This is a genomic window from Clostridium sp. AF02-29 (assembly GCF_934835585.1).
In the GTDB taxonomy this organism is placed as follows: domain Bacteria; phylum Bacillota; class Clostridia; order Lachnospirales; family Lachnospiraceae; genus Otoolea; species Otoolea fessa.
In genome coordinates this window covers 5,070-58,632 of the sequence record NZ_CAKVZK010000015.1, presented here as the reverse complement: position 1 = coordinate 58,632, position 53,563 = coordinate 5,070, and the positions used below count along the sequence as shown (strand labels likewise).

The 53,563-nt window shown below is 48.7% G+C and carries 31 protein-coding genes and 1 pseudogene (1 of these 32 running past the window's edge); 31 read left to right on the top strand and 1 reads right to left on the bottom strand.

Translation table 11 applies throughout. The features are described 5' to 3' along the window. Nucleotides 1–174 precede the first annotated feature (174 nt). The 29 genes from PUQ60_RS05645 to PUQ60_RS05505 all read left to right on the top strand — a co-directional run bounded on the left by PUQ60_RS05645 (nt 175) and on the right by PUQ60_RS05505 (nt 51,150). Nucleotides 175–591 carry a hypothetical protein gene (locus tag PUQ60_RS05645; RefSeq protein WP_273379979.1) on the top strand — a complete coding sequence of 139 codons (417 nt, stop codon included), beginning with the start codon at nt 175–177 and terminating at the stop codon, nt 589–591. A gap of 35 nt (nt 592–626) precedes the next feature. After that, nucleotides 627–7,346, top strand: a complete 6,720-nt coding sequence (locus PUQ60_RS05640) for a YDG domain-containing protein (protein WP_273482868.1) — start codon at nt 627–629, stop codon at nt 7,344–7,346. Between the two features lie 200 nt (nt 7,347–7,546). Then, complete coding sequence (locus PUQ60_RS05635; RefSeq protein WP_273379975.1) at nt 7,547–13,543, top strand: YDG domain-containing protein; 5,997 nt, start codon at nt 7,547–7,549, stop codon at nt 13,541–13,543. A gap of 196 nt (nt 13,544–13,739) precedes the next feature. After that, a complete protein-coding gene (locus PUQ60_RS05630; RefSeq protein WP_273379973.1) occupies nt 13,740–18,470 on the top strand; it encodes a YDG domain-containing protein in 4,731 nt (1,576 codons plus the stop codon). Nucleotides 18,471–18,792: 322 nt separating this feature from the next. Next, nucleotides 18,793–19,302, top strand: a complete 510-nt coding sequence (locus tag PUQ60_RS05625; protein ID WP_118469480.1) for a heme-binding protein — start codon at nt 18,793–18,795, stop codon at nt 19,300–19,302. A 259-nt stretch (nt 19,303–19,561) separates the two neighbouring features. Beyond that, nucleotides 19,562–24,391 carry a cytidyltransferase-related domain protein gene (locus PUQ60_RS05620; RefSeq protein ID WP_273379969.1) on the top strand — a complete coding sequence of 1,610 codons (4,830 nt, stop codon included), beginning with the start codon at nt 19,562–19,564 and terminating at the stop codon, nt 24,389–24,391. Nucleotides 24,392–24,668: 277 nt separating this feature from the next. Next, nucleotides 24,669–25,925 carry a lactate dehydrogenase gene (locus PUQ60_RS05615; RefSeq protein ID WP_273379968.1) on the top strand — a complete coding sequence of 419 codons (1,257 nt, stop codon included), beginning with the start codon at nt 24,669–24,671 and terminating at the stop codon, nt 25,923–25,925. A 36-nt stretch (nt 25,926–25,961) separates the two neighbouring features. After that, nucleotides 25,962–27,110 (top strand): NAD(P)H-dependent oxidoreductase, encoded by a 1,149-nt coding sequence (locus PUQ60_RS05610; protein ID WP_022359961.1) that lies wholly within the window; start codon nt 25,962–25,964, stop codon nt 27,108–27,110. Between the two features lie 308 nt (nt 27,111–27,418). Beyond that, nucleotides 27,419–28,699 (top strand): ATP-binding protein, encoded by a 1,281-nt coding sequence (locus tag PUQ60_RS05605; protein ID WP_118293841.1) that lies wholly within the window; start codon nt 27,419–27,421, stop codon nt 28,697–28,699. Continuing rightward, nucleotides 28,700–29,545: a DNA-binding domain-containing protein gene (locus tag PUQ60_RS05600; protein ID WP_273400946.1), complete on the top strand. Its 846-nt coding sequence runs from the start codon at nt 28,700–28,702 to the stop codon at nt 29,543–29,545. Nucleotides 29,546–29,700: 155 nt separating this feature from the next. After that, the gene (gene gltS, locus PUQ60_RS05595; protein ID WP_022359964.1) at nt 29,701–30,888 is read left to right on the top strand and encodes a sodium/glutamate symporter; all 1,188 of its coding nucleotides are present in this window, start codon (nt 29,701–29,703) and stop codon (nt 30,886–30,888) included. A 435-nt stretch (nt 30,889–31,323) separates the two neighbouring features. Continuing rightward, nucleotides 31,324–32,676, top strand: coding sequence for an NADP-specific glutamate dehydrogenase (gene gdhA / locus PUQ60_RS05590; RefSeq protein WP_118524395.1), 1,353 nt, complete (start codon nt 31,324–31,326; stop codon nt 32,674–32,676). A 403-nt stretch (nt 32,677–33,079) separates the two neighbouring features. Then, nucleotides 33,080–33,994, top strand: coding sequence for a S1 RNA-binding domain-containing protein (locus tag PUQ60_RS05585; RefSeq protein ID WP_273380771.1), 915 nt, complete (start codon nt 33,080–33,082; stop codon nt 33,992–33,994). A 23-nt stretch (nt 33,995–34,017) separates the two neighbouring features. After that, nucleotides 34,018–34,797: a GTP pyrophosphokinase family protein gene (locus tag PUQ60_RS05580; protein WP_022359967.1), complete on the top strand. Its 780-nt coding sequence runs from the start codon at nt 34,018–34,020 to the stop codon at nt 34,795–34,797. A gap of 12 nt (nt 34,798–34,809) precedes the next feature. Next, nucleotides 34,810–36,627 carry a glycerophosphodiester phosphodiesterase family protein gene (locus tag PUQ60_RS05575; protein WP_273380769.1) on the top strand — a complete coding sequence of 606 codons (1,818 nt, stop codon included), beginning with the start codon at nt 34,810–34,812 and terminating at the stop codon, nt 36,625–36,627. 38 nt (nt 36,628–36,665) lie between these two features. Further along, complete coding sequence (gene dtd / locus PUQ60_RS05570; RefSeq protein WP_022359969.1) at nt 36,666–37,124, top strand: D-aminoacyl-tRNA deacylase; 459 nt, start codon at nt 36,666–36,668, stop codon at nt 37,122–37,124. Between the two features lie 20 nt (nt 37,125–37,144). Then, nucleotides 37,145–38,539, top strand: coding sequence for an aminopeptidase (locus tag PUQ60_RS05565; protein ID WP_118471364.1), 1,395 nt, complete (start codon nt 37,145–37,147; stop codon nt 38,537–38,539). Nucleotides 38,540–38,800: 261 nt separating this feature from the next. Next, nucleotides 38,801–39,937: a trigger factor gene (gene tig, locus PUQ60_RS05560; protein ID WP_273380766.1), complete on the top strand. Its 1,137-nt coding sequence runs from the start codon at nt 38,801–38,803 to the stop codon at nt 39,935–39,937. A gap of 38 nt (nt 39,938–39,975) precedes the next feature. After that, nucleotides 39,976–40,563, top strand: coding sequence for a xanthine phosphoribosyltransferase (locus tag PUQ60_RS05555; RefSeq protein WP_022359972.1), 588 nt, complete (start codon nt 39,976–39,978; stop codon nt 40,561–40,563). Further along, entirely contained in the window at nt 40,550–41,344 is a 795-nt protein-coding gene (locus tag PUQ60_RS05550; protein ID WP_273400948.1) for an HAD family hydrolase, read from the top strand. The genes PUQ60_RS05555 and PUQ60_RS05550 overlap by 14 nt, the downstream gene beginning before the upstream one ends. Before the next feature lie 192 nt (nt 41,345–41,536). Beyond that, nucleotides 41,537–43,405: a DNA helicase RecQ gene (recQ, locus tag PUQ60_RS05545; protein ID WP_273380762.1), complete on the top strand. Its 1,869-nt coding sequence runs from the start codon at nt 41,537–41,539 to the stop codon at nt 43,403–43,405. A gap of 221 nt (nt 43,406–43,626) precedes the next feature. Next, nucleotides 43,627–44,268 carry a hypothetical protein gene (locus PUQ60_RS05540; protein WP_022359975.1) on the top strand — a complete coding sequence of 214 codons (642 nt, stop codon included), beginning with the start codon at nt 43,627–43,629 and terminating at the stop codon, nt 44,266–44,268. A gap of 352 nt (nt 44,269–44,620) precedes the next feature. Beyond that, nucleotides 44,621–45,511, top strand: a complete 891-nt coding sequence (locus PUQ60_RS05535; protein WP_022359976.1) for a tetratricopeptide repeat protein — start codon at nt 44,621–44,623, stop codon at nt 45,509–45,511. Between the two features lie 147 nt (nt 45,512–45,658). After that, nucleotides 45,659–46,639 carry a DUF4037 domain-containing protein gene (locus PUQ60_RS05530; protein WP_273380759.1) on the top strand — a complete coding sequence of 327 codons (981 nt, stop codon included), beginning with the start codon at nt 45,659–45,661 and terminating at the stop codon, nt 46,637–46,639. Between the two features lie 108 nt (nt 46,640–46,747). Beyond that, nucleotides 46,748–47,362: a DUF4125 family protein gene (locus PUQ60_RS05525; protein WP_273380757.1), complete on the top strand. Its 615-nt coding sequence runs from the start codon at nt 46,748–46,750 to the stop codon at nt 47,360–47,362. Between the two features lie 421 nt (nt 47,363–47,783). Next, nucleotides 47,784–49,457 (top strand): AAA family ATPase, encoded by a 1,674-nt coding sequence (locus PUQ60_RS05520; RefSeq protein WP_273400950.1) that lies wholly within the window; start codon nt 47,784–47,786, stop codon nt 49,455–49,457. A gap of 107 nt (nt 49,458–49,564) precedes the next feature. Beyond that, complete coding sequence (locus PUQ60_RS05515; RefSeq protein WP_273400952.1) at nt 49,565–50,224, top strand: hypothetical protein; 660 nt, start codon at nt 49,565–49,567, stop codon at nt 50,222–50,224. A gap of 13 nt (nt 50,225–50,237) precedes the next feature. Further along, entirely contained in the window at nt 50,238–50,579 is a 342-nt protein-coding gene (locus PUQ60_RS05510; RefSeq protein WP_273393887.1) for a hypothetical protein, read from the top strand. A 115-nt stretch (nt 50,580–50,694) separates the two neighbouring features. Beyond that, on the top strand, nt 50,695–51,150 hold the full coding sequence (locus PUQ60_RS05505) for a hypothetical protein (RefSeq protein WP_273393889.1): 456 nt from the start codon (nt 50,695–50,697) through the stop codon (nt 51,148–51,150). A gap of 298 nt (nt 51,151–51,448) precedes the next feature. Here the strand turns inward: PUQ60_RS05505 and PUQ60_RS05500 are convergent, their stop codons facing one another. Continuing rightward, nucleotides 51,449–51,778, bottom strand: coding sequence for a hypothetical protein (locus tag PUQ60_RS05500; RefSeq protein ID WP_273393891.1), 330 nt, complete (start codon nt 51,776–51,778; stop codon nt 51,449–51,451). Between the two features lie 142 nt (nt 51,779–51,920). On the opposite strand from PUQ60_RS05500, the gene PUQ60_RS05495 reads away from it, so the two are divergent. Then, a complete protein-coding gene (locus PUQ60_RS05495) occupies nt 51,921–52,874 on the top strand; it encodes an L-lactate dehydrogenase (protein WP_273393893.1) in 954 nt (317 codons plus the stop codon). Nucleotides 52,875–53,179: 305 nt separating this feature from the next. Beyond that, a pseudogene (gene sfsA, locus PUQ60_RS05490) lies at nt 53,180–53,563 on the top strand (DNA/RNA nuclease SfsA) (it continues 280 nt past the right edge of the window).

Sequence of the window (53,563 nt, the reverse complement as noted above, 5' to 3'; positions counted from 1 at the left end):
ATAGTCCATGATGTCCTTGAGAAAAATGTGTCAACCAATCTTGACAACATCATTTGGTATGTTTATAGTATAAAAGTTATGGCCCGAAATGTAAATGAAAATCCGTTACTGGGCACGTATGCGTGAACAATAACGGTGTGTGAAAAGTAACAAATCAAAAAAGGCAGGTGGAATATGGTACGGGTAGTGATATATGGGGAAAAACCGACCGACATTGAAGGTCTGGAAAAAATGCTGCGTGAAATTTTGACTGAAAACCGCAGATGGCCGATGATTCACACGTATATCGGCGATCTGGATGCATATCTGCATTTTGTAAAAGGGAATCCCTACCTCATTATGCTGGCGTCCGTGCAGGGCAGACAGGGAGTGGAGATCGTAGAAAAAATCCGGGAAAATAACCCGGCGGCATCCTTAATCTGGCTTTCCGGCCGGGACAATGCCCTCGAATCCTGGCGGCTCCATGTGACCGCATTCGGGGTATTTCCGACGAAAAAAGAAGAATTAGAAGAACTTCTGGTGGCGTGCAGCGAAAGCCTGCTGGATCGGAAGAAAAAGTATTTTGTTCAGGTGGGAAACAGACTGAAATAGACAAATTCATTCAGAATAGATGGAGGGAAAACAGCATGAAAAAGAAATATAAGCGTGCCCTGGCAGCGGCGCTGGCGGCGGTAATGATATGGAATACGTGTGACTGGCACCCGCAGGTGCTGGCAGGCAGTTCGGTGCAGTATATCGAGGAAGTGAAGGAGCTTTCGGATGAAATCCTGCATCAGGAGGTTCCGTATGGAACGAAATATAAGGATCTGGAGCTGCCGGATAAGCTGAAAGTGCGGGTTTTGGCGGAAGAAGCATCGGATGAAGAAGACAGTGCAGAAGATAAAGACGGTGCGGAAAAGATTGCTACGCCGTCGGAGCTTCAAAGCGGAGACGGTAAAGTGGAAACAGAAAAAAAGTCTCAGACGCTTTCTTCATCTGAAACAGATGGTACAGTTCGGAAAGCATCCCCATCTGAGGCAGATGTTACAGAAAAATCAGAAATAGGGGGGGTGGATGACCCTGAGCAGAAAGCATCCCCATCCGATGCAGACGGGACGAAAACCGATAAAACCTGGAAGGAAGTCAAGGTCCGCTGGGTGCTGGATGAGACATTCAGTGAGAAAGATACATACGATGGAAAAACACCGGGTATCTATGTGTTTGATGCGGAAGTGAAAAGCAGCCGCTATGAACTGGATACCGGCTTTTTGCCGCGCATCGAGGTGACGGTGCTTCCGGAGGAAAAAGGTCCGGCGATCATCGGATTTTCGGAGTTAGATGAGGCAGTTGCGGTGCAGAAGCTTCCGCTTGGCGCGAAAGAAAGCGATATCGTCCTGCCGGATACACTGGAGGTTGAGGTGGAAGCGGCGGATGAAACGCTGGCGGAAGACAGCCAGAACATGCATCTGGTGGAAGCAGCGAATAAGGGCACAGAGAAAGATACAGAGGCGGAAATGGCAGTCTGGCAGCTCTCTGGTATAACCTGGAAACTGGACGAAGAGCAGAGTGACCTCCCGGAGTTCCACGGCGGCATTTCCGAAAAAGACTATTTCGAAGAATTTGACGAAAACGGCGAGCCGGTTGAGACCTCGACGAAGACCTGGGCGGGCTACGCTGAGGCGAACCAGGACTATAATGGCCGTGTGTATGTGTATAGAGCGGTACTGCCGGAGGAGCTGGGCAAATTTGAAGTGGCGGATACGGCTGACCTGCCGGAGATTTATGTGATGGTGGGTGACGCGGGCGTGGCGCTGCTGGCGGATGAAACGTATGATTTGAACGGAAATTATCTGGTGATTAATAAAGACAATGTGGGTCGGTTAAATGGAATGACGATCACTGGCACCTATCATCCGACGGAAAGGTTATCGGAAGGCCGGAAAATCGAAGGTGGTATTGTAATTGATGATGTTACAGTAAATTTGACAATTGAAGGTGTAAATGTTGGCTATGGCACTGATATCATAGATAATGCAGCCGGAATCCTTCTGAAAGGAAAGGCAAAATTAAATTTAACAGTAAAAGGGGAAAATTCATTAGAGGGTACATACGGCGGCGCTGGAATCGGGGTTGAGGAAAAAGCAACCCTGATCATTACCAAAGAAAGCACCGGAAGTCTGACCGCGACCGGAGGCGGATATGGTGCGGCAGGAATCGGCGGAAGGGCGACGGTGCCAGATCATGAAAATACAATAATAAGCTATAAGACAGGTACGATTGAGATTCAAGGCGGCAATATCCATGCGGTTGGTGGAGGTTGCTGGTTTAGGGGTTCGAAGGTACATCTTGGGGGTGCGGGAATCGGAACAGGTATGTATGGCATTGGCGGAACGATCCGGATTTTGGGCGGTACCGTAAAAGCGGAAGGCGGAAGAGAGACCGGAGCTGGAATTGGAGGCGGAGACAATGGAGCCGTAGATTCGATCCAGATTGGCGGGAAAGAAGGAGAAGCACCGGAGGTTGAGGCAAGCAGTTGGAATGTAAAGTACGGTGCTGCAATCGGAAGCGGACGGAATGCTCTGCTCGATTTAAAGCTGCCCTGTGGCACGATAAACATATTCAGTGGAAATCTGAAGGTTAAGGGAAATATCGGGTACGGAGGTATCGATAAAAATGGAGACAATAAACAAATAGGCGGAAGCGTTGATATTTCAGAGCAGGTGAAATTAAAACTGACAGACGGAACGATAGAACCGCGTGGAACAACGTGTACATTTGGTAAAAAAACATTCCAGATGACCGTCTATGACAATCAGTTGTCAGATGGAACATACTCTGTAAAAATTCGTTTCTATCAGGAGGGAGATACCGCTCGAAGCACGCCTGTTTATGAAACAGACGCAGAGATGATTGTTAGAGAATTCAAAGGCACGATACCGGCTGTGACAGAGTGGCTCGGATTTACGGGAGAGATGTCAGTTGTGGCGGAGGTGACAGACTCCCAAAACAATACGGTTACAGAGACAGGAACGGCTGTCCTGTCTGCAGGAAAAGATGAGAACGTTCCTGTTACGCTGGGAAAAGAGGCATATAAGAAAATGCTGGATTTAACCATTTATGATGGCCGTTTGAAAAATAATCAGAATTATACGCTGACCGTTCAGGTAGGCGATCAGGATGAAAGCGGAGTTTTGCCGGATATTCTGAGTTATTCGGATACGAAAGCGTCTAACTATCAGATTTCGGCAGGAAAGGTCAGCTGGTATTCCTCTCTACATGGAGATGAGATTCCGGTTGTAGTTACGATTCAGGAATCTGGAGAAAATGGAACGGCGTACCAAGTGTCCGGAACGCTTACCTTAGAAAATAAAGAAGAAACGGCACTTTCTCTTTCCATTGGTGAAAAACTGTATCCGGTACGCTTTGTATTCTTATCATCACAGGTACAGGATACCGATCAGGTGAAACTGCGGGCAAAGCGGACAGATGCAGCTGGCACAGGAAACCCTGTAGAATTGAGCAAGGAGCTGGGACAGTTTGCTTTTGATGGGAAATTGGTAAAAGATGCTTCAAATGAAAATAGTGCAGTTGCAACGGCATATCTTCCGACAGGCGAATATCAGTTTGAAATTAAGACGGGAATAGCGGGACTTGGAGAGTCGAATGGTCAATTTACATTGAACCAGAAGAAAGTGAATGCAGATGAGGCAGGGACAGAGATAGTGGTCCTGAATGAAATACAGACCTTTGAAGGTGTGCTGGATCTTTCCCAGGGCGATATCACATTCTCGGAACAGGGAGGAAATCTGGTCATTTCGCATTATCAGAAGGAAGCAGATTCGACCGGGAGCACGTTAAAAACAATACCGGGGCAGTCGTATGAGACAGTCTATACGATTGTGACAAGTGAAGAGAATACGACGCATTTTTTAAAAATCAATACATCAGCAGCGCAGAATGTGAAGCTGGTTGTAAAAGGCATCCATCTCCAGGCATCAGAAACCGCAGCACAGGATGCAGCGCCAATTCAGATTAACGGTAGTTCCCACGTGCTCATGTATCTGGAAGGAGAGAATAAGATTCAGGTTCAGAAAACGGAATCAAAAGCTCCGGCGGGGATTAGTGTGGCTGAGAAGGCACAGATTACCATAGATTGTAAGCCAGATGCAGACGGTTCGCTAGAGGTGGTAAGTCAGGCTAGAGGTAACAGTGGAGCAGCGATAGGAGGCGCTCCGGAAGCGGATGCGGGTACGATCATCATCAATGGAGGAACGGTTACGGCTAAGCTTTCAGGGAGCTCTTTTGCAGCGGCAATCGGTGCTTCGTTTTGGAAAAGTGTACAGAAAATACAGATTAATGGAGGAACTGTTACTGCTGATGTAAAGGAAAACAGTGGGCTAGGAGCAGCAATTGGTTCTGGTTATTCGAATAGGCTGGGTGTTTCAACGGCTCAGATCCATATTACAGGTGGAAAAATTAACGTACATGCGCAGTATGGGGCTGGGATTGGAAGCGGATCCGGATCCGGATTCGCGAGTAATGCACAGGTGAAAATCGATGGCGGAATGATTACAGCGTACTCAGGGAAAGGGGCTTCTGTTGGAAGCGGTGAGTCTGGAAGCTCACAGATAGAGATTAATGGTGGAACGTTTTGCCTGGATAAAAGCAAAGATACGGATTCTAAAATATCAGATATAGGATCGGGAGCATCGGGCAAGGAGACAGAGGTTATTATCAATGGTGGAACGTTTTATATGGTAAACAAGGGAAACTTTTATAATAGTGCACCTCGGGTTCGAAGCCTGAAAGCAGATAGTTCGGGAAATTTGAACCTGGAAAGTCCATTGAATGGTACGGGAGTTCCTGTTTATGCCACGAAAGCCGATTTATCCAGTGTTTATGAAGCAGATGGCGTGATAAAGAATGCCAGCATCGACGTTCCTTCTTGCAACTATGGTTTTAAGGATGCTCAGACAGCTCCAAACGGCGTTGTGTATATGTACCTCCCAGCCGCCGATTTAGTGAAGGCAACCTTTTCCGGCATCAACTACAAAGGAAAAGTGGAGGCGGGTTCAGCTACGAATGAGTTAGAACGTGAACTGACTTCTGTTGATTATGAAAAGGAATTATTGAGAAACAATTTACAGAGCGCAGTGGAATTTGCACAGTCAGAAACGGCATCGTCCTGGACGGAAATTCCGGTGAATGGTGCGGCATCGCTGACAGAGATTCTGGATAACCAGCCAGAAGGTACAAATGAGATTTCCCTGTATGTCCGTAAGAAAGCGGGCACTTCCGGCGCTGCAGGCGAAGCAACCGAGATAAAGATTCCGGCAAGACCGGCAAAACCGGACCAGATACAGGAAACAGATATAACGAAAGACAGCTACTCTATCAAGGTAAAAAGACCGGTCGGTTCCCGTTACGAGTACGGAATTGCCAAATCTGAGTCTGGTGAGCCTAAGTGGCAGTCGGAGAGGACGTTTACATCGCCGAAGCCGGCTAACACCTATTATATAACCCTTCGTGTGAAAGCAACAGACAGCAGTTTTGCATCGAAGCCGGCTGATCGTTTGAAGGTGACAACACCGGATGCATTACTGATCGACGGTCCCGCTGGCGCTGTATCCTTTGAAGCGAAAGGAACCTATGGACAGACGCTTGCTCAGATTCAAGTACGGCTGGCAGAGAAATTTAAGGTTGTTAATTATGGTAGAACGGAGGTTTCTGGAAATTGGCACTTCATTGAAAGGCAGGGCGGAATGTCTGCTTCCTCCATTTATCCGGAGGTAAAGGGAAGCACTGCATATCAGGTCGAATTTATACCTGATAAAGCATCGGAAGGGCAGTATGGAGAACCTTTGACCCAGAGTGTGGTTCCGGAGATATCTCCGAAAGAGTTGACCGCAGTTATTACGACACCTATTGTAAAAGACTATGACAGAAGTACAGATATCGCATTAGAGGCGACGGTGGAGATAGAAACTCCGGGTCAGAGCACGGGGCATAGCTATAACATCCGCGGTCTGAAAGGCAGATTTGAAGATGCCAATGCCGGAACCGATAAGACGGTAACCATTGATTCTTCAGAGGCAGTAATTGAGACAGGTGCGAGTGGAGTGAATCTGCAGAATTACCGTATCATATATCCAGCTCAGACCGGAACGATCCGTCCGATACAGGGTTCGGTTTCAATCGACCAGAAAGCATGGACCGGAGAAAAAACCTATGGAGATGACAGCTTTCCACTGACTGGTGTGACTGTAGTGGGAGATGGAGCTCTGAAATATGAAAGCTCCGATGAAAAGGTTCTCACCGTGGATGCACAGGGACAGGTGACCATCAAAGGCACGGGTTCCGCAGATGTAATCATCACCATGGAAAACGGAAGAAATTATTTCGGTACAACTACACCTGTAAAGAGAACCATAAACATTCATAAAGGAACACTCGCCCTTATTTTAACGGCTGTGAACCGGACGACCGGGGCTAAGCTTTCGAAAGGAATTCTGGGAACAGAGGAAGAGGATTTTGATATCATTGCCAGCGTGCAGGGAGTTTACCAGGACAAGCTGCAGGGTTATGTTCATTTCTTTGATAATGAAAACCCGGATGCAGATATAGTTTCGGTAGGGGAAGATGGAACCGCTGTACTTAAGTGGACGAAGCCAGGAGAATCATTGGTAGGCACCCACACAATCAAAGCCGAATTTGGCTTTGGCGAATTTAATACGTGGGAATCCAGATACAACACACCAACTCCGGCATCCCTTACATTTGAAATCAGTAAGGCAGCTCCACCGGCAGAGGATAAGCCAGAAGACTCCGACAAGCCAGATAACTCCGACAAGCCAGGCCAATCAGGCAGCCAGAGCTCTTCCTCCGGACGTGACAAGTCTTCCGGCAGCGGAGCGACCAGGCAGGATCCGGTGAAGGGAAGAACCAACAGCACCATAGGTATTCTCACAGGAACTGCCAACAGCACTGCCAATGACGGAAAGAGTCACTGGATGCAGGATGAACACGGCTGGTGGCTGCGGTTTGCCGACAGCAGCTACCCGAAGGCAGAAAAACGCGGTACAAATGGCATTGCATATGCATGGGAGCAGGTAAACGGCAACTGGTGGGCGTTCGATGAAAGCGGCTATATCAAGACCGGCTGGATGCGCGACGAAGACTATGGCGGCTGGTTCTACCTCGATCCGGAACACGGCATGCAGACCGGCTGGGTCTTGATTGACGGCAAATGGTGCTATTTCCACCCGACATCCGATGGAATGAAAGGACTTATGTATGCCGGACGCAGAACACCGGACGGCTATTATGTCGATGAAAATGGCGTCTGGGACGGGAGAGAAAAGCAGTAAAATGACCAAATAGGTCGAAGTTTGACCGTTTGCGTCGATGTGGTTTTCATGAAATGTTCTATTTGGTATCTTTATACTAGAAAGGTACCAGGTAGGACATTTTGTGATCTCAGGGAAATATCGAATATGAGATAATTCGAAATGGTTAATAATACATAGAGAAAACGGGATTGGAATAGTTGAGGAAGGTGGGGAAGACGATGAAAAAGACTTACAAACGCATCCTGGCAGCCACATTGGCATCGATATTGGTTTGGAATACGTGTGAATGGCAGCCGCGCGCCCTGGCGGGAAGCAAGATTTATCAGATCGAGGAGGTAAAGGGACTGCCGGAAAGCGTGCTGCATCAGGAAGTGGCATACGGGACGAAATATAAAGATTTGGAGTTGCCGGATAAGCTGAGTATGCGTATTTGGGCGGAAGAGGAAACTGGAACAGATGGGGAGGAGGATGCAGCGGACAAGGGCGGAGGCGAAACGATAGCCACGCCGTCCCAGATTTCAGACGCAGATGAAAAATCCCAGCCGGATGCTTCGCTTGAAGTGAGTAAAACAGTCCGGAAAGATGCTTTATCAGCGTCCCCATCGGAGGCAGATGCAGCGGAAAAATCGGAAGCAGGCACGGATGACATCGCGCAGAAAGCATCCCCGTCCGAGGCCGACGGGACGAAAGACGATAAAAACTGGAAAGAGGTCAAAGTCCGCTGGGTTCTCGACGAGACATTCAGTGAGAAGGAAAAATACGACGGAAAAACACCGGGTGTCTATGTGTTTGACGCGGAACTGAAAAGCAGCCGCTATGAACTGGACACAGGTTTTCTGCCGCGCATCGAAGTGACCGTATTGCCGGAAGAGGCAGCACCGGAGATTACAGAATTTTTCGAATTAGAGGAAACAATTCAGGTTCAGAACCTGGCACTGGGAGCGAAAGAAAGCGATATCATCCTGCCGGATACGCTCGATGTGCAGGTGGAAAATCTGGATGAGGGCGGTGCAGATGAAGCGGATGCAGCGACAGAAGATGACAAGGCAGTAGATGGCGAGTCAACGGAAGAAACGGTCGGGGAAGAGGAAAATGTTGGGGATGAGACGGCATCGCAGTATCAGCTGACAGGAATTACCTGGAAACTGGATGAAAAACAGAGCGATCTTTCGGAATTTCACGGCGGTATTTCCGTACAGGAGTATTTCGATGAGTTCGACGAAGACGGCGAGCCGATCGAGAGCGAGGAGAAAACCTGGGCGGGTTATGCGGACGCGAATCAGGAATACAACGGGCGAACCTATGTCTACATACCGGTTCTACCAGAGAACCTGGGAGAACATTTGATTGGACTTGACGGCGAAACAGCAGAGAAGGTTGAATTGGCGGAAAAAATCGAACTTCCAGAAATTTATGTATTAGTTGGTGAAATGCAGCTGATGACCTTGGCGAGCAAGTATTATGATATTTCTGAAAAGAGCATTATAATTGACAGTCCAAGTGTAGCACAGCAGGTATACAACGGTTCAACGATCTATGGAAGTACAGATAAGAATAATATTATCATAAGCGGCTCTGGTACGGTCGCATTCCTTACCATTCAAAATCTGGATATCGAGATTGGTACACAGTGGAAACCGGCGATCGGATTGCGGGATGGCGCGACCTTGCATTTGACACTGTCGAACAAGAACGTCTTAAAAGGCGGGGAAGTCTATGCGGCGATTGATGTGCCGGAGGGATGTAACCTGATTATTGATGGAAATGGAAGTCTGGAGGCAACCGGAGCGGACTCCGCCGGAATCGGTGCATCCAGACAAAGTGGCGGCACACTGGGAGAGATCACGATCCATGGCGGCAATATTGAAGCCTACGGATCTGGAATGTCTGCCGGGATTGGCGGAACCAAAGAGGGAGATACGGGAACCATTACGATTACCGGAGGAATTATCTATGCAGAGGGAGGAACCGGAAGCTACAGCAGTGAACGCCTCAATCGTTATAGTGGGGCTGGAATCGGCGGCGGAGCTTATGGATGCGTAGATAAAATCTATATACGCGGCGGGGATATCACAGCACAGGGTGGATATACCACATGGGGACATGGCTATCCTGCGCCGGGAATCGGTTGTGGCTACGGCGCGAAGCCTATAGTAGGCGGCTATAAATGTGGTGATATTCAGATTACCGGAGGAACGATTTCTGCAAGCGCAATCAACAATGAGGTCAATGCCATTGGCGTCGGTGAGCGTGCAGCTTGGAGACCAGCGGAAGATCAAAAACTGGAAGGTTCGATTAGCATCAGCGAGGACGCAGAGGTAAATCTGAACGGTGGAACGTATTATCCGGAAGATGCGAATGCCAGCCTGAAAAAATATACATTTAACTGTATGGTATACGATGGAAGACTGACGAAAAGCTCTTATCCGGCGAAGATAACCGTTGGAACTGTGACCTGGGATGCGGGGACGATGAAAGTTGGTGATCGTGGCGCGTATACGGGAACGGTTTTTCCAAGCAATTATTTAAAACCATCGGAAGAACCCCAGCAGGTAACTTTAAAAGCAGGAGACTATACATACGATTTGGGAATTGTGACGCTGGATGATAACAGTTCGAAAGATATAATGACAGGAACTCCGCTGTATAAAACACGCTTAAAATTCGTTTCTCTGGCGATCAATCAGGTAGATGAGCCACTGACGGCCAGTGAGATTGTGGTAAAGCAGGATGGCGTGGAACTGATCAGCGGAGAGGAAGAAAGCAATACGATCGCAGTTCCGTCGAGCGAAATCACATATGATAGCAATTATACAGGTTATATAACCGTATATCTGCCAGATAATGCCGGACAGACAGATATTTCTGTGACGGTACCAGGACTAAATAATGGAGCACCGATTACGGTGTCCGGACAGACGATATCTAAATGGAATCAGGTAACTGAAATTACAATGTATGAAGAAGATATCAGCTGCCGACATGAGAATTTCGATACAGATGGATTCTGCGTGGTTTGTAAAAATGGATATCAGCCGGCAGAAGAAAGCGGTGGATATTATCAGGTTCGGAATGCGGGACAGCTGTTCTGGTTTGCGGAGCAGATCAATCGAAATGAGATTTCTGATCATAGTAATCTGAAACTGATGAAGGATATTGAGATTCCAGACGGGCATTACTGGAGGCGAATCAAACCATCTGGTGGGAAGTATTATGGAAATATAGATGGAAATTATCATATTATTTCGGGATTGAGATATGCGAAAGATAGTTCTGGAGAGGGAATAATATACAAAATATGGAATGCCTCAGTAAAGAATCTTGGAATGAGTTTTGAGAAATCGGAAACGGGACAAGTTTGGGAGTATGGATTATGTGAAGATATTTATGATTCAGCTATTGAAAATTGTTTTGTGGCAGGAAAAATTAGAACTGCAGGATTCTTTTATAGTGGAGGAAGTACTGCTGTAAAAAATTGTTTTGATGTCTCGGATTCATCTGGAATATACAATACCAGTGATAGCAATTATCCTCTCACAATTCAGAATGTTTATCAAAAAGGAGAAAGAGGACAAGGACATCAAGTTACAGAACTCCAGTTTCAGAGCGGCGAAATTGCCTACAAATTAAACGGCGATGCAAGCGAAGGCGTCTGGGGACAAAATTTGGATGAAAACGGCGGAGATGCGTATCCGCAGTTTAGAAAATACAGCCGAACAGTCTATAAGAATGGTGAAAGCTATTCCAATAACCAGACAGTTACGATTCGTTCTGCGGTAGTAAGAAGGATTACCTCAACGACGGCTGAACTTCGTGTGCAGGCTGCTTCAAATATGTATTTCTATTATAAACAGGGAGAGGCAAGTAGTGTTTCAGAGATCTGTGCAAGCAATCTGAGCTGTCGATTTGGAAGTGATGGAGTTATAATAACTAACCTAAGTGGTTTATCTCCAAATACTGAGTATACATATAGTTTGGTAGTATCAAAGGTTGAGAATGGTAAAACGAAATTTTCAGATGTGAAATTCGTTACCTTCCGCACAGCCCAGGCAGCACCAGAGATAACGGACATTTCCATCGACTACGAAAAAGAAGAACTGAAAAACCGTGCATCCGAGCCGCTGGAATTTGCCGAGTCAGATAATTCCTCATCCTGGACGACTATTCCGGTCAAAGGTTATATTTCATTGACCGAGATTCTGGACAAACAGCCGGACGATACGACAGAGATTTCCCTGTACGTCCGAAAAAAAGCAAGTGGTTCCAATGCAGCCAGCGAGGCGGCAGCGATTCCGATTCCGGCAAGACAGGAAGTTGAACAAGAGAAACAGCCGGTATTGTCTTATGCCGATGAGACGGTTACAGTTCCAGAAGGTGTACAGTATGTATTCGGAAAGACATCCCCGACAGACTGGAAGTCAGCGGAAACAGGCACAGGAGCAGCTGTTTCGATTACTAAATTTATTATGAGCTCTAGGGCAACCAGCGAACAGCTGTATAAAGTTTATTATCGGGGTGCTGCAAGCAATACAGATGGAAAATTTACAGGAAAGCTTCAGACACTCGACATTCCGGCAAGACCTCAAAAACCGGATAAAATAGACGCAACATCAATCATAAAGTCATATAACTGGATTGGCGTGGTAAAGAATGAACAGTATGAGTATGGAATTGTAGATGAGGAGTCTGGAAATGGTGAGCCGCAATGGCAGCAGTCATCGAAGTTTGAAGGCTTACAACCGGCACATACATATACGATAGCGGTTCGAACCAGGGCAACCGACAGCCAGTTTGCGTCGGAGCAAAGTACTGCCGTGCTTGTAACAACGCAGGATATTTTAAAAATCGCAGGAAGCGGCGAAAAAGAATTTGTCACACAGGGAACCTACGGTCAGCCGCTGAGTCAAGTTTCTCTGAGACTGGCAGATGGCTACGGAGTTTACAATTCCCACAACGAGCCAATTCAGGGAACCTGGACCTGGAGTACGATGCAGGACACAACTTCTTCGAACCAGATTTATCCGGAGGTAAATGGAACAGAGGAATATTATGCAGAATTTACACCAGATGATCCAGATGTGGAAGGAAAGTATGGGTACCAATTAGGAAAGAGCGTATATCCAGATATTTCCCCGAAGGAACTGAAAGCGGCGCTCACGCTGCCAGTTAAAAAGACCTACGACGGCAGTCCAGAAGTTGCAGTTGACGCCACCGTTGAGACAGGAATCGCCGGTCAGACGCTTACAATCAGCGGTCTGAAAGGCAGATTTGCAGATACAAATGCCGGAACCGATAAGCAGATAACACTGGATTCGTCCGAAGTGACGGTGACGGCTGGGGAAAATTCAACCCATCCGGGCAACTATCAAGTTGTGTTCCCGACTGAGACAACCGGAACCATTTATCAGGCGCCTGCACCGTCGATCATCTGGGCGGCAGCAGCCAGCGTAGAGGCGGGAAGACCTCTGAGTGCATCCGCCCTGACAGGAGGAAGTACCGAGTACGGAACCTTTACCTGGAAGAACCCGGCGCAGCTGACGAAGGCCGGAACCCATAGCTACGAGGCAGTATTTACGCCGAATGAGTGGGCGGCACGGAATTATGAGATTGCGCCGATGACGGGAATGGTAGAGCTGACCGCCACCGTTCCGCCAACGAACGATAAAAATGATACTGACAATAGCGGAAATAATAGCAACAGTAGTAATCGTGGATCTTCCGGCGGCCGTTCTTCTTCCAGCCGTATCACAATATCTGCTACAACAAGAAACGATTCTGTCAAAGGAAATGTGAGCAGTGACAAGGGCATCCTGACCGGCGCTAATAACGGCACCGCGAACGACGGCTACAGCCACTGGATGCAGGATGAACACGGCTGGTGGCTCCGTTTCGCAGACAACAGCTACCCGAAGGCAGCGATGCGCGGCACAAACGGCATTGCGTATGCGTGGGAGCAGATCAACGGAAACTGGTGGACGTTCGACGAGAACGGTTATATCAAGACCGGCTGGCTGCGCGACGAAGACTACGGCGGCTGGTTCTACCTCGATCCAGAACGTGGTATGCAGACCGGCTGGGTGCTGATTGATGGAAAATGGTACTATTTCCACCCGACATCCGACGGAATGAGGGGACTTATGTATGCCGGACGTAAGACGCCGGACGGCTATTATGTCGATGAAAATGGTGTCTGGGATGGGAGAGAGAAGCAGTAAAATGACCAATTAGGTCGAAGTTTGACCGTTTGCGTCGAAGTACTTCCATAAAGTGTTCTATCTGGTATTCTTAAAAGGGGATACTAGGTAGGACATTTTGTGATCTCAGGGAAATATCGAATATGAGATAATTCGAAATGGTTAATAATACATAGAGAAAACGGGATTGGAATAGTTGAGGAAGGTGGGGAAGACGATGAAAAAGACTTACAAACGCATCCTGGCAGCCACATTGGCATCGATATTGGTTTGGAATACGTGTGAATGGCAGCCACGCGCCCTGGCAGGCAGCAAAGTGTATCAGATCGAGGAGGTCAAGGCACTGCCGGAGAGTGTGCTGCATCAGGAAGTGCCGTATGGGACAAAATATAAAGATTTGGAGCTGCCGGACAAGCTGAGTATGCGTATTTGGGCGGAAGATGCACCAGACGGAGAAGACGGTGTAGAAGATGAAGATGGTGCGGAAAAGATTGCTACGCCGTCGGAGCTTCGGAGCGAAGACGAGGAAGCGGAAACAGAAAAAACGTCTCAGAAGCTTTCTTTATCTGAAACAGATGGTACAGTTCGGAAAGCGTCCCCGTCTGAGGCAGGTGTTACAGAAAAATCGGAAATAGGGGGGGTGGATGACACCGAGCAGAAAGCATCCCCGTCCGATGCAGACGAGACGAAAACAGGCAAAAACTGGAAAGATGTCAAAGTCCGCTGGGTGCTGGATGAGACGTTCAGTGAAAAAGATACATACGATGGAAAAACACCGGGTGTTTATGTGTTTGATGCGGAGCTGAAAAGCAGCCGCTACGAACTGAATACCGGCTTTTTGCCGCGCATTGAGGTGACGGTTCTTCCGGAGAAAAAACTGCCGCAGATTCTGTCATGGGAGTGGATCGATGAGCAGGAAGCGCTGATTGACGGAGAATTGCAGCTTGCTGTGACCGAAGAGGATCAGATCCCGTTTGAAGAGATCGTTTCCATGTTGCCGGAACAGATTCTGGCAAATGTGCGTGAAAATGACGAAAATGACGAACCAGCGGAGAAAGAAATTGCGCTGTCCGGCTGGAACTGCGCTGAATATAAAGAAGACGAAGAAGGAAAATATCCAACCGAGGGCGAATTTTTGTTTGAGGCGAAGCTGCCGGAGGGGTATGAGCTGGATGCGGATGCCGAGGCGCTGCAGGTGAAAGTGGTGTTGGAGGAGCCAGAGATAATGCCGCTTGCTGTTGGAGCTGTGATAGCAATATTTGATGAAAATGGTAAAATAAACAACAATTTTAAGTTTTCAGAGAATAATACATATCAGGGAAATGGATATGATATAGAAAAGGTAGACGAAGATAATTTTATATTAACATTAAGGGGAATTCATGCACAGGGAATACAGCTTCTTGAAGGAAAGTGGATGGTTGTATTAAAGGGAGCAAATAATACATTAAGTGGAATATCTTCCTCTTCATATTCATATCATCATGGATTTTATATATCAAAATTAGCGAGTGCTACTTTTGAGGGAGATGGAAATCTTACAGTAAATGGAACACAAGATGGGTTAGTAATTGAAAAAAACTCTTCGTTAACAATGAAAGGAACAGGAAAGATAGAGGTAAGTTCGACTGAGGATAATGGCGCAAACTACGGAGGACTGGTAATCAGTAATGGCGGAAGTTTGACAGTAGAGAGTGGAACGCTTGTGATTAAAGGGAAAGAGCGTGGCTTACTAACTGCAGGTTGGAGCAATATTAATATATCAGGAGGTGAGGTAACTGCGGAGGGGAATACTCAATCCTTTTATCAAGCACGAGGGGCGAGTTTGTGTATAACGGGTGGAAGCGTAATTTACAATGGGGACATAGTACAGCAAGGAGGAAACATAGAACTTAATGGGGAAACTTCCACGCTAACGGTCAATGGTGATTTTTATATGGGTGCTGCTGGCGGTAATAACAAGGTTGAGTTGAAAGCAGGTAAATTGAAATTAAATGGCTTCTTAAACGGACCGGGCACATTTACCAAAACCGGTGGCACCTTGACTGGAGATGGCAGTCTTGAGGATGATAAAAAGCTAGATTTAAGTATTACAGTGAAGAATGTTTCTAAAACAATTAAAGTGGGTCAGAAGGTAGATTTGGAAAGCTATTTTGACCTTCCATCCGAGCATGGAACCTTAAGCTATACGGTATCTGATGGTGCGAATTTTGCTCATATAGATACAGAGAGCGGAAAACTTATCGCAGATTCCGTAGGGACAATAAAAGTAAAAGTTACCTCAGAGGCGACTGGATTTTATAAAGAAGCGACACAGGAGGTTACTCTGACGGTTGAAAAAGGAACATTGACCGGTGTTTCTGTCGAACCGTATAGTGGCACCTATGATGGTTTTGAGCATGATGCAGTAAAAGTTGAAGTAGATGGAAAAACGCCTTCAGCTGATATGACGATCAAATATGCGAAGGTAAAGAATGGAGTTGTCGGGGAATTTACTGAGAAGCTGCCGAATGTAAAAGACCGCGCAGATTCCGGTGCAACCTATCAGGTTGAAATTTCAAGTAAAAATTACCAGACTCAGACCTTTGTGTCAGGAGCGGTTCAAATTGCTCCATTTGATTTGAATGGTGCAGAGGTAACGCTTAACAAAAATGAGTTTACATACAATGGCGAAAACCAGGTTCCGACAGTAACTGCCAATATTTCAAATGGAACACCCATACCATCTGATTCTTATAGGGTGAGTTATGAAAAGCAGGAAAATGAAAGCTGGATTTCTTGTGCAGCGTGTATAAATGCTGGAACTTACAGAGTGATTCTGACGGCAGTTGATTCACAAGATAATAACTTTACAGGTACAGTTACCAGCAGCACATTTGAAATCAAAGCAAAAGCCCTGACCCCGTCGATTACCGGTACATTAACGAAAACTTATAATGCTTCGGTAAATGTGAATGGCGATGTGAAAATCATTTTAATGGACGGCAGCACCCAAGTAGAAGGCGTAGAAGCATCGGCAGTCTCCATTTCATATGAAGATCCAAACGCTGGCGACAATAAGAAGATAACAGCAAGCGGTATTACGATTACAGGTGAAAATGAGAATGGAAATTATACACTGAATCAAACGACAGCAACCGCTTATGGCAAGATTGAAAAAGCGCAGTTACAAAATGTATGGGTTAAGCAGAGGGGAGAATTGCATTACAGTGGAACGGAGCAGAGGGCTGTCGTAGAAACTCATGCGGAAGCACCGTATAGTGGCGACCCGGTTCAATTTACATATGGATTATCGCCTGCCCCGTCTGCTGAGTTTACCGAATCAGTGCCGGCATTTACGAATAGTGGTGGCTATGAGGTATATTATAAAGCGAGTCTTGCAAACTACGAGGATAAAATAGGTTCTTTACATATTACAATTTTGCCGGGTGATTTAAAAAATGCCAGTGTTACACTTAGTTCTGAAACAAGTGTGTATACAGGAGAAGAGCAACGGCCATCGGTGGCATCCGTAGTATTAAATGGGGTGACACTTCCAGAAACAGATTATGAAGTTCTCTATCGGCGCGAACAGCAGAGTGGCTTTATAACCCCAAAAGAGGCTGGAAGTTATAAGGTGATCGTGTCGGGAAAAGACAATTTGCATGGTTCTGCGGTGGAAGCAGATTTTACAATCACAGAGAAATCGATTGCAGGTGACGATATCGAAATACTTCTGTCCGAAACAGATTTACCGTATGATGTCACAGAGAAGCATCCGACCATAAAGGTAATGGACCACTCCAGAAATGAGGAATTGATTCTGGATACGGATTATACGGTTTCAATGCCACAGTCCATTTATCCGGGAGAAAATTATGAGATTACGATCAGCGGTCAGGGAAATTATGGAGGGACGAACAAGGCTTACTACAATATTCTCCGACCTGATTTGAAAGATGCCAAAGTGACCGTCTATGGAACGTATGTATACCGGGGCGGTGCGGTGGAACCGGATGCAAAGATGGTTTGGGTAGAACTGAATGGAACGGTCGTGGATCCGTCTGAGTATGAAATTACATACACAGATAACACGGCGATTGGAACGGCGAATGTCCTGATTCGGGCAAAAGAGAGCGGCAACTATGTCGGAAGCACCAGCGGTACGTTCGAGATCCTGGATCCGAAGATCCATCAGGATGCGGTATCCAGCCAGGTATCTGTCAGCCCAAACAGCGATAATCAGACATTTACAGCTACGATTCAGGCGGTTGACGGTGCTGAGTACAGTTTCGATGGCGTAAACTGGTCTGATAATAACCAGAAGACGGACTGCCAGCCGAACACAGCGTATTCGGCGTTCATCCGTATGAAAGAGACAGAGACGTCCCATGTGGGACCGGCAACCGAGCTTAAATTTATGACGCCGGAGCTCAAAAAGGAGAGCAGCAATAATGGCAGCAGTCGAGGTTCTTCTGGTGGACATTCTTCCAGCAGCATCACAACGTCTGCTACAATAAGAAACGATTCTGTCAAAGGAAATGTGAGCAGTGACAAGGGCATCCTGACCGGCGCTAATAACGGCACCGCGAACGACGGCTACAGCCACTGGATGCAGGATGAACACGGCTGGTGGCTCCGTTTCGCAGACAACAGCTACCCGAAGGCAGCGATGCGCGGCACAAACGGCATTGCGTATGCGTGGGAGCAGATCAACGGAAACTGGTGGACGTTCGACGAGAACGGTTATATCAAGACCGGCTGGCTGCGCGACGAAGACTACGGCGGCTGGTTCTACCTCGATCCAGAACGTGGTATGCAGACCGGCTGGGTGCTGATTGATGGAAAATGGTACTATTTCCACCCAACCTCAGACGGAAGAAAAGGCATCCTGTATGTCGGGCGTCTGACACCGGACGGCTACTATGTAGATGAAAATGGTGTGTGGGATGGGAAAGACAGACAGTAAAAAGAACATTTAGGTCGAAGTTTGACTGATTGCGGCTTCTATCTAAATCCCTTATGAAGCCGAGTCAAAATGAAATTCCAATGTGTTTACAGCTGTATTCATGAAAAAATATAATGAGCGCAGGAGAAAAGAATGCGGCTGCGAAGCAGACATATTCTTTTCTTGCGCCATTAACGAACGAACAGCCATGCGAAGCAGGGCGGTAGAGCGCGATAGCGCGGGTTCGTGAGTGGACGGGTGAGAATACGTATGATATAATGAACCCCGGGGGATCATAATCTGATTCACAAGGGGAAAACAAACCGACACAGGAGGGGAACACATGAAGAATTTCTACACCGAAGAACAATGGAATGAGATTCTGAAACAGCAGGAATCCGTACTTTGCTACGATACATTTACCCGGAAACAGGCGCTTGAGCTGGGGCTTTTGATTGCAGAGGTCACGGAGAAAAAATATCACGGTTCGGTCGCTGTCCGCATCGTGGAGGACGAGACGACCGTCTTTGCCTACAAGATGGAGGGCGCGACGCTGGAAGCAGACTGGTGGATGACCAACAAGCTGGCAGCATCGCGGCTCACGGGGATGAGTTCGCTGCGGGCACTGACGGCATCGAGAGCCGGAGAACTGGAAGCATCCTGGAAAGTGCGCGAGGAGAACTTCTTCGTGTGCGGCGGCTGCATCCCGGTTTTCATGAGAGATGGAAGCCGTCCTTTTGCCTATGTGATGGTATCCGGCATGGAACACTGGGACGATCATCAGGTGATCGCGGATGCGATGGCGAAACAGCTGGGAGTTGAGATTCCGGAGATTCGGAAAGAGCAGCCATAAAACGATTGACTTGTAAAAACAAAGACGTTTGCAGAAATGGAAGATAGATGAGCTATCTGCATTTTTGCAGACGTCTTTTGTGGTTTTACTGCGCCGTATGGCGATGAATTATCCGTTATTTTGTATAGCGCACTTCCCCACCTGGTGGTATAATTCAAGTATTATAAAATTTGATATGAAAAGAATATTTGCAATAACTCAGATGGTTTTTGCATAGCAAAGAACCATCTGAGAGATCCAGAGAATGCGAGGGATGTGGATGAGTAAAAAAGAGGTACGTCAGGCGGCTGCGGAACTGACCGAGCGCCTTTGTGAAAAAGACTTTTTAGACCGGTCGGGACTGAGCCGGAAAAATGTCATGATGCTCATGAACAAGGATCACTGGGAGGAGCAGTTTGCCCATATTTTCCCGATCAAAAAGCGGATTTCCTGCCGGGCGGTCTACGAGATCTGTGAGGAACCGTTAAGCCTTTTAGGGCATGAGCCGGAAGAGGGCTGGATGAAGTTTACCTACCAGTATGTGTGCCATATTCTCTACCCGGATGCGGAGTTTAAGAAGGAAAATGCCGCTTTTTCCGCCGGTGCGGAGTTCTATCTGGCAGTGCTTCAGTTCGTGTTTGACCGCGAGCGGGCGGTGCTTCCGTACAAACCGATGGAGGACTTTGCATTTTTGGGTGATGAGGAAGCTTCAAGCTTTGAGTGCGCGGCAGAATACAGCCGTTTCAAGAAGTTTTTCGCACAGGAATACATCTATGAGATGATGCGCCTCAATGCGGAGGTGACGCCGTTTCGGACGCTGGAACACATCGCGGGCGTGCATTACGTCGCGATGACGGTGGCACGCGGGCTTTATGCGGCGGGAGTTCCGATCGATCTGACGCTGACCTCGGGCGCGGCTGCGGGACATGATCTCGGCAAATTCGGCTGCAAGCCGAATGAGCGGGTTCCGTATCTTCATTACTATTATACAAACCAGTGGTTTAACAACCATTCGATGGAATACATCGGTCATATCGCGGCGAACCATTCGACCTGGGATCTGGAACCGGAAAACCTGTCGGTTGAATCCCTGGTGCTGATCTATGCCGATTTCCGTGTAAAACAGAGCCGCGGCGATGACGGGCGTGAGATTACCTACATTTCCAATCTGGATGAGGCGTTCAACGTCATCCTCTCGAAACTCGACAACGTGGACGAGGTTAAATTAAACCGTTACCGCTTTGTTTATTCCAAACTGCATGATTTTGAGGATTATATGCGGTCTCTCGGTGTGGATGTGGATTTGAATGGACATCCGAAAAAGCCGGAGGTGCTGCCGGATATTTCCCTTCGGAACGCAGAGCAGACGGTGCAGTCCCTCATTTTTATGGGTATTGAGCATAATATCCGCGTCATGCATCAGATGGGGGCGGAACGCCAGTTTGGCAATCTCCTCGAGGCGGCGCGCAGCGAGAAGGATTGGAAGAGTGTCCGCGCGTACTTAAACATTTTCCGTGAATATTTTACCTATACAAACGACAAGCAGAAAGAGCAGACGCTGGGCTTTTTATATGAGCTTCTGATGCACCGCGAGGGCGACATCCGCGCGCAGGCGGCGAGGCTGCTCGGACACGTGATCGCGCAGTTCAACGCCGGTTACCGCAAGGAGCGCCCGGCGGGGATGCCGGATATTGCCGAGGAGCGGGTGATGGAGATCTGGAAGCAATATCTGGAAATGATCATCCGGCCGGATCACAAGCTGATGCTGCAGCAGAAACGGCGCATCCGTTATCACCTGAAAAATGTGCTGGCATCGGTGGTTGATCATGCGACGCCGGGCGATCTGCGGGAATTTCTGGGGGCATTTCTGGTTTGGTATGACCGGGCGGATGAGCTGGATCCGGGCGAGGCATTTTCTTTGCTGGATACGGTGCATTTCATGCCGTTTGATAAGCTGAGTGAAGAGGAACTGGGGAAAATCGCAAAATTTGCCCTGATTGAGTCGCAGAGCGGGGAACCGGATGTGCGGATCGCATCATGGCGCGCCTTCAAGCTTCTGACGGCGTACCAGCCGGATCATCCGTGCTGTGCCGAGATCGGCGTGTGCGTGAGGGCGGCGCAGGTTGAGGACAATATCACGATGACCTTCCTCAAATACCGCGTGTTGAGTAACCTCGGAGAGGACACGGCGAGAGAACAGGAACTTCTGTACGACCGCGACGTTGTCTCTGATATTTTCCTGGATAACCTCAAAACAGCGACGCCGTGGGTTATCAAGTCGGCCAATATCAAGCTGCTCGTCGATCAGATCGCGCATGGTAAACAGGAACATATGCTGCATATCGCAGCGCATCTCTCAAACCTTGTAAAAGTCAGCGAGCACGTGATCGTGCGCCATGATGCCGGAACCGCCCTGCTTCGCATCATCGGGCTTCTGACACCGGATCAGAGAAATGAGATCGTGGTTGAGCTGATGAAGGGGCTGGAAGTCGGTGAGTACGAATTTTCCAAATATATTCCGCAGTATCTGGGGCAGGCGGCGCTGTGGCTGCCGCCGGAACAGCTGGAGGAGATCGTTTCCTACCTGCATGGCATGATGGCAAATGCAAACGACCAGATAGTCTCGGTTGCGCTTGATACGGTCGGCGTGTTGCTGGAACGGTATTCGTGCTACCCAGAGCGCTTTGCGGAGGAAAAAGAGGTATGCGAGGAACGGCGCGGACGCTTGCTTGGCATCCTGCTCAGCGGTCTGGCGAATTACCGCGAGTCGGTGCGCCAGGAGGCGATGCTGGTGCTGGGGCAGACCGTCTTCGGCTCATCCTGGATGGAGTGTCGGGAGAAAAAAGAGCTGTTCGCCCTGTCCTTCCGCAAGATGCTGTTCTTATTCAATGAAAATAAGGGAAATGAGCTGACGGCATTTTATCGTGCGGCGTCCCTTTCCAATATTTACCGGTTCATCACGCAGTACCATATGACCGAGGGCAATTTAGAGATCAAAGAGCGGAACCAGGTGGCATTCTTCCCAGGCACATTTGACCCGTTTACGCTGTCACACAAGGAGATTGTCCGCGAGATCCGCGACCGCGGTTATGAGGTGTTTCTGGCGGTCGATGAATTTTCCTGGTCGAAAAAGGCGCAGCCGCATCTGATCCGCCGTCAGATTGTGAGTATGTCGGTGGCGGATGAGTTCCATGTGAACCTGTTCCCGGATGAGATTCCGGTCAATATTGCCAATCCGGCGGATCTGAAACGCTTGAGAGAGGTGTTTTCCGGAAAAGAGCTGTATATCGTGGTCGGCAGCGATGTCATTGCCAATGCCTCTTCTTATAAGAAGAAACCGGTTAAAAATTCGATTCATTCGATGAACCATATCGCGTTCCGACGCGTGGGTGATGTCAAGGCGGACAATAAATACAACCGTCAGATGATGGATCAGATCAGCGGCAAGGTTGTGGAGCTGGAGCTTCCGGAGCATCTGGAGGACATCAGTTCGACGAGAATCCGTGAAAATGTCGATTTGAACCGCGATATTTCGAATCTGATCGACCCGTCTGTGCAGGAATACATCTATTACAATGGTCTGTATCTGCGCGAGCCGGAATATAAACCATATATCCGCGCGCGTGCGATCTCCTATGAGGAGGTGGAGACGCCGGATGAAATGCTTCTGGCGGAAATTTCGAATTTTGTTCTGCAGGACGAAGAAGATCGCGAGAACCTGTTGAATTCGATGAAGGAGTCGGGCGACCGGCTGCTGCTTCTTAGGAATACCGTGCAGGAAAACCGGCTCGTCGGAGTGGCACGGCTTCGTTATCTGGCGCCGGATGAGCTGTTTGCCGTTCTGGGACAGGTCAGTCTGGCAGATCAGGTGCGCCGCCATACCTACGGTGAGATTCTTCTGATTTCGGGTATCTATGTCGAGCGCGACCCGATGATCAACGACGCGGAACAGCTGCTTTTAACCGAGGCGATCGCACGGTCCTTTGAGTATAAATGCGGCTATGCACTTTTCTTCCCGGCAGACGGCTACTGCCCGGAACGCGTGCTGTCGGCGGTGGTCCGCCAGGGCTTTGTGAAGGCGCCGGAATCCCCGGAAGACGCGCCGCTCTATCTGGTCGATATGCATGCGCCGCTTGTATTAGTGCAGAATCTGGAAACGACGTTAAAAGAACCATTTTCCAGCAATCCGCGCGTTCTGGATGCGATCTACAAGGCGCATCGGGAATTGCAGATGGCGATGACGCGCTTCTATCCGGGACAGCTGGTTCTTTCGATGTCTGCGAGCGTGATTTACCACCGTCTGGTGGAACGGATCACGGCGTTAAATGGTGTGCCGCGTGACCCGGTGACGCCGAGACGCCTCGGCGGGGCGATGTGCGTGCCGTTCGGCAAGATCCTGCGTGGAAAAGTTATTCCGAATACGGTGACGAAGACGCTGCATACAGATAAAGTGTACGATCCGGAGCTGAAAGAGAAGTCGATCGAAGCGTTCCCGTACTATTCGCCGCTGCGAAGCCAGATCAAGGCTATCAAGTCCTTTGACCGCCCGGTGATTCTGGTCGATGATCTGCTGCATCACGGCGGACGTTTCGAGGCATTGGAACCGATGCTGCGCGAAGAGGGCGTGGAAATCAAAAAATTGGTGTTAGGTATGATTTCAGGTTACGGGCGCGACACGATGGCGACGAAGGGCGTGCCGGTAGACAGTATTTATTATATTCCGAATCTGCGGAACTGGTTTGTCGAGTCCACACTGTACCCGTTCATCGGAGGCGATACGGTGCGCCGCGATACCGTGAAGGTGGCGGGACTGACGCCGTCGATCAATATGATCCTGCCGTATGCCGCACCGCCGGTACAGGGAAGTACGCCGGAAGCCGCGTTTGAGTTCTCCGCGTGCTGCATCCGCAACGCGCGCAACATCCTTCTGGTGCTCGAATCCGAGTACCGGGCGCTGTTTGCGAGAAACCTGACGTTAAGCCGCCTGTCTGAAGCGGTCATCCTGCCGCTCTGCCCGGATAAAGGCGAGTGTGTCAGCTACGATCCGAATCTGGCAGCGTCGGTGTATCTGGAAAATGATTTGGAGATGCTGTATCGGACGCGGAAGTGAGAAATTATGTCAAATAACACAAAATAATATCATGATACCAGGGTCAAAAGGTCAGAAGTTCGACGCAAGCTTGCTTGCAGGAGAATTTTTGACCTTGGGACCCGCCAAAAACATGAGTAAGTAGCCATTTTTCAAAGAAAAATGAGCGAATTACGAATGTTTTTGAAGATTGCGGGAGCATATAGTGCGGAGCAATCTGGTATCAGAGGGGTCAAAATGTCTTTTGACCCCAACCATATCACATAAGATATCAAAAAAAGATCAGGGGGTATGCAATATGTACTATTATAAAATTGGAGATAAAATCTGCTGTTCCTTCAATGGAAATTTATCATACGAAAAGGCAGAAATGCCGCACCCGGGCACGCCGCTCACCTTCTTATTCGAGCGCGAGCCGGGAACCGGAAGAGATTCTTTTAAGGTAAACTCGCCGCTGCTTTTATTCCAGAAGGCAGAGAATGTTTCCTGGCTGAGCAGCCGGAAGCTGGAAGCGCAGGCGGCAAAGAAAAATTGTGAGCTTGACGAGGCAGTCGAAGCCGCGATCACTCAGGACGTGATGCGCGCAGTCAACCGCCTGCATCCGGATTTTGAGACTATTTTGGCAGAAAAACCGCAGAAAACGAAGAAAAGAGTCCATGTTCTGGCGATCGGCGATGTCGGAAGTACGCTGTTGACCGGGCTTCATCTTCTGGGCGGCGACTGCATCAGTTCGATCGGCATCTGTGATATTTCCGATAAAGTGACCGCACGCTGGGAATTTGAGGAAAACCAGATTGCCTACCCGTGGTCGTATGACACGCTGCCGGAGGTCGATGTGGTAAAACCGGAAGACCTCTTCAAGTGCGATGTATTTGTATTTGTCGCTTCTAAGGGAATCCCGCCGGTTGGTTCTGGCGTCAAGGATGTGCGGATGTACCAGTTTGAAAATAACTCCAAGATCGTTGCGCAGTATGCAAGACAGGCGAGAGCCGAGCATTTCAAGGGCTTATTTGCCGTTGTCTCCGATCCGGTTGACCCGCTGGCAAAGACGGCATGGCTGGAGAGCAACAAGGACGAAAACGGCATCCTTGATTTAAAGGGACTCCGCCCGGAACAGGTACAGGGCTTCGGACTCGGTGTTATGAATGCGCGCGCGGCTTATTATGCGAAGCGCGACGGGCGGTTTTCACAGTTTTTGACTGAGGGGCGTTCCTTCGGACCGCATGGACAGGATCTCGTCATCGCAGATTCCATTGAGAATTACAACGACGAGCTTTCAAAAGAACTGACCCAGCTGACGGTAACGGCAAACCTGCATATGCGTGCGATCGGTTTCAAGCCGTTTATCGCACCGGCATATTCCTCCGGCGCGATCTCCCTGATTCTGATGATGCGCGGCGAATGGCACTGCGGTTCCGTATTCATGGGCGGCATCTTCATGGGCGTGAAAAACCGTTATACTGAATACGGTCTGGAAACAGAAATCCTGCCACTGCCGGATGCGCTGTATGAGCGGATTGTGACGGCGGAGGAAAATCTGAAAAAGATTGTGTGATCGATGAGTCTTATCGCAGGAAGGAAGCGAACATAAATGATTCATTCAAATTCAGAAGGAGATATTTATATAGAAGAAATGCCTCTCCTCCTCGTCCATCTGCGCGAGGAGGAAAAAGGCGCGGATGCGCGCCTTTCGGAGGTGTTATCCTATGCGCTGGACGGCTACGCCTACGAGACAGCGACGGAAATCAGTGCTTTTGAAGATTATGTAAACCGATGGAGGCGCCTGGAGAAGACACAGAATCGAAAAAATCCAGTCCAGGGACGTATCCTGTTTGCCGTGCCGCTTGGCACATCTGGCATCAACCTGGAGCTTTACCGCCTGATTCGTTTCCTGCGGGAACATCCGGATTTTCTGAACGGTTTTGTTGGCGGACTTTTGGTGGACAGTGAAAATGACCTCTATTCTAAATCGGCGGCGAAGGATCTGGTATTTGCCGCTAACTGTGCGGGCTGCGCGTTCGTGGGACGCCCGCTCGTCGAGGGCACGCGGACACTTTCCAATTACACGATCGTTTCCAATAATCTTGGAACCGATCTGATGGGGGCATACCGCGAGAGCGCGGCGGGGCTGGTCAAAGAAGTACTGGGGACGGATTGCGTCAGGAAAAAATGTCCGAAAGTATTGGTATTGCACGCGTCAAGCCACAAGACCTCCAACACCTACGCGATCTGGAACCGGGTGAAAGAACAGCTCCCGGAGATGGAGATCCGGGAGATAGGGCTTCGAAACGGTACGCTTTCCGACTGCGCCGGATGCCCGTACAAGATGTGCCTGCATTTTGGCGAGCAGGGAAGCTGCTTCTACGGTGGAGTGATGGTCGAGGACGTCTATCCGGCAGTCCGCGAGGCGGATGCGATCGTGATGCTCTGTCCAAACTACAACGATGCGCTGTCGGCAAACCTGACTGCGTTCATCAACCGCCTGACTTCGCTGTTCCGGACGACGCGGTTTTATGACAAAGCGCTGTTTGCGGTGGTTGTGTCGGGCTATTCCGGAAGCGATATCGTGGCGGAACAGCTTATCGCGGCGTTAAATATGAACAAAACCTTCTATCTGCCGGGGCAGTTTGCGATGATGGAGACGGCAAACAATGCCGGGGCAGCGATGCAGCTGCCGGGGATTGAGGAACGGATGAATGCGTTTGCGGAGAGAATCCGGGAGACGCTATTATATAGGTAAAGAGGGGTTATAAGCAGGGCAGCGTCACTGGGAGAGTTTGTAACTGTTCACAGGTAGGAACTTTTTTGAACTGAAAATTCCGTACGATACAGTTCCGGCAGCAGATTTTGCCGATTTGGAATGCGTAGCATCGGCAAAATCCCGTTGCTGGGCACACGTGTGTGAACAGTAACGAGAGTTTCACATCTGCTATAAAATTCTTTACAGATTTCATGAAACTAAGTATACTATATAAATATGCAAAAACTGTTTTACTCAGGCTAAAAGCTATGTGAAATTGTACTATTTAAAGAGGGAGAAAGGCAGAAATGAAATCCTGGAGACGAACATTAGCGATAGGCTTTATCATAGCGATAACTTCGCAGCTTTATTGGAACGTATTTGTCAACAATTTCCGTGTGTCAGCGTCGGTTATCCTGCTTCCGGTGCTGATTATGACAGTCGGAAGTCAGATTCACACGATGACGATCTGTACGGTGACGTCGATCATTGTTTTTTTATTCCGAATTGTGATATATTATCTGCAGGGAATGCCATCCGAGATGCTGGTACAGCTTGCGATGCCCGGAGCATTCTTTTATATCGTGTACGGCATGATGTTCAAGCTGCAGATCCGGAATAAACATATCGCGAATCTGGAAAATGTGATTGCGGCGGCATTTTTCTGTGACTTATGCTCGAATATATTCGAAAATTTTCTGGCGGCGCTTCTGAAAAACAATGCGATGCCGGGACCGGATATGATTCAAAAGCTTTTTATGATCGCTGCAGTCCGCACGCTTTTTGTGGCACTGGCACTGATCGGAGAACAGCAGTACCGGCTACTTCTTACGAAAGCGGATCATGAGAGCCGTTATCAGCGGTTATTTCTTATGACGACGGGACTCAAGACTGAGATTTACCTGATGCATAAGAACACCGAGGAGATCGAGCGCGTCATGAGCAATGCATACAAGCTCTATGAGCAGATTCTGGAAAAGGATCTTCCACGGGAAATGCAGCAGATGGGACTTGAGATAGCGCGGGATGTCCATGAGATCAAGAAAGATTACATCCGCATCATTCAGGGCATTGAGGAGGCGATCGAGGAAGAGTCGAACGAGGAAACGATGAGCCTGCAGGATCTTCTGCGGATTCTGGAATCATCCACCTACCGGACCATGGCGGAGAAAAAGCTGGATATCCGTCTGATGTTTGACTGCCGGGATAATTTTATGACGCAGGAACACTACCAGCTTATGACGATTCTCAAAAATTTGGTAGGAAATGCGGTGGAAGCGATCGAATCGACGAAAAAAAGCGGGATGATCTGGATTCGGGAGTACAAAAAAGATGGCAATTATGTGTTTGAAGTAGCGGACGACGGACCGGGAATTTCAGAAAAACATCTCCCACGGATTTTCAATATGGGATATTCAACGAAGTTTGATGAAAAAACCGGCAATATATATAGAGGCGTCGGGCTCTGCGGTGTGAAAAACGCGGTAGAGGAGCAGTTTGAAGGTAGTATTTCAGTGGATTCGGAAGAGGGAAGAGGAACGAAATTCCATATTGAGATACCAATAGCGAAATTGGAGGAAATAGAGTAAATGGAGATTTATATTGTTGAAGATGATATGTCAGTGATCAGCGTCCTGCAGGATATTATTGAAGATAATGATCTGGGAATTATCTGCGGAACTTCAGAGGGACAGCCGGCGGATGTGGATGATATCCTGGCAAAGAATCCGGATATGGTTCTGATTGATTTCCTGATGCCGGAAAAGGACGGTGTTCAGGTCATGCGCGAACTGCGGGAAAGAGGCTGCAAGGCAAAATGCATCATGATTTCCCAGGTGGCGGCAAAAGAATTGATCGGAAAGGCATACGATGCGGGCATTGAGTTCTTCATCAGCAAGCCAATCAATATCATTGAGGTAAAATCGGTCATCCGTAATGTGGATGAGCAGATCAAGAATGAGAAAACCCTGACGAATATTAAGAAAATGTTCATGGCAGAGATCGCGGATATGCCGAAGGAGAAGAAAAAAGATGAAGGTTACGGCAGAAAGGTGCTTTACATTTTAAACCGTCTCGGCATGTCCGGCGAGAAGGGCGGCGACGATATCCTTCGGATCTGCGAGTATCTGCACAACAACGGACGCCCGATCTCCCAGGTCAGCATCGGTCAGCTCTGCGAGCTTTTGAGCGATGCGCCGAAGAACATGGAGCAGCGTGTCCGCCGTGCGATCGCGGTCGGCATGTCGAACCTGGCACATTTGGGTATTGAGGATTTTATGAATGAAACCTTTACTGCATACTCCAGCACCCTGTTCCCATTCGAGGAAATCCGGGCAGAGATGGATCACATCCGCGGTAAACGCCGTTACGGCGGCAAAGTCAGCATCAAAAAGTTCATCGACAGCCTGATGCTGGCGGTAGATCGTGAGGTATAACGGGTAGATTTACAAAACTTTCCAATTTATTTATCATAAGTTAAAAAAATGTTATAAAAATTTTATGTTTTTATGATGGATCTTGTAGTTTTTTGTCGGGGCTACAGTATTATACACCTGCGAGCAAGAAAAAAAAATAGGTTGGAGGTAGTTGTATGAAGACAATCGAGCTTGATATGTATCAGGCAACCGCAGTTGCGGCACTTGTACTGTTACTGGGACGTGTTCTGGTAGCTAAAATTTCTATTCTTCGTCGGTATTGTATTCCGGCACCTGTAGTTGGTGGTTTCCTTTATGCAATCGTTCATACCATCGTAAGAGGCATGGGCATTCTGGAAATTTCCTGCGACATGACACTTAAAAACGTATTCATGGTAGCTTTCTTCTGTAGCGTAGGTTTCACAGCATCCTTCCGTATGCTGAAGAAGGGCGGCGTTCAGACAGTTGTATTCCTGGCTCTGTCAGCTGTTATGGTAATTCTTCAGAACGTCCTGGGTGCTGGTCTGGCAAGCGTATTTGGTCTGGATCCTCGTCTGGGTCTGGCAACCGGTTCCATCCCGATGGTAGGTGGTCACGGTACTGCTGGTTCCTTCGGACCGTTACTTGAGGAATTAGGCGTAGCAAATGCGAGCGTTGTAGCTATCGCTTCCGCTACTTATGGTCTGGTTGCAGGCTGTGTAATCGGTGGTCCTATCGCAACTGCTAAGATCCGTAAGTACAAACTGTCCGCAGTTACTGAGGCAGCTACTAAGACTGAGACTGTAGAGACAGATGAGACTGGTGCAATCGATTCCGCTAGAATCCTTGACGGTCTTCTGTACTTAATCGTTGCTATCGGTGCTGGTACTATCGTATCCATGTTCCTTGGCAAGTTTATGACATTCCCGTTCTACATCGGCGCAATGTTAGTTGGTGCTATCATCCGTAACATCATGGATGTTCAGAACAAAGAGATCCCGATGGAAGAGATCAGCACACTGGGCGGTGCTTCCCTTTCCGTATTCCTGGGTCTGGCTATGATCGATATGAAGCTGTGGCAGTTAGCTGAGCTGGCTGTACCGATGGTAGTTATGCTTCTTGCACAGACAGTACTTATGTTCTTCTATGCAAACTTCGTTGTATTCAACGTACTTGGCAAATCCTACGATGCTGCTGTTATGACCAGTGGTTTCTGTGGATTCGGTATGGGTGCTACCCCGAACGCTATGGCAAACATGCAGGCAATCACCGGCGTATATGGTCCGGCTCCGACTGCATTCATGGTTGTTCCGCTGGTAGGTTCCTTATTCATCGACTTTGTAAACGCAACTATCCTGACAGGATTCATCAGCTTCCTGGGCTAATAGATGCGAATTTCAAGAGGTCTGCTTTTCGGCAGGCCTCTTTTTTTGTGTAATAGGGAATTCCAAGGAATTTCCTATTACACAAAAAGGCGCTAACGTGCTAATGATGCGCACTCACACGAAGCAGAAATATGTCGCAAGCGACCGCTTGAGGCGCGAGAATGTGCCAAGGCACATTCATTGTCCATCCCCGAGTTATAATCAGGAACAATATAACTCCATAAGCAAATAATAATAACATCTATAACACTATTTTTATTTGATTCTGACGAAGAAATGATATATAATACATTATAGAAACAGAAAAGTTCACAAAAACAATTTGGAACCAGAGGGAATTATGTACAAGATTGATGAAACCATCGTCAAGTATTTGTGGTAACCATAGTTCAGTGAACTATTCAAACTTATATACATATCAGGAGGTATTATCCAATGAGCAAGTATGTTGACAGAGTTCTTGCAGAACTCAAAGAGAAAAACGCACATGAAGCCGAATTCCTTCAGACAGCAGAGGAAGTATTATCCACTCTGGGTCCGGTTGTAGATGCACATCCGGAGTACGAGAAGGTTGCTCTTCTTGAGAGAATGGTTGAGCCGGAGAGAACTATCGAGTTCCGTGTACCGTGGGTTGATGACAACGGTGCTGTTCATGTAAACCGTGGCTATCGTGTACAGTTCAACGGCGCTATTGGACCGTACAAAGGAGGCTTACGTTTCGCTCCTTCTGTAAACCTGTCTATCATGAAATTCTTAGGCTTCGAGCAGACTTTCAAAAACAGCTTAACAACCCTGCCGATGGGCGGTGCTAAGGGTGGTTCTGACTTCGATCCGAACGGCAAGAGCGATGCAGAGGTTATGAGATTCTGCCAGTCCTTCATGACTGAGTTATATCGTCACATCGGACCGGACGTAGATATCCCGGCTGGTGACCTTGGTGTAGGTGCTCGTGAGATCGGTTACCTGTATGGTCAGTACAGAAAGATCCGTGGTGCATTCGAGAACGGTACTATCACTGGTAAGGGAATGTCCTTCGGTGGTTCTCTGGTACGTCCGGAAGCAACTGGTTACGGCGCTGTTTACTATGTAGAAGCAGTTATGAAACATGAGAACGATGACATCAAAGGCAAGAGCGTTGTTGTATCTGGTTTCGGTAACGTTGCTTGGGGTATCTGCAAGAAACTGGCTGAGCTGGGTGCTAAGGCTGTTACCCTGTCTGGTCCGGACGGATATATCTATGATCCGGAAGGTGTTGTAACTGAAGAGAAGATCAACTACATGCTGGAGATGAGAGCATCTGGACGTAACAAAGTTCAGGATTACGCAGACAAGTTCGGCGTACAGTTCTTCCCAGGTGAGAAACCGTTCGGCGTTAAGGCTGACATCGTTATGCCGGCTGCTACTCAGAACGACGTTCGTATGGAAGAGGCTAAGAAGATGGTTGCTAACGGCCTTAAGTACTACATCGAGGTTGCTAACATGCCAACTACCAACGAAGCTCTTAAGTTCTTAATGGAGCAGAAGAACATGGTAGTAGCTCCGTCCAAGGCTGTTAACGCAGGTGGCGTTCTTGTATCTGGTCTTGAGATGAGCCAGAACAGCGAGAGATACAGCTGGACAGCAGAGGAAGTTGATTCCAAACTGCATCAGATCATGACTGGTATCCATGATGGTTCCGCAGCAGCAGCTGAGAAATACGGCTTAGGCTACAACCTGGTAGCTGGTGCTAACATCGTTGGTTTCCAGAAAGTTGCTGACGCTATGATGGCTCAGGGTATCTGCTGGTAGTCAGTAGTTCCCCATACCATATGGAGTGAATGTATAAGTAATATAATTGCATAACGCAGTTACATAAAAGAACTGCTGATTCGGACAACCTGGTGACAGGAAGTCCGGATCAGCGGTTTTTTTTCATAGGAAATTGCGTCCTATGAAATAAAAACCGTTCCGCGAGAATGTGCCAAGGCACATCCTTTTTCATTTCAAGGAATAACTGTTTCCATCCCATACATAAAATAATAATGGTAAAGGGTGTTTGTCTGCCAGAGGGTGTGAATCGGCGGTAGCAAATCGATTTTAAGATAATTTTCACAAATTCACTCTGGAAATATCGGGTGGAATATGGTTAAATAGTCAATAGAGTTTTGCCACCCAAAAGAGTGTAGAAGGAACGGAAAGGAGAAATACCAGGATGGATGAGAATAAAGAGTTGGTAGAGACAATGGAGGACTATGCCGAGGAGCTGGAGGCGTCTTTCAAACGCCTGCATGAGGGCGATATTGTGACCGGCACGGTTGTTGCAGTGACAGACGACCAGGTGCTGGTGGATTTGAAATATTTTGCTCAGGGCGTGATTGACCGTGAGAATCTGAGCAATGATCCGGATTTTAATATGAAGGAAGAGATTCAGCCGGGCGACCTGCTCACGGCAACGGTAATTCAGACCGACGACGGCGAGGGCAATGTCGTTTTATCCTGCAAGGAGGCGAATGACAGGATGACGTGGGAACATTTCCGTCAGCTGCTCGATGAGCGCACACCGCTTGAGGTTACTATTTCCGAGGTCGTAAACGGCGGTGCGGTTGCGATGGTGGAAGGCGTGCGCGGCTTTATACCGGCGTCGAGACTGGATGCAGCGTATGTCGAGGATCTGGACAGCTGGAATGGAAAGAAGATTCCGGTGCTGGTGATTGAGGCGGATGAGGAGAAGAAACGTCTCGTCCTGTCCGGCAGAGAGTTGGCGAGAGAAAAACAGGATGCGGAGAAGAAGAGCCGGATTGCGCGCTGTGAGACCGGCGCGATCATGGAAGGAACGGTCGAGACAATCAAGCCATACGGCGCGTTTGTCCTGCTGGAAAATGGCTTAAGCGGACTGGTACACGTTTCCCAGATGAGCAAAAAGCGCGTGGAGAATCCGGGTGCAGTCGTAAAGGTGGGACAGAAAGTGACGGTGAAAATCCTGTCTACCGCAAATGGCAAACTAAGCCTCAGCATGAAAGAGGTAGAGCCGGACGAAGCGCCGGAAGAGGAAGTATTTAATTATCATGAGTCAGGCGAGGCGACAACCGGATTTGCCGAGCTGTTAAAGGGCTTTAAATTTGACTAAATAGCAGTAAAGGAGAGGGAAAATTGAATATCCCTGAGACGTATAATCAGCTTGACCAGTGGACGACAGTCATGTTTCTGTACAATTCTGCCCTGAAAGCGATTAACACGAAAATTGAAATTCTAAATAACGAGTTTATTCATTTATATAATTACAATCCGATCGAGCACATCAAATCGCGCCTGAAAACACCGGAGAGTATCGTCAAGAAGCTTAAACGCGGTGGATATGAGGTGACGATCCCGAACATGATTGAGCATCTGAGCGATATTGCGGGCATCCGTATTATCTGCTCGTTCAGCCCGGATATTTACCGGATCGCGGAGATGATCGCGCGTCAGTCGGATGTGACGGTGCTGGTGGTGAAGGATTATATCAAGAATCCGAAGCCGAACGGCTACAAGAGTTACCATATGGTTGTGACGATCCCGATTTATCTAAGCGATGGTCCGGTGGATACGAAGGTGGAGATCCAGATACGGACGATAGCGATGGATTTCTGGGCAAGTCTGGAACACAAGATTTATTATAAATTTGAAGGAAATGCGCCGGATTATCTGGAGCAGGAACTAAAAGCCTGCGCGGATATGGCGGATATGCTGGATAATAAGATGTTTTCCCTGAATCAGGCGATCACGAAGATCGCGGAGGAACAGGCGAAGGAGAAGGAAGCTGCGAAAGTGGCGGAGGAAATGAAGAAAGCAGAGCGGGAGGATGTGCCCGCGGGGAACGAGCAGGAGCCGAAAGACGGGAAACGGAGCGGGGAAGCTGCGTCCGGGAACCGGAAAGAAGCCGGAGAGTAAGAGACGAAGAAAATGAAGATACGCAGGCGGATGGGTGAGACAAAGCAGATTGTTCAGGTAAATGGGGGGAATATTCTGCTGTTTGAGCTGGCTTTCCGTTTGCTCACGCTGCCGCTTCTTTTGCAGGCAGTGGCGGCACTGTTCCGGCTGTCGGTGCGCGCGTCCGGCTACAGTTATGTGACGGTCAGCAATCTGGTTTCCTACCTGCTGCGGCCGGTTACGATCGCGATTCTGGTTTTGATGGCAGCGATCCTGCTGGTGGGAGTTTCCATCGAGGCGGCGGGACTTCTGGCGGCATATCAGGCGGCGGCACTCTCGCGGAAAATGAGCGCTTTTTCGATGTTTGCGGCAGGCATCCGTCTGACGGTATCAGAGATCCGAAAGCGGAATCTGCGGTTGTTTCTGGTGCTGGCGGTTCACGGCCTGGTGCTTCATTCATTTTTGATTTACCGGATGTTATGCCATGTGAAGGCGGTCAAATTTATCCTTCCGGCGCTTCTGGCGGAGAACTGGGGGCGGCTTTTACTGGTTGGCGTGATTGTTGGCGCGGTTGTGATTTCACTTCCGACGATTTTTATCTGTTTTGGCTGTATGCTGGAGCAGCGGTCGTTTCGGGGCGGATTTCTGCGAAGCAGGGAGCTGCTGCGCGGTAATCGGGTACAGGTAGTTGGGACGCTTGTTTTGTGCAATCTGGCAGTTACGGCGGTGACGGTGGTGCTCTATCTGATTGCGGTTGTGATTGTGGCGGTGTTTGCTGTCTGGTTTGCGGACCGGCGTCTGGAATTGATCCTGGTTTTAGAGGCGCGCGACCGGATCGAGATGGTTCTGATGCCGCTCATGAGCATCGCGCTGATGTCGGTCAATTATGGCGCATTGACGGTGTTATATGTGCAGCTGGACCGGAAACGTCAGAACAAAGAGCGCTGGAAGTTTGAAGCTGGCGAACCTGCGGGTCTTCCGTGGATGAGCCGCCGCAACCGGATGGCGGCGCTGGCACTTCTGACGGCATTGAGCGCCGGAGCAATGTACGACGCTTTTTACCGGGGCAATGTGCTGGCGGCGGATCAGCTGAGGGAAGTGCAGCTCACAGCGCATCGGGGCGCATCGACGAGCGCACCGGAGAACACGATGCCTGCGATGGAGGCAGCGGTCGATCAGATGGCGGATTTTGCAGAGCTGGATGTGCAGGAGACGCGGGATGGTGCGCTGGTATTGTTCCATGACAGCACTCTGGAGCGGATCGACGGGACGCGGCGGACGATCCGATCGCTTTCCTGGGACGAGCTGCAGCAGGTAGATGCCGGTGGCTGGTATTCGGAGCAGTACAGCGGGACACGGATTCCGAAGCTGGAGGACGTTATCGAATATGTCAGGGGACGGATGATGCTGAATATCGAGATCAAATATGCCGGCGCTTCGAGCGATCTGCCGGAAAAGGTCGTGGACTGTATCCGGGAGAATGATTTCGTGGAACAGTGCGTCGTGACATCGACGAGTCTTTCTTATTTAAAGCGGGTGAAGGCGGCGGATTCGGATATTTATACGGGCTATATCCTGTCGGCAGCATATGGAAGCTATTACGAGGATGATGCGATCGATTTTATCAGCCTGCTCTCCAGTTCAGCGAACCGGAAGCTGGTCGAGCGCGTCCATGCCTGTGGTAAGGAGGTTCATGTCTGGACGGTCAATAAAAAGAGTGAACTGGAGCGAATGAAGATGATCGGCGTCGATAACATCATCACCGACCGGCCGATCCTGGCGCGGGAGGTCATTCTGGGCGAGGAAAATGCGGAGAATCTGCTGGCGCGGCTGAGGGCGCTGCTGCGGTAAAGAAAGATTACAGGAAAAATAAAAATCAGGAGAAAAACATGAGATTTGTACTACAGAGAGTCAAACACGCGAGTGTAAAGGTAGACGGCGAGCTGATCGGCTCGATCGGTCGTGGATATATGGTGCTGATGGGCGTCAGCGACACCGACACGGAGGAAATCACCGACAAAATGGTGGATAAAATGTGCAAGCTGCGTATTTTTGAGGATGAGAACGGCAAGACGAACTGTTCGCTGGCGGATGTGGATGGCGAGATCCTGCTGATCAGCCAGTTTACTTTGTACGCGGACTGCAGCCACGGAAACCGCCCGGGCTTTACGGGTGCGGGAAATCCAGAACTGGCGAACCATCTCTACGAACACGCGCTGGCGCGCTGCGCCGGACAGGTGCGGAAGGTCGAGCACGGTATTTTTGGGGCAGATATGAAGGTTGAGCTTTTAAACGATGGACCATTTACGATTCTGCTGGATAGTGATACGATAGTGAAAAAGAAATGATTCGCAAAAGGAGGAAGGATATGTCAGTAGCGAAAGAACAGAGAGAAAAACTGATCTGGGAATTTCCTAATATTGGAAAGAAAGCCCCGGAGCAGGAGGAAAAGGCATTTGCATATTGCGAGGGATATAAGGAGTTTTTAAATGCGGCAAAGACCGAGCGCGAATTTGTGCGCGAGGCGGTGCTCCGCCTGAAAGAGGCTGGTTATGAGGAGTTCGAAGAAGGAAAAATCTATCAGCCGGGCGACAAGGTATACCAGATCAACCGCAAGAAAGCGCTTCTGATGAGCACGTTCGGAAAACGTCCGCTGGAGGACGGCGTCCGCATTAACGTGGCTCACATCGATTCTCCGCGCCTGGATCTGAAACCGAACCCGCTGTATGAGAAGGCAGAGGCGGCATATTTCAAGACCCATTATTACGGCGGCATCCGCAAATACCAGTGGGCGACGATCCCGCTGGCGATGCACGGCGTTGTGATTTTAAAGGACGGCACCTCGGTGGATATTTGCATCGGCGAAAAAGAGGGCGATCCAGTCTTCTGCGTGACCGATCTGCTTCCGCATCTTGCCGCACAGCAGAATGAGCGGAAACTGAAAGATGGCATCAAGGGCGAAGAATTAAATATCATTGTTGGATCCCTGCCGTACCCGTGCGAGGAAGAAGACTCGATCAAGGAGCCGGTCAAGCTGCTGGCGCTGTCGATCTTAAATGAGCGCTTCGGCATGACGGAGAAGGATTTCCTGCGTGCAGAGATCGAATTTGTGCCGGCAGTAAAAGCAACGGATGTCGGTCTGGACCGCAGCCTGGTCGGCGCTTACGGACAGGATGACAAGGTGTGCGCGTACACGGCACTGACCGCAGAGATGAAAGCCAAGTCCCCGGAATATACGACGGTTACGATTCTGGCAGATAAAGAGGAGATCGGTTCCGTTGGAAATACCGGCTTAAATTCCGATTTTACCCTGCATTATATCGAGGGACTGTGCAAGGCAGGAAATGTGGATGTCCGCAAAGTGCTGAAGCATTCTCTGTGCCTGTCGGCGGATGTCAATGCGGCGTATGACCCGACGTTTGCGAGTGTATTTGAAGAAAAAAACTCCTGCTATCTGAATAAGGGTGTCGTTTTGACGAAATATACGGGTGCGCGTGGCAAATCCGGCAGCAACGACGCGAGCGCGGAGACGATGGCGAAAGTGATCCAGATCATGGATGAGGCAGGCGTATACTGGCAGATCGGCGAGCTGGGCGCAGTAGACGTCGGCGGCGGCGGCACGGTTGCCCTGTTTGTGGCTGGCATGGATGTAGACGTTGTGGATATGGGAGTTCCGATTTTATCCATGCATGCCCCATTTGAGCTGGCATCGAAACTGGATATCTATAACACATATCTGGCATTTGCAGCATTTTGCAGCTAAAAAATAGCCAGAAAATTCCGTCAGGAAAGACAAAACGTTTTTTTCTGGCGGAATTTTTTGTAATAGTAAATTCCGTTACTGGACACGTATGCGTGTACAGTAACAAGATAGAAAATGTAAAATATTGAAAAATCGCTTTTGCGACAGGCTGGTTTGTGGTATGATGATTGGTAAGACATACGTGCAGATATATCATATGTGCGTTTGAAAGCCAGGTGCCGGATGGCGCAGGCAGGAAATTGAGAGATAGAGGACGACTAAATGAAGAGATGGAAAATAGCAGGCATCTGTCTGGCGGTTGCGGTAGCAGCAGCGGCATCTGGATGCGGAAAAAAGACAGGGACTGAGACGACCGCAGCAGAGAGCACGGCTGCAGAGACAGAGGAGTATGTCGCAGAGAGCAGCGTGAAGCTGGGCGAGTACAAAGGCATCGCTGTGACCGTGACCGAGGCATCCGTGACGGACGAGGAAGTAGAAAACCAGATTCAGCAGGTGTTGAATTCAAAGGCCGAGTACCGCGAGGTAGATCGGGCAGCCCAGACGGGCGATCAGGTCAACATTGACTATAAGGGACTTTTAGACGGTGAGGCATTTGAGGGCGGTACCGCCGAGGGCTATGACCTGACACTGGGATCCGGCAGCTTTATCGATGGATTCGAGGATGGGCTGGTCGGCGCTGTGAAGGGCGATCAGAAAGACTTAAACCTGACATTCCCGGATTCGTATCCGAACAACCCGGATCTGGCAGGTAAGGCGGTTGTATTTGAGGTAACGGTCAATGCGGTCAAGGAACGCTCCGTTCCGGAACTGACGGATGAGTTTGTTGCTTCCGTATCACCGGATGATGGAACCGTGGAGAAATACCGTGAATCCACCCGTGAGAACCTCTTAGAGCAGAAACAGCTCTCGATTGACAATCAGAGAGATACGGATATTCTGAATGCGGTTGTGGACAATTCAGAAGTTGTATGCTCGACTGCATCGATCGACGAGGCATATGATACACAGTTAAAGGCATACACCAACATGCTTTCCTCCTACGGCGTCGACCTGGCGACCTATGCGGGCATGATTGGAAGCGACGAGGACAGCTTCCGGCAGGAGATCCGCCAGGAAGCCAAGGAAATGGCGAAACAGTCCCTCGTTTTAAATGAGATTGCGAAGCAGGAAAATATCACGATCGACGATTCGGACAAGGAAGCACTGGCGAAACGCTACGGCTACGAGAGCCTGGAGACGATGCTTCAGAACGATAACATCGATCAGAAGATGGTGGACGATACGGCACTGATGCAGAAGACACTTGATTTTCTGGTAGAAAATGCCAAGATCACCGTCAGCACTGAGGAGAACAATGCGGCGCTGAATACAGAAGCAGCCGAGGACGAGGCGAAGTAGAAAGCGTCTCATAAAAATACAGATAAGGGGATAGACATATGCAGATTTTATACGACAGAATCCGTAAAGATGGAATCGTAAGAGCAGGAAATGTATTGAAAGTGGATCGTTTCCTGAATCACCAGATGGATATTCATCTGTTCCAGGAGATCGGCAAGGAGTTTAAACGCCGTTTTGAGGGTGAGGAGATCAACAAGATCCTGACGATCGAGGCGTCGGGTATTGGTATTGCCTGTATCGTAGCCGAATATTTTGATGTTCCGGTTGTATTTGCCAAGAAAACAAAGACGAAAAATATTGCCGGAGAAGTGTATACAACGAAGGTTGAATCGTTTACCCATGGCACTGTATATGATATTATTGTGTCCAAGGAGTTCCTTGGAAAAGGCGATAAGGTTCTGGTTATCGATGATTTTCTGGCAAAGGGCAAGGCATTAGACGGTCTGACCACTTTGATTCAGGATTCGGGAGCAGAATTAGTTGGTGCGGGCATTGTCATTGAAAAAGGTTTTCAGGACGGCGGCAAACGCATCCGTGATAAGGGCATCCGCGTTGAGTCACTGGCGATCGTAGACAGCATGAATGCAGAGACCGGGGAGATCGTATTCAGAAATGAAGATAAATAAAAAAGCATTGTTTTTTGATATTGATGGAACATTGTTTAGTGAAAAATTAAGGCAGGTACCGCAAAGCGCGGTGCTTGCCTTAAAAAAAACAATGGAAAAGGGAAATTTGACCTTTATTAATACGGGGCGAACCTGGTGCCAGACGTCCAAAATCCGGGAGGAAGCGCCGGTAAACGGGCTGCTCTGCGGCTGTGGTACCTATATTTCCGTGGATGGAAAGACACTCTATGACCAGAGAATTTCGCCGGAACGGGCGGAGAAGCTGAAAGAGGATATTCTGCGGTTCCGGATGGATACAGTGATGGAGGGCGTGGACGCCTGCTTTTTCCGGCCAGATGGGGTGCAGACCGAAACGATGCGGGCGATCCGCTCGATTCTCGACCAGAGCGGCTCGGTTTCGGCGAAGAACTGGTCGGATCCGTCCTTTTCGATCAGTAAATTTTGCGTGGCAGTCGGAGCAGACAGTGATCCGGCGGGATTTTTTGAGACACTTCGGGATTTCGAGGTGATTGACCGGGGCGGCGGCTTCTATGAGTGTGTGCCGATGGGGCATTCTAAGGCGAGTGCGATCGAGTGGATTTTGAAGCAATATGGGATCGCGCTGGAGGACGCGTGGGTCTTTGGAGACAGCATGAACGATCTGTCGATGTTCCAGTATGTGCCGAATGCGGTTGTCATGGGAAAACACGATGCCGGGCTGGAGCCGTATGCGACGTTTACGGCGAAGACCGTGGAGGAAGATGGGATTTACCGAGCGATGGAAGAGCTGGGTTTTTTGTAAGGAAGCAATGGTTTGGTGTTTGATATATATGTATAAAGAGTGAAATTTGTGTGGATGTGTGGAGTTCAGAGAAACATCCTGTGGAGAGAAGTTTCAGGAAAGATTGACCTGGTGGATGTCTGAGACTTGAAATGCTCAAGATTGTGGATAGTTGAGACAGAACTAGAATGAAAGGGCGTTGGATAAAGATATATGAATTATGAGAAATCGGAAAAATATGAAGTTCTCAAGCGGTATTTCGGATATGACAGCTTCCGCGAAGGACAGGAAATACTGATTGACGGGATTCTTGATGGGCGTGATGTGCTGGGAATCATGCCGACGGGCAGCGGAAAATCACTGTGTTATCAGGTTCCGGCATTGATTCTTCCGGGAATCACGCTGGTGGTGTCACCGCTGATTTCTCTGATGAAGGATCAAGTCACGGCACTCAATCAGGCGGGCGTCCACGCGGCGTATCTGAACAGTTCGTTGACGACGGCACAGTATTATAAGGCGCTTGGGTATGCGCGCGAGGGGCGTTATCCAATCATTTACGTGGCGCCGGAGCGTCTGATGACGGAGGCATTTCTTGATTTTGCGATGCACGTGGATATTGCGATGCTGGCGATCGATGAGGCGCACTGCATTTCCCAGTGGGGACAGGATTTCAGACCGAGTTATTTGAAGATTGTTGATTTTATCGAGAAGCTGCCGAGGCGTCCGGTGGTCAGTGCTTTTACGGCGACCGCGACCAAGGAGGTCCGGGACGATATCATCGACATTTTGCAGTTACAGAATCCGGTGATGCTGACGACGGGATTTGACCGGAAAAACTTGTATTTTGCAGTGGAGACGCCGAAGGACCGCTATGCGGCAATCCGGGCATATCTGGAGGTGCACCCGGGGCAGGGAGGGATAATTTACTGTCTGACCCGCAGGAATGTTGAGGAGATCTGTGAGAAGCTGATCCGGGATGGATTTTCAGTGACGCGTTACCATGCGGGACTTTCCGATGCGGAGCGGCAGAAGAATCAGGATGATTTTATCTATGACCGGGTTCCGGTGATGGTGGCGACCAATGCGTTCGGCATGGGAATCGACCGGTCGGATGTACGGTTTGTCCTGCACTGCGGGATGCCGAAGAACCTGGAAGCCTACTATCAGGAGGCAGGACGTGCCGGGCGTGACGGCGAACCGGCGGAGTGCATCCTGTATTATAGCGGGCGGGATGTGGTGACGAACCAGCTCTTTATTGAGCGGAACCAGGACAATCAGGAGCTTGATGACTATACGCGGCAGGTGGTGCTGGAACGTGACCGGGAACGCCTGAAAAAGATGACGTTTTATTGTTTTACGAATGAGTGCCTGCGTGATTATATCCTGCGGTATTTCGGCGAATATGGAAGTAATTACTGCGGAAACTGTTCGAATTGTATGACGCAATTTGACACGATCGACATTCAGGCGGCGGCAGAGAGTCTCTTAGGCTGTGTGCAGTCGTGCGGACAGCGCTATGGAACAACGGTGATTCTCGACACGGTTCACGGGGCGAATACGGTAAAGATCCGCAATTACCGGATGGATGAGAATCCGCATTATGGGGAGCTGGCGAAGGAGAGCGTCGTGCATCTGCGCCAGATGTTTAACTTCCTCCAGGTGGAGGAGTATCTGTTTGTCACGGCGGATGAGTATTCGATTGTCAAATTGACGGAAAAAGGTGCTGCTTTCCTGGAAGCACCGGAGCCAATCGAGATGAAGATGGCGAAGGAGCGGGAGAAACAGGCAGCTGGAAGCAGCAAAAAGAGCCGCCGGGGCGCGAAGCTTCCAGCCGGGGCAGCCGAATTTACGGAGAAGGAAGAGACGCTCTTCGAGGCACTCCGCGCGCTGCGCCGCGAGATCGCATCCGAGGAAAAAGTGCCGCCGTATATCGTATTTTCTGATAAGACGCTGACGCATATGTGTATTTTAAAACCGGTCACGGAAGCGGAGATGCTGGAGGTGTCCGGCGTGGGCGCGTATAAGTTTGAAAAATATGGAGAACGGTTTCTGGAGTGCGTGCGGAAGTTCTTAGAGTCTTAGTATCGGGTGTGTGTTCTGTTCGTGAGTGAAAAATGCCTGGAGAAAAGACAGAAAAATAAAAAAATACACATATGATGACAGATTTTATCTTGTTAAACGCCACATTTTCTAGTATAATAAGGGTATCAATCCATGGATGGAAGTGACTGTGAAAATGGAACTTTTAGAAGCAGTTTCAAACATTTATGAACACCTATTTAGATGGAGAAGGGGGCGTTTTTATGGAGAAAAGTTATACAAAGATCTACACAACTGGAGCAACAGTACCGTTAAAGATTCGTCCAGGACATTTCGCAACAAACCATGCACATATCAATTATTACATTGATGTGACGACCTTGAAAGCGAGAACGAAAGAGGCGGAGGAAGTTGCACAGGCGCTGGTTGGCATGTATCTGTATGACACCGTGATCGACACGATTGTCTGCATGGAGGGCACGGAAGTTATCGGTGCTTTTCTGGCGGAGGAGCTGGCAAAGGGCGGTTTTCTCTCGACGAACGCGCACAAATCTATCTATGTAATCAGCCCGGAGTTCAACAACAACAGCCAGATCATTTTCCGTGACAACCTGATTCCGATGATCCGCGATAAACACGTGATGATCCTGATGGCATCCGTGACGACGGGACGCACCTTAAATAAGGCAGTTGAGAGCATCCAGTATTACGGTGGTATCTTACAGGGCGCATCGGCGATTTTCAGTGCGATGGATTCGCTGGATGGTGTGCCGATCAAGTCAGTCTTTGGCAAGAAGGATTTACCGGATTATACGTATTCAGATTACCGTGACTGCCCGCTCTGCAAGGCAGGAAAGAAGATTGATGCGCTGGTAAATACGTTTGGATATTCGCCGATGGGGTGATGCGGCGATCGGAAGCTGCTTCGTTTGATGAATACAGGATTTGTAAAAGCCGGATCGTTGAAATGAAACGCGATCCGAATGCGGGTGCTGCATGGCAGCATAGAAAGCATTATTGAGAAAGAGATAGATTTTACAAGGTTTGAGAACAGATAGTGGATACCGCAAAACCACAGAATCCGTGCACTGACCTGTCAGAAATAAGAAGATGGGGAGCAGAGGGATGGGAGGTTTTGCGGTATCTTTTTTGTGTACTAGGAAATTCATTGGAATCCCCTATTACACAAAAAGGTACATTCTTTTCAGATATAGTGTAATCGTTTAAAGAAGTTTTTGGAGAAAGAAGGAGAATGCAATGGATACACAGCAGATGTTTCAGGAACTGGATCGCCTTTATGCACAGGGAAAACTGGACGAAGCGGAAGAGAAAATGATGGGCTGGATGAAGGAAGGGCTGGATTCAGGGAACAAAAGCCTCTGCCTGATGATGTGCAATGAGATGGAAGGACTCTACCGGAATACCGGACGGGTTGCACAGGCAGTCGATATGGCGGATATGGCGCTGTCCCTGATTGCGGGGATGGGACTGGATGGTTCGATCCACCATGGAACGACACTTTTAAATGCGGCAACCGCGCGCCGGATGGCAGGAGATGTGGAGAAAGCGCTTTCCCAGTACCGGGAGGCGGAAGCGATTTTTAAGAATCTTGGAAAAACGGATGGCTATGAGATGGCAAGTCTCTACAATAATATCAGTCAGATTTATCAGGAACAGGAGGAACATGAAAAGGCGCTGGAATCGCTGGATAAGGCGCTGGAACTGATTAAAAAGATGGAGAACAGCGAGGCGGAGGTGGCAACGACCCATGTCAACCGGGCGCTATCCTTGATGGCGCTGGGACGGCTGGATGAGGCAGACGAGGAGTTAAAGGAAAGCCTGACCTTTTATGCGTCCCCGGAGGGCGTGCAGTCGGGACACTTTGGTTCGGCGCTGGCAGCAGCCGGGGAGCTGGCATGGCGGCGCGGCAATTATGATCAGGCGATCGGGCTGCTGGAAAAAGCGCTGATGGTAACGCAGTCCCGGTTTGGCGAGAGCGATGCGTGCGCGGTGATCCGCCAGAATCTGGAGATGATCAAAAAAGAAAAGGAAGAAAAAGGCATTACCGGAGCTGCAGACAAGAAGGAAGACAAGGGCGGAAACCCGAGCCACTGTGCGAGCTGTCAGTTCAAGGATGCGAAATTCTGAGACAGGACAAGAAAAAAGCGTTTTTTGAAAAGTTTTCAGATGGAAGATTTGATAAAAAGCGTGCAAGAAACACGCATGAAAAAAAGATACTGAAAATAGAGAAAACGTAGAAATAGAAAAAACCATAAAATCAGGTAGGGGAATCAGATGCAGGGACTAGAACTGGCAAAACGATACTATGAAGAAGTTGGGCGTCCGATGCTGGAGCGGGATTTTCCAGAGCTTCTGCCGCGGTTGGCGGCGGGACTGGTGGGCGAAGGTTCGGAATGTCTGGGATTTGACGATGCGATATCGCAGGATCACGATTTCGGGGCGGGGTTCTGTCTGTGGTTTTCGGCGAAAGATTATAACCAGTACGGAAATGCGCTTCAGGATGCCTATGACCGTTTGCCAGGGGAGTTTGCAGGTGTTCCGGCACGCCTCACAAGTGCGCGGGGCGGCGGACGTGTCGGTGTGTTTGAGATAGAGGCATTTTACAGCCGTTTTATCGGGATGGAACAGCCGCCAAAGAGCCTGATGCGCTGGCTGCATCTGCCGGAAGATAAGCTGGCGGCAGTCGTGGGCGGGGCAGTATTTGAGGATGGACTGGGAGAATTTTCTGCGATCCGCGAGGCGCTCCGGAAGTATTATCCGGAGGATGTCCGGATCAAGAAGATCGCGGCGCGGGCAGCGAAAATGGCGCAGTCGGGACAGTATAATTATGGCCGCTGTATGCGGCGGGGCGATACGGTTGCGGCGATGCTGGCGCTCGATGAATTTGTGCGGCAGGCGATTTCGATGGTCTATTTACTAAACCGGACGTATATGCCTTACTATAAGTGGATGTTCCGGGGAATGGAAAACTTTCAGATTCTGCCGGAGGTGGCGGAAAAAATCCGGGAGCTTTCGGTGATGGGAGATACGAGCGAGATGTGGAAGCCGCCGTTTCCCCCGGGATGGAATCCTTATGTAAACCAGTTAGATCCGCGTGTGGGTCGGATCGAGGAAATCTGTCAGGCGGTAGTGGGGGAACTGCGAAAACAGGGACTGACTGACAGCCGGGATGCATTTCTGGAAGCGCATACGTGGGAGATCATGAAACGGATTCAGGATCCGGAGCTGAAAAAATGTCATGTGATGGAAGGATAAGCCGCGGATAGACAGATCAAAATGGGAACGCGCATGGACTGTAACTGAAAGAAAAGATGCAGGAAATTGATTTGGAAGGGATCTGGCAAGCAAAAGGGAGGACAGCGTATGACGAAACAGGAGAAAATAGAGAAACTGATTCAGATGGAGTGGGAAGATTTTCAGAAAGTCAATAACGAGGGCGGACGTGCTTCTTGTCAGGACGATCCGGAGACATTTTTTATCATGCGACGAAGCCATTTTGCACCGTGGACAGAGGAACTCATCGACTGCGTGCAGGCGGATATGGACCGCGCCCATGAGCAGGGGCGCAATCTGGTAATGGAGAAATATGCGTGGATGATGGCGAGCACCGCACCGGAGCAGTTTAAGAAACTGCATCATTTTCTGATTGATCCGACGCTGGCGGGCGAACAGTGGAGTGATGCGATCGTGAAACAGCAGCTTGCCTGGATGGAAGAGTACCAGGCGAAATATCCGGTGCTGGCGTCTGGAAACCGGCTTCTCTACAGTTCTGAAGATACGCCGTATGATACTTCCTTCCAGACGTACCTGCTTGGAGAACTGCGGACTTACTCGGACAGCACTCTGCATACGTACTGGCAGTTTATCAATGAACTGAAAAAGAAAGGAAAGAGTCTGGCACTTCTGACGATGGAGGCGGAAGTGAAGGCATATGGATATGAGGGGCTGGATGCGGCGGAGAAGGCGCTCTCTAAATAAAAATTAGAAGGATGCATATTCGAAAATTTATGGCAATGATTTCGAAAAAGTGAATGTATAATAGCTATATACAACCGTTGCATTTACGATAAGGCAACAAAGTGCCCATATAAGAAGCACGGAAACTGCTTCTGGATTGTGATGCCTCACCGGACGACTTACGTCGGCACGGTGCTTCCCAAGCTCATACATTTGAATTTTTCGATGGCATTGGATTTTCTTTCTTTCAGAAAGAAACTTCTCAGAGCGGGATTTCCATTGCCTGCGGATGCAGCTTCTGTGTAAAGCTCTTTGCTCCTCGGAGCGGATTACTGTGCAGAAGTTAACAACAGGCAGGTGCGGGTGCATCGCCTTCTGTAAGAAACGGTGCTGTGCAATCTGTGAAAAACTGTGAGGTATTGAGACGAAAGGAGCAGCAGAAATGAAAAAAATGAATATTCCTGTTGGGGTTTCAGACTTTGAAGAAATTCGTAAAAACGGGTATTACTACATCGATAAATCGGAGCTGGTCAGAGAGCTGCTCAGTAGAACAGGAACAAAAGTGACACTGATTACCCGTCCTCGGCGCTTTGGAAAGACGCTCGGCATGAGTATGCTGGAAAGCTTTTTCGATATCCGAAAGGACAGCAGAGCGTTATTTGAAGGGCTAGAGATTTCGGAAAACCAGGCGCTGTGCGATGCGTGGATGAACCAGTATCCGACGATTTTTGTTTCGTTTCGACAGGTAGATGGTCTTAACTTCACCGGAGCGTACGACATGCTCACATGGGTTATCTCAGAACTATATAAAGAGCATCACTATCTGCTGGACAGCGACAGTATCGGCACCAGTGATAAGGAGATCGCGAAACAGCTGGAATGGGGACAGGCTTCCATGAAGGACATGAAAGGAAGCTTAATGTTGCTTACCAGGATGATGCAGCGGCATTATGGAAAGCCTATCATTCTTCTTATAGATGAGTACGATGTTCCTGTCGCGAAAGCGAACAACAACGGTTACTATAATGAAATGCTCGATGTTATGAAGGGATTGATGCAGGCTCTGAAAGACAATCCGGCACTTCGTTTTGCTGTCGTGACAGGCTGCTTAAAGATCGCGAAAGAGAGCATCTTTACGGGAACCAATAATTTCGTATCGGATACGATCACAAATTCTCGTCTCAACGAGTATTTCGGCTTCGTACAGAGCGAGGTTGATGAACTGCTGAAAGCTGCTGACATGACAGAACAGGCAGAGAACATGAAGAAATGGTATGATGGCTACCATTTCGGAGATTTTGATGTCTACTGTCCGTGGGATGTCATGAATTATATGCTGGAGCTTCAGCATAATCCGAAGGCAAAGCCGATCAGCTACTGGAAAAACACAAGTGACAATGCCATTATCCGTTCCTTTATCGATTATGCGGGCAGTACGATCACAAAGAAGCTGGAGACACTGATGGCGGGCGGCTGCATCGTCCAGCGTGTGGATGAAAACCTGACCTATGATTATCTCCATTCATCAGAAGATAACCTCTGGAGCACATTGTATCTGACGGGATACTTAACACGGGCGCGGGAAGAGGATTATATGGGTGAAGTTCCAGACGGTATGGTAGCCCTCATGATTCCGAATGCAGAAATTAACGAGATTTTCGAAACAACGGTCATCAAATGGTTTGATGACAGCGCGAAGAAGTGGAATCGAAATGCGCTGTTTGATGCCGTCTTTAGTGGTGACAGTGAAGGTATTAACAGGGAGATGAATGCCCTGCTCCGGCGCACCATCAGTTATCATGACTATCGGGAGGACTTCTACCACGCATTTCTCGCGGGCATTTTTACAGGCGCTGGATATATGGTGGACTCCAATAAGGAGCATGGAGAAGGGCGAAGCGATGTGGTCGTTTATGATCCCATCAATGCGCGCGTTGCGATCTTCGAAGCGAAGTACACAAAGACCCTGGGAAACCTGGAGAAGGATTGCGATACGGCTTTGCAGCAGATCGATGATCGGATGTATGCAAAGGAATATGAGGATGACTACGATCAGATTTTCTGCTACGGTATCTCGTTTTTCAAGAAACGCTGCATGGTAAAGGAAAAAGGTTAATTTCTTTAAAAATACGTATCCTAAAAACAGATCACCCTTTAAACCATTATCCGTTTGTAAGATAATAAGTAAGAAAAACAAAATACTCAAAAAAAGGAGAGATGAATATGAAGATAAGAAAGAAACTAATCGCATCTGCAATGATTGTAGCCATGATGATGGGCACAGCAACGACTGCACTCGCTGGTCAGTGGCAGCAGAATTCAAAAGGCTGGTGGTGGCAAGAGGATAATGGCGCTTACCCGAAGTCACAGTGGCAGTGGATCGATGGCAATAAGGATGGCATTGCAGAATGCTATTACTTTGATGGCAGCGGCTATATGCTTTCAAATACCACGACCCCGGATGGATATGTAGTAAACGGTGATGGGGCATGGACGGAAGGAGGAGCAGTAAAGACGAAGAACGTAAGCACAGAACCCGTGACGGCAAATACGTCAAACGACACGGTCACAAATTCACAGGCTCCGGCAACCGATGTCTATAGTGGAACCTATGCATACAATATTGGCACTTACTCGTTTTCCATGAAGATCGTGTATGACCCGGCAACCAAGACGCTGACAGATACCGAGTGGCTTCCTGGATTTGGCGGAGTCACAGATACGTACCATTATGCAGGTGTGAATGAGATGGGCTACATCGTGTTTAAATGCACAAGTTCGAATAGAACCGCCATCAGTAGTGATTCATATATTTATTTCTCAGCACCTGGTGTAATGGTCGTAGAGACTGAGAATGGCTATGAGAACGTAAAAAAGCAGTAAAAAGAAGAAAACGATGAAGTTACGAAAGAAGTTAATCGCGTTATCTGCGCTTACATTATCACTCATCATGGTTGTTCCGGTGTTTGCGGATAACCCGGTCGGATGGCAGAAGAATGAAACAGGATGGTGGTATGGAACAAATGCCACAGGAACAACCTGGTATCACGATGGCTGGCAGTGGATCGATGGAAACAAGGATGGAATTTCAGAGTGCTACTATTTCGCTCCGAACGGATACATCGTAACAAATGGGAAGACCCCGGATGGATATGATGTAAATGCCGATGGTCAGTGGACCATAAATGGTGTCGTACAGACCATAGGTGCTGCGGTAGCACAGGCTGCAGGTCAATAGACCATCATCGAAGGAAATTCTGGATTACCTGTATCGTGGAAGAACAGATACACAGTATTTCGGAAAAATCGACACTTCAAGGCCGGAGTGGAACAATGGTGTCACCAACATTTACATGAAGGATGTCGTTGGCTCTCGTTGGACCCGTGTGCATGGTGGTTGGTACTTTTTAGGCTATGATAACACAGATGTAGAGGCGATTGCGCTGAATGATGAAGGCTATCTTCTTGCAGATACCGTGACCCCGGATGGATATTATGTAAATAAGCGGGGCGTACTCGAAATTGACGGACGTGAAGTAACGCACTGTGAAGAATGCATATACATTGCAAGCAGCATCGATGTTCCGGATAAAAATCATGTGGATTTAAGTAAATATAACGATTGGGAAATCGGCATCGGTCATTGTTGGTCAATGACAGCATATCCGTTTGGAAAACTCGTATATAACCATGTTTCTGGAATGGATAGAGAACAGGGTGGCATCGGATCCAACATTGTAAGCCATAATGATTTCGGCGTTTGTACGGTATGGAGCGCAGAAAACTCTTATAAGCACACGAAAAAATAAATAGATTTTAAAGCGGCAGGAGAAAATCCTGCTGCTTTTTTATGCTGATAGAAAAACACCGGATTTTCACGAGATAAAGAAAGGTACGTATGAATTTCACCAAAAACACGATTTACACAACATATAATAAATGGAAAATAAATTTACATATTTCACAGAAGAAACACTTAAGAAGCTTTATGGTTTGATGTAAAAGATTATCCCGACTTTTTTGATATATTTTCACAGAAAAACGGAGTATTCTGCCAGAATTCCGGATAATCATAAAGTCGGGATAAGTGGTGTGAGAGGACGGGAGCTAATCACTCCCTCCTACTCGATTATCAGCACATTCTTTGTTTCCAATTTTTACGAAAACCGCCGAACCACCCGCATCACCTGTTCCACCGTATCGCTCAGATTCTTCCGGGCGGATGCCTGCATCCAGCGATCCATGTTTACGATATCTTCCCTGGAAGCGCCTTTTTGCGGACCATAAATAGATTGCGGCAGGATCGAAGCAGCGGGACTGTACAGAAAAATACATGATGGAAGCTCCTCTTTGCTGGTAGATCACATTGTCATCGGATGAACAGAAAGTGTGGTAGTTTCTATTTCCGTTGTTTAAACAATTGAAAAAACGTCCCAAAGCATGTATACTCCTTCTTGTAAGCGGCACAATACATATGAATGGCAGGAGAGGCTAGAGGTATGCTTGTCCATATGCAGAGAGCGGATGCTAGAAACATGGACATGTAGTATAAGCCGGAGAAAAAAGGAGAAATGAGCGTATGAGCAGAGAGGTAAATCCAAGAAAAGCGGCAGTCATCGGGTGCGGATTTGTGGGTTCAGCAACGGCATTTACACTGATGCAGAGCCGGTTATTTTCCGAGCTGGTTCTGTTAGATGTGAATATGGAAAAGGCGGACGGCGAGGCGAAGGATATCGCGCACGGGATTCCGTTTGCAGGGCAGATGAAGATCTACGCGGGCACGTATGACGACGCGGCGGACGCGGCGATCATCATTATCACGGCGGGGGCGAACCAGAAGCCGGGGGAGACGCGGCTTGACCTGGTGCAGAAGAATACGGCAATTTATCAGAGTATCATCCCGGAGATTGTAAAACGCGATTTTGGCGGGATTCTGCTGATCGTATCGAATCCGGTGGATATTTTGACGTATGTGGCATTGAAACTGAGTGGGCTGCCGGAGAAACGGGTGCTTGGTTCGGGGACGGTGCTTGACACGGCGCGGCTCAAATACGCGCTGGGCGAACACCTGGGCGTGGACAGCCGGAGTGTGCATTCTTTTATTATCGGCGAGCACGGGGACAGCGAGATCGCGGCGTGGAGCAGTACGAATGTATCGGGCATTCCGCTGAACGAGTTCTGCGAGATGCGCGGGCATTTTAACCACGATGCGGCGATGGACGCGATCGCGGAGAAGGTCAAAAACAGTGCTTACGAGATTATTTCGAAAAAACAGGCGACGTATTACGGAATTGCGATGTCGGTAAAACGTATCTGCGAGTGTATCGTCCGCAATGAGCGCTCGATTCTGCCGGTGTCTGCGATGATGCACGGGGAGTACGGCATCGAAGATATCACGCTGAGTATGCCGGCGATCGTGGGAATCGGGGGTGTGGAGACGCATGTACCGATTGCATTGAGTGAGGAAGAGGCGGAGAAGCTGGTGGAGTCGGCTAAGAAACTGAAAGAGGTAGCGAAAGGGCTGATAGAATGATGCCAGATGGGCTGCCGTACATTGGCACGGCAGCCCATCTGATTTTCTTTCTGGGTCAGTAAGGAGACAACGATCAGGGTAAGGAATGAACCCGGAACTGCAACCAGGATGGTTGCCAGACCGAACGGATGTCCCATAACTTCCCAGGCAATCGTAGCAAAGGTTCCGACAAACATGGAAGCGATGCCTCCGCTTTTAGTTTTATTCGAATTGATTGTGATTATTATACTGCAAAGCACAGGACGTTGCCAGTGAATCCAATCGTGTAAAATGAATGTTTCAGTACATATAATAGGAAACGTCACATGAAATATGATAAGATAGTGAAAGCAATTTTCATAGAACGTCCCAATCGTTTTATTGCGCGGGTAAAGATTGATGGCTCGGAAGAGGTAGAATCGGTTCATGTAAAGAATACGGGCCGTTGTCGTGAATTACTGCTGCGGGGGGCGGAAGTGATTTTGGAAGATTGCATAGAAAAGAATCCAAATCGAAAGACTCGCTATGATTTGATTGCAGTTAAGAAGAATAAGATATGGGTTAACATTGATTCTCAGGCACCGAATAAAGTGGTAAAAGAATGGCTGATGACACAGGGGTATGATTATATTAAACCAGAGTATACCTTTGGAAATAGCCGGATGGATTTCTATATGGAAAAAGGAAAGCAAAAATATCTAATGGAAGTC

Bases quoted from the DNA above. Each gene is read 5' to 3' on its own strand.
- PUQ60_RS05640 (WP_273482868.1), top strand. From the start codon at position 627: ATGAAAAAGAAATATAAGCGTGCCCTGGCAGCGGCGCTGGCGGCGGTA.
- PUQ60_RS05525 (WP_273380757.1), top strand. From the start codon at position 46,748: ATGACGAAACAGGAGAAAATAGAGAAACTGATTCAGATGGAGTGGGAA.
- PUQ60_RS05565 (WP_118471364.1), top strand. From the start codon at position 37,145: ATGTCAGTAGCGAAAGAACAGAGAGAAAAACTGATCTGGGAATTTCCT.
- PUQ60_RS05550 (WP_273400948.1), top strand. From the start codon at position 40,550: ATGAAGATAAATAAAAAAGCATTGTTTTTTGATATTGATGGAACATTG.
- PUQ60_RS05600 (WP_273400946.1), top strand. From the start codon at position 28,700: ATGGAGATTTATATTGTTGAAGATGATATGTCAGTGATCAGCGTCCTG.
- PUQ60_RS05615 (WP_273379968.1), top strand. From the start codon at position 24,669: ATGTACTATTATAAAATTGGAGATAAAATCTGCTGTTCCTTCAATGGA.
- gltS (WP_022359964.1), top strand. From the start codon at position 29,701: ATGAAGACAATCGAGCTTGATATGTATCAGGCAACCGCAGTTGCGGCA.
- PUQ60_RS05555 (WP_022359972.1), top strand. From the start codon at position 39,976: ATGCAGATTTTATACGACAGAATCCGTAAAGATGGAATCGTAAGAGCA.
- dtd (WP_022359969.1), top strand. From the start codon at position 36,666: ATGAGATTTGTACTACAGAGAGTCAAACACGCGAGTGTAAAGGTAGAC.
- PUQ60_RS05575 (WP_273380769.1), top strand. From the start codon at position 34,810: ATGAAGATACGCAGGCGGATGGGTGAGACAAAGCAGATTGTTCAGGTA.
- PUQ60_RS05585 (WP_273380771.1), top strand. From the start codon at position 33,080: ATGGATGAGAATAAAGAGTTGGTAGAGACAATGGAGGACTATGCCGAG.
- PUQ60_RS05620 (WP_273379969.1), top strand. From the start codon at position 19,562: ATGAGTAAAAAAGAGGTACGTCAGGCGGCTGCGGAACTGACCGAGCGC.
- tig (WP_273380766.1), top strand. From the start codon at position 38,801: ATGAAGAGATGGAAAATAGCAGGCATCTGTCTGGCGGTTGCGGTAGCA.
- PUQ60_RS05635 (WP_273379975.1), top strand. From the start codon at position 7,547: ATGAAAAAGACTTACAAACGCATCCTGGCAGCCACATTGGCATCGATA.
- PUQ60_RS05530 (WP_273380759.1), top strand. From the start codon at position 45,659: ATGCAGGGACTAGAACTGGCAAAACGATACTATGAAGAAGTTGGGCGT.
- PUQ60_RS05510 (WP_273393887.1), top strand. From the start codon at position 50,238: ATGAAGTTACGAAAGAAGTTAATCGCGTTATCTGCGCTTACATTATCA.
- PUQ60_RS05605 (WP_118293841.1), top strand. From the start codon at position 27,419: ATGAAATCCTGGAGACGAACATTAGCGATAGGCTTTATCATAGCGATA.
- PUQ60_RS05625 (WP_118469480.1), top strand. From the start codon at position 18,793: ATGAAGAATTTCTACACCGAAGAACAATGGAATGAGATTCTGAAACAG.
- PUQ60_RS05520 (WP_273400950.1), top strand. From the start codon at position 47,784: ATGAAAAAAATGAATATTCCTGTTGGGGTTTCAGACTTTGAAGAAATT.
- gdhA (WP_118524395.1), top strand. From the start codon at position 31,324: ATGAGCAAGTATGTTGACAGAGTTCTTGCAGAACTCAAAGAGAAAAAC.
- PUQ60_RS05610 (WP_022359961.1), top strand. From the start codon at position 25,962: ATGATTCATTCAAATTCAGAAGGAGATATTTATATAGAAGAAATGCCT.
- PUQ60_RS05630 (WP_273379973.1), top strand. From the start codon at position 13,740: ATGAAAAAGACTTACAAACGCATCCTGGCAGCCACATTGGCATCGATA.
- PUQ60_RS05535 (WP_022359976.1), top strand. From the start codon at position 44,621: ATGGATACACAGCAGATGTTTCAGGAACTGGATCGCCTTTATGCACAG.
- PUQ60_RS05505 (WP_273393889.1), top strand. From the start codon at position 50,695: ATGAAGGATGTCGTTGGCTCTCGTTGGACCCGTGTGCATGGTGGTTGG.
- recQ (WP_273380762.1), top strand. From the start codon at position 41,537: ATGAATTATGAGAAATCGGAAAAATATGAAGTTCTCAAGCGGTATTTC.
- PUQ60_RS05645 (WP_273379979.1), top strand. From the start codon at position 175: ATGGTACGGGTAGTGATATATGGGGAAAAACCGACCGACATTGAAGGT.
- PUQ60_RS05495 (WP_273393893.1), top strand. From the start codon at position 51,921: ATGAGCAGAGAGGTAAATCCAAGAAAAGCGGCAGTCATCGGGTGCGGA.
- PUQ60_RS05515 (WP_273400952.1), top strand. From the start codon at position 49,565: ATGAAGATAAGAAAGAAACTAATCGCATCTGCAATGATTGTAGCCATG.
- PUQ60_RS05540 (WP_022359975.1), top strand. From the start codon at position 43,627: ATGGAGAAAAGTTATACAAAGATCTACACAACTGGAGCAACAGTACCG.